The following is a 57,290-nucleotide window of genomic DNA, read 5'->3' as shown; positions in this document are numbered from 1 at the left end:
TCGATCTGGAGACTGCAAATCCTGTCGAAGCTTTCCGGCTTGGCTTCGCCAGCCTGAATGACAATGAACTCGCGCGCGCAGTGAATCTTCTTGTCCACTCGAAACCTGACCGGTGAATGGTTTACCGACAATTCTGGACCTCACCTCACATGCTGTCCTGTTGCAATCGCTTCAGGCCATTCCTGTTTGGAAACTACCGCGTTGTCCCCTGCAGCCATTCGGCGAACATCTTTCGAGCGGCCTCTCGCAAAATACTTCCATAGCGCGCGGCCTCCGAACGAAGGCGAACGGGATCGATGTGTGCTTGCGACAATTCGGCGGCATGACCGATCAGCCAGCGCTCAATTCCCGCACAAGCCTCCACTTCAGGGTGAAACTGAAGCCCGAGAATGTTGTGCCCGACAGCAAAACCCTGCGTCGCACAAAGAGGTGTTGAGGCAAGGCTCGACGCATCTGACGGAATTTCGAAAGCGTCCCCATGCCAATGAAGCACGGGGACGCCTTCCAGATGTCGAAGCGGCCCAACCCGCCCTTCATCCGTGAGAGAAAGTGGAGAAAAGCCAATTTCCTTATGCCCCATCGGCATAACTTTGGCGCCAAGCGCTTTTGCGATCTGTTGAGCGCCGAGACAGATACCAAGCGTTGGGCGTCCGGCGGCCAGACGGCTCTCAAGAAGCTGTCGTTCTTCTTCGAGGAAGGGATAGGCCTCCGTCTCGTTGGCACCAACAGGACCTCCCAGAATGACCAGGAGATCTGGAACAGCAGGATCGATAGTCCACAGTTCATTCATCCCAAGATCATAGTAGTGAATGCGATACCCAGCAGCTGTCAGAACAGCCTCGAAAGTTCCCAAATCTTCAAAATGAACATGACGAATAGCGACCGCTGTCCTAAGCACGCCAGTACTCCCCTTTAAGTACTTGCTATCAGCCTAGAACCGACAGATCTGCACCATAATTAATGTGGTAAACAGAACCATCGATAATCAATGCGGGTACGGACTTTATACCAGCGTCCCGAGCTTCTGCAATCCTGTGCTTGGCATTGCCAAGGTGAACGGATTCGACGGTATAGCGGCTGGGATCAAGGGCATTGACAAACCGGTTCTCTGCATCGGCGCACACCGCGCAACCCGCATGATAAAAAATAACCTTCTCCACCATGATATTTATTCCTTTCAGCGATGAGCGGTTCTCTGTAACCGTACATTCATGAAATATTGATCCAGGCTGCATGCGGAGGGCCGGATTTCAAATAATTGGCAGGCCGGATGTTTACGGCTGTCGTTTCGAACCGGTCACCTGCCTCGTTGAGAGCCTGAATCAAAAAGCGGCATGCGTGTGCGGAAATGCTGATTTTCGAGTACCAGAGCGCAGGAAATTGCCATTTTCAGCCACAGATGGCGACTTTTGGAACAGGTTCTCGGGCACATACCGCTGTGGCAAGTTCTGGAAGAGGTCTGAGTGTGGAGCCACAAAACTACCGTTCTCACCCGGCATTCGATGAAGTCATCCGCATCCAGCTGCGTATAGGCGACTTGGGTCGTGCCTCGGGACACGCCAAACGATTTGGCTTAACCACGCGAGGCCGGAAGGGGCTTTCTGGGGACGGGCTGATTACGTATATCGTTCTCAACGGTCGTCTGCCGCGTCGTGAACGAACCGAATTGAGCGCGAGCGAAGGAGCTGCGAAATGATTGCTGACGATACGGGAATGATCACCTCCATCATCTCTATCCAGAGCCAGGTCGTGCACGGGCATGTCGGTAACAGCGCTGCGGTTCTGCCCATGCAGGCCCATGGATTGAATGTTGCGGCAGTTCCTACCACCCTCCTGTCCAACAATCCGCATTTCGAAACCATGCGCGGGCGTGTTCTCGAATCCGAGCTGGTCGGCGATCTCCTGCGCGGCGTTGAAGAACGCGGACTGATTGAAACAAGCCGCTATATCGTTTCCGGCTATCTCGGCTCCCAGGTAAACGGAGATGTGATCGCCGCGTTCGTCGAACGCGCGCGCCAGATCAATCCGGACATAAAATACATTTGCGACCCGGTAATGGGCGACATGAATCTCGGCATTTTCGTTACCGATCAGGTGGTGAAATGTATCGTTGAAAGGCTTGTCCCGCTGGCCGATTTGCTGACACCCAATCAGTTCGAGCTTGGTCTCATTGCACAGACCGAAACGGATTCCTGGCCCGCACTTCAAGCCGCCGCGGCTCATGTGCAGACATTGCGCGATGCCAGACTGGTCGTGACAGGCTGCAATCTGGCCGACACACCTGAGGGTTATCTGGAAAATATCGTCGTCGACCGCACGTCTTTCACGCGACTGCCCTCACCGTGCCTGCCAATCGTACCGGTCGGGACCGGCGACCTTTTCACGGGCCTTCTGACCGCTAAACTTACGCGAGGCAATACTCTGATCGAGGCAGTGCGCGGCGCTGCTGCCACCGTGTCCGAAGTGCTCAGGCGCACCATGGAGGCGGGTGAACAGGACATGCAGCTTGCCAGTGTCATTGGTGCGATTACTCCAGCCGATCCAAAGAATTGTAATAATGACCTTCAGCTATGAAGTCTTTTTGCACATAGATTTCGGGAAACCGCATCACAACGAGTGCTACGCGGCAATGCAAGCCTAGAGCGGTTCCGGTTAAAACGGAGTCGTTGGAACCGCTTTATCTCTTTGTTTTCCGCATGTCTTAACCCCAAAACCGGTTCCCACTTTCGGGAGACATGCTCTAGCCGAAGACGATTCCGAGCAGGATGATCGTTAGGACCATCGCCGCAATGGCAGCATAGACATAATCGCGCTCACGCAGAAAAAGATACATCACCAGCACGACCCTGGTGATCGGTAGGAGGATGAATACCGCAATACCGGCGTTCATGATGTCGTGGCCGTTGATGGAAAGCGAGAGCGTTGCTTGTAATGGTTCAACGGTCGTTATAGCAACACCGGCTGCGGTCAGCGCTGAGGCGAGCCACGTGCCGTACCAGAGAAGTGCCGCGACGGCCTTGTCCCGGCGTCCGGGATTTTCGACAGGTTTCATTGCGAGCCCCCAATGATTTCAATACCGAAGGCGTTCAGAAACATCTGAACCGCAAGGACGAGGAGAACCGCTACGAAGAAAGCACGCAGCTTATCTGCGGGAAGGCTCATCAGCAGACGGGCGCCGACCAGCGCGCCGATAACCGAGCCCAGAGCAATCGGGCCGGTGATCCCGATATCGATATCGCCGCGAACAAAATAAGCGCTGGCGCTCGCGGCAGCTGTGACCCCGATCATGAAATTGGAAGTGGCGGACGAAACTTTGATGGGCAGCTTCAGGGCGGTATCCATCGCCGGAATTTTGAGAACGCCGGAGCCAATGCCCAGAAGTGCGGAGACCAGCCCCGCCCCATACATCAGCGCCATGCCAAGCGGAACGTGACCGACCTTGTAATGCACCTCCTGCCCCGATGCCGGATCTGGAAAGCTGGAATGCAGCCGCAGGCTGGTGGCCAAGCTCATCGCTCCGGAAGCGCTGGAGTCAAGTTCCTCGCGTCGCCGCACAAGCATCTGCTTGGCGGAAAGCACCAGAATGGCCGCAAACAAGCCATAGAGGAACGAAGTCGAAACGATCCCGATAAGGAAAACACCAGTCAGCGCTCCGAGGGTGGTTGCCGTCTCAAGAACGATTGCAAGCCGGATATTGGTCAGTCGCCTCTTCAGCAGCGGAGCCGCGCTGCCGCAGGAGCATGCAATGACCGAAACGATGCTCGCACCGATAGCGACATGAATGTCCACGCCAAAGAAGAGCGTGAGCGCCGGCACGATAAAGATGCCGCTTGCCATGCCCAGCACACCGCCAAGTGCGCTTGCGCCGAAAGCGGCTACGAACAACCATAAAGCTATCATTTCTGACTCTCAGCTACTTGTGATCGCGTGGTCGCCGGGCCAAGCGAGTAACGAAGCTGATGAGGTCGCCGCGATAGTGGAGTTTTTCGTAGTCTATCGCCCGGTGCCCTTCAGTGAAGGATGTACGCTCGATCAGAAACACCGCGCTGCCAGCCTCGACCGCAAGAGCCGCCGCAACGTCCGGCGCAGCGTTTACAGCTTCCAGCCGATACTCCGCTTCGATAAGGGGGAAATCATATTTGTCTTCAAGCAGCGTGAAGATCGGCTCGACATTCAGGTCGTGCGTGACAACCTTCTCACCGATTTCACGCGGCAGATATGTTTCATCCAAAGACATGGCGACGCCGTCAGCAAGCCGGACACGTCGGATCCGCATGACCAGAGCTCCGGAGGGCAAAGCAAGCTGCCGGGCCACATCTGCGTCGGCGGGTACAATCTCCTTGTCGAGCAATTGCGCCGTGGCGGCCCGGCCAAGAGCCTGCATGTCTTCGACGAATCCGGTCAGCTGCGTCAATTCCTGAGTGACCTTGGGCTGAGCGACGAACGTGCCTTTGCCGCGACGGATTTCAACGAGGCCGCGCGCCACCAGATTCTCGACGGCCTTGCGAATAGTTGTCCGGCTGAAACCGAAACGTTCGATCAGACGCTCTTCAGGCGGAAGCTGACTGCCCGGAGGCAAGACGCCCGCTGAGATATCGTCAGCCAGCGATGTCTCTACCTTGGCGTATAGAGGGGCGTGATCTTCTGCAGTCTTCATTCAAATATCATGACATCATGACGTCACTATGTCAATGAACGCACCCCGTATAAATGAACCTTTTCATTAGTTGTTTGTTAACCATGTAGGAGGACATCGCCATGCAGTTGATTTTTTGGATTGAGATAACAGCGATCCTGGCCGTCAGCGCTGTCGTCTTCGGCATTACCTGGATCGAGATTCATAAGAAATGACGCGATTGTTACTGATGGACCAGATATGGCTCTGGTTCGGCGTTATTGTGCCAATGATCGTGGGCTTGTATCTGCTTTGGAGACTACCCCACTGATTTCAGTGGGCAATAGGTCACTGTATAACAGATTCCAGACGGTTGAGTTGACATTCAAACTACGCCAAGGTGCTGGCCATGTTTGATTGGTCACTCATATTGGTTTGCCTGATTGCCCTTGGTGTTGGGGTATTTCTGATCTATTGCCTTGCGGTGATGATTTTCGCCAAGCCAGACGGCAAGCCGGTCGAGCCGACGACAATCGATACGGTCGACATGCTCCCGTTTATGAACCACGACGCTGATTGATATCCTGGCCCAAAGCCACATCACAGAAGTGTTACAGGAAGCCATCCGCTAGACTGAAGCCGTTTTTAGCGTGTCCGGGATCAATTCCGGCGCAGCGCCGCCACGCTTATTTTCCGCATTCACTGGATGTTTTGGCATTGAATGCCTCGTTTCCAACGGCCCGATAGTGCTAAAAATTTGATCAGCAAGAAATAGAATTATTCTTAAAAACAATGCCCGAAACACAACATCACAAGAATGTAATTTAGTACATTTTATAACATCATTATATCATAAACAGACGCCACGATCAGCTCTATATCTTGCCATTGGAGATGCAGACCATGATCCACTCGACATCGAATACAGTCGCCTCGGGCGCACCGGAAGCCGGTGTTCGTGCGTTTGGCAATTCCGGCAGGCTTCAAGAATTGCAGGCCAAAGTCGAAGATGCCAAGCGCAAGGCTAACAACAGCTTGCGACGAGCGCAGTCCGCGCCTGAGCCGCATGTAACGACGAATTCTATTTTCGCGTCTCTCTATGAAGAACACCTGCGCGACCGGGAATCGTTGTTTTCATCATTGCGGCAGCTTGATGATATGCGCAAAAATGCGAGTATCTGAGGCGACGCATCAATGAACATGCTTTGCCGTGAAAGAATGACCAAGAATTACGATCAGCCAGAGCACGCCGTACCTTCTGCCGATATATCCCGGATGGCTTTAACTGAGGAGCTCGTTTCGCTGAGCCTTCGGCTCGAGGTCGATCGCGGCCCCGATCCGTGCGCCGATCACCGATAATGAGGTCGATGAACTGGCCGATCAGCTCTTTCACGAAGCCGCAGACGGCCCACTCTGGGTTTTTGCCTATGGTTCCCTGATCTGGAAACCGGATTTCGATGCGGTGGACTCGCGCGCCGGAACGGCGAGCGGCTGGCACCGGTCATTCTGCCTTCGGCTGACACGCTGGCGCGCAACAATGGCACAGCCCGGCCTCATGCTGGCGCTTCGACCGGGCGGCAGCTGCAAAGGAATTGTTTTCCGGCTGTCCGACGAGGACCGCCTCGGACAATTGCGCAGAATGATCCGGCGCGAAATCAGTTCGATTGAGGATGCCTATTCCATTCGCTGGGTGTCAGTCGACACCGAGGATGGGCCTGTGCGTGCGCTCGTTTTCTGGGCTGGGCCGCGCGGAGACAGGCTTTCGGATAAATTGCCTCTGACGTCGGTGGCCCGATTGCTCGCGCGCGCCTGCGGGCATATGGGTTCCTGCGCCGAATATCTCTATCTCACCGTCAAGCATCTGGAAGAAAAAGGTATCCGCGACCGCAATCTGTGGGAATTGCAGCGCCTGGTCGCCGAAGAGATCATCAGCATTTACTGCGAGGATATGCCCGTCCAGGACCTGAAACCGGCATAAGGGAAACCGCCTTAATCCTGATAAGCCAGACTATCGCTGAAATTGCCGCTGAAATTGCGCCCGGCTTCACGGGCGATATTGGCCACAAGCGTGATCAGGCGCGTTGCCGCGCTCTCCAGATAGATAGCGCTATAGCTCGTCGCCGGGAAAGCGGCATTCGTATTCAACACTTGCAGCTCGCCAGTTCGAAGCTCTTTCTGGATCACTACCGGGGGAATGACCGAAATCCCTACCCCTGCCGAAATCATGTTGATCGTCGTGGTGAGCGAGTTGGAATAGTGAACGGTCGCGTCCTTCAGCCGTTCTTCCGAGAAATAATTGATGATCTGCTGATAATTATAGGAACCGCTCTCGTAGGAAATGAGATTGCAGCCGAGCAGGTCATCGCGGGACAGCATGTCTTCCGTCCCGCCCGGAAACTGATTGCTACGCGATATCCAGAACATGCCGAAAGTACATATGTCAACGATGCGCAGATTGGACGTCGGCTCGGGTCTTATGGCAAAAACAATATCGAGCTCCCGCTGCTCCAGCTTCTGCACGATCCCCTTTGATGAGGAGGTCGTGATCGAGATGCGGATCTTCGGGTATCGTTGCCGAACAATATCGAGAATACCCGGCAATATTGTCATGGCGAGGCTTGGAACAATGCCGATCTTCAACGTTCCTTCGAGCCCATTGTGCGGGCTCAGGCTTTCCACCAGATCATGGTAACGGCGCACGACATCACGCGCACCCTCGACAAAAGCTTCCCCTTCCGCCGTCAGATTGACGTCGCGGGCATCGCGATCGAAGAGCCGGAAACCCAGTTCCTGCTCCATAGCGCCGATACGATTGGATATTGCCGCAGGCGTCATGTTGAGGCGAGCCGCCGTCGCCCGGAAATTACGCAGTTCCGACAACCAGATCACCGTTTCCAGAAAACGGATATTCATGGACGGGCATGTCCCTTCCCATTTCAATCACCCGCGCGCTTGCGTTTCTTGAAGTCCCTTATTGCGCTCCGGGCAATCAGATTCGTGCTTTCCTTCTAAGCCACTTGCGGGGTGAAAATAAGCAAATAGTAATATCCCACCCCACAAATGATCGGGGCCGGTCGCAACCGGCCCGCATCGGATCAGCTTCCCGCATGGGCGAGAATTTTCTTGGTGGCACCGGACACGTCACCGAGCTTGAGACCGGTTTTCACCGAAGCCTCGCGCACCTTGCCCTTGTCCTGTATGTCGAGCGCACGGGAGGCGACCGCATTCACCTCGTCACGCGGCAGGACCAGAACTCCGCTCTCATCGGCCAGAATGGCATCACCGGGATTGACAACGACACCGCCGCAGGAGACCGGAATATTGATGCCGCCTCCCAGATCATAGAGCCGGGTGGTGATGGGCGAGATACCCCTCGCCCACATCGGAAAATCGGAATCCTCGATTTCCGTCAGGTCCGTGCACGGGCCATCCACGATGCCAGCGACCGCACCCGAGGCCTTCGCAGCGATGGTCACACCGCCGCCCCAGCACGCATAGCGGTCGTCGCCCATACGATCCACCACCAGAATATCGCCGGGGCGAAGCATTCCGGTTACGTGGTGAAGCAGGGTGGAATCCGGGCCCGGTATGGCGATGGTGACGGCAGTGCCGACCACACGGCGCTTCGGGAGGAGCGGCTGGATAGAACGGTGCATGAAGCCGAAGAAGCGCCAGTGGCCGACAGTGGCCGTTTCGACCCCTGACAGCAGCTGGAGATCACCGGCAGGAACCTGCTCCGGCATGGGATTGATCGTGTACATATGGCGCCTCCTATGCGCAGGCTTGCAACTGCTTGCCGATGCGGCGATGGCTGACCATGGGGATAAGCGAACGCACGCGCTCGATCTGCGCGCGCTCGATGCGCGCCGTCACGAAGCCGACGCCATCGGACGCGCGCGCCACAACATGGCCCCACGGATCGCAAACGAGCGAATGACCATAGGTATGACGCCGTTCACCGTTGGAAACCGTGCTGCCGGTCTGGCCGCAGGCCGCGAAATAGGTCTGGGTTTCGATGGCACGGGCACGCGCCAGCACTTCCCAATGATCTTTGCCCGTTTGCAGCGTAAATGCGGCGGGAAGAACGATGACATCGGCACCGGCCTTTTCCAGTTCCAGATAAAGTTCGGCAAAGCGGATGTCGTAGCAGATCGCGCAGCCGATCTTGAACCCGTCGAGATCGTAGACAACGACATTCTCGCCCGGCTTGACGGTTGCGGATTCCTTATAGGCCGTCCCGTCCGGCCCGACGATGTCAAACATATGGATCTTGCGATAATGCGCGATCTCCTTGCCTTCGCGATTGAAGACGAAGGTGGAATTATAGATCCGCTTTTCGTTTGGAACCTTTTCCATCAGGGTTCCGGCATGGACGAAGACGTTGTGCTCGCGGGCAAAGTCCTGCGCCATCTTATAGGCAGGGCCATCGGGAACACTTTCGGCTGCCGCAAGTTTCTCTTCCGGAGTACCGCCGTAATATTCGAAATATTCGGGCAGCACGATCAGGTCCGGAGAATCCGTGCGCACGGCATCTTCCATCAATCCCCGCGTAATACGCAGGTTTTCTGCCTTGTCGGTCTGCGGGCTCGTTTGGATCAAGCTAATCTTCATTTTTTCCTCCAGCGGATGAGTGTTCAGTTCAATCAGGCAACCAAGGCTTCGCTTTTCAGCATGTTCACAGTCGAAACCATGCCTTGGCGAAGCGTCATGTTCTGGGTGGCGACGACCAGCATCGCGGCACCCTCCTCCTGTGCGAAGCGCCGTTCGGCCTCAGTCCAGGCGGGCATGATCCATGGCTTCCCGGCAGCGCGTGCAGCCGCCGCGCAGCGGCGCAGGTCGGCCTTGTCATCATCATTGAAGGCGTAGGCTCCCCGACCGCGTGCAAGCGCAAGATCCGATGGACCAGGAAACAAGCCATCGACCGTGTCGAGCGCAATGATCTTCTCAACGTCGGCAAGGCTTTCTGCCGTCTCGACCATAGCGAAGCATTTGGTGCGCTTGTTCTCTTTTTCGAAAGCATCCGTCGCCGGGCGGGCGTAGCCGAAAACGCGGCCGCCCGTATAAGAGCGCGTGCCAACGAGCGGATATTTTGCAGCTTTTGTCACCTGATGCGCATGGTCCACGCCGAGAATATGCGGAACGATGACGCCATCCGATCCGAAGTCCAGCGCCTGCTGAATGGCCTCCGGCGTCGGGGCCAGAACCTTGGTCAGGGTGGAGAGACCCTGCGCCTTGGTGAAAGCCAAAAACTGGTCCAGTGTCGACAGGTCGAAGGTTCCGTGTTCGAGTTCGAGAACGAAGGATGAGAAGCCGCAGGTCCGGGCAATTTCCAGATAGCTGAAATGCGGTTGCGACATCCAGAGGGCGATATTTTCCATGCTTGCAGTCACTTTCAGTTGGGAGGTTATTTGCCGATTGTGCGTGACAATCCGAGTGTGCGTTCGATGACGAAGATGATGAGCAGCGTGGACGCGATCAGCACAACCGAGATGGAAGCGGTCATCGGGTCGGTGCGGCTTTCGACATAGTTGAAGATTTCCACCGGCAGCGTCGTCATGCGTGGTCCGGTGATGAAGAGCGAGATCACCACCTCATCGAATGACAGGAGGAAGGACAAAGCCGCACTTGCCACCAGACCCGGCATCATCAACGGCAGGGTGATGCGACGAAACACGGTGAACGGTGAAGCACCCAGCATCGTGGCGGCCTCCTCGACCGATGGCGGCAAAGTCGAGAATGCCGTTATCATGATGCGGATGACGTAAGGGGTTGTCACGATCAGATGGGCGATCACCAGACCGGTGAACGTTCCGAGCAGTTCCAGCCGCACGAAGACCAGCAGAATGGCGAGGCCAAGCACGATGGACGGCAGAAGCAGCGGCGCAGTGAAGAGGTTCAGCACCGCTTCGCGTCCACGGAACTGATAGCGGCGGATCGCATAGGCTGCCGGGATGCCCGCCAGCAGCGACAGGACGGTGACGACCGATGCAATGCCGAGGCTGATCCAGAACGCCTGAATGAGCGTTTCATGATGCAGCATTTCCGCATACCAGCGTACGCCCCAGCTCTGCGGCGGGAAAGTGAGATAGTTGTCGTTGCTGAACGATAGCGGCACGACCACCAGAATGGGGGCCAGCAGGAACAGATAGAGCAGGCCGACCAGAACCCGGAATGGCAATGAAGTTGAACCAATCATCTCATTTCTCCTTTGCCAATCAGTCGATGCGACGTGCGATGCGGGAATAGACCATCAGGGCCAGCCCGAAGATGATCAGGACAATGACGGAGGTTGCGGCGGCGCGCGGCCATTCAAGCTGGATCACGGCCTGATCATAGATTTCCGTCGCCAGCAGGAACACGCGCCCGCCGCCAAGCAATTTCGGCGTGATGAAGGAGCTGATCGCCAGCACGAAGCAAAGCAGGCAGCCAAGCGCTATACCCGGCAAGGTAAGCGGCAGGATGATCCGGCGAAACCGCGTGAAGGCATTGGCGCCAAGGGATGCCGCAGCTTCTTCGAGCGAGGCATTCAGGCGCCCGAAACCGGCAATCAGCGACAGCGCCATATAGGGGATCAGGATTTCCACCATGCCGATGAATACGCCAAGCGTATTGTTGACGAGCCTGATGGGGGAGGAAATGAGGCCGAGATTCATCAAAGCTCCATTGACGAGCCCCTGGTCGCCGAGAAGCACCATCCAGCCATAGGTGCGCACCACGCTGCTGACGAGCAGCGGCGAGACTGTCACCACGAAAAGGAAGTTGCGCCAGACCGGCGAAACACGATGCAGGAAAAGCGCAATCGGATAGGCGCAGATGAGCGTTGCCAGCGTGATGAACGCGCTCAGCCAGAGCGAGTTGAACACAAGCCCCCAATTGAAGCTGTCGGTGAAGAAATTGATGTAGTTTTCGAACGTATAGCGGTCTGTCAGAACGCCGCCGCTCTCGCTCTGCAGAAAGGATATCTGCGCCAGATGCGCTACCGGCGCGATGAAGGCGATGAGATTGATCAAGGCCATCGGCAGAAGGAGCGCAACTGCGACGAGACTATAGCGCCTGCGTCTCGATGACTTTGCCGGAATGATATCGGTTGACGTGATCGCTGTCATGACATCAGCTCCCGAAAACCAGCATATCTTCCGGTTTCCATTCGCACAGCAGCCGGTCACCGGTATGGAATGCATGTCCCGCGCTCGCGGTGGGCACCTCCACTTTCAGGCAGGCGCCCTCGATCTCGATGTCGTATTGAACGATGTCACCGATATAGGTCGTGCGCTCGACCACGCCGTGCGCGCTGTTGGTTACGACGCTGACAAGATTGCGATCGCGGTTGGGCGTGAGATTGATGCGGTGCGGACGAATGGCGATCTGCCCTGACCCGCGTGACTTTCCATGCGTGTTGCAGCGATAGGTGCCGCTGCCCAGACGGCAGACATTTTCGTCGACGATCTCGCAATCATGGACATTGGCGCGGCCGACAAATTTGGCCACAAAGAGGGAGGACGGCTTTTCATAGATTTCTTCCGGTGAACCGAGCTGTGCCAGCTTACCGCTATCCATCACGCCGACGACATCGCACATTGTGAGCGCTTCGACCTGATCATGCGTGACGAAAACCGTGGTGATGTCGAGGCGCTTCTGAATCTCGCGGATTTCGATCCGCATGTCATCGCGCAGCTTCGCATCCAGATTGGACAGAGGCTCATCGAGCAGAAGAATGCGCGGGCGGATGACCAGCGCGCGCGCCAGCGCCACGCGTTGCTGCTGACCGCCGGACATTTCTTTCGGCTTGCGCGAACCGTAGCCGGGAAGCCGCACCATTTCGAGTGCTTCCTCAACGCGCTTCTTCGCCTCAGTCTTGCCGACCTTGCGCATATCGAGACCGAAAGCGACATTTTCGGCCACGGTCATGTGCGGGAACAGGGCATAGTTCTGGAAAACCAGACCGATATCGCGCTGATGGGGCGGCCTGTGCGAAATATCGTTGCCATCGATCAGGATGTTACCGTCTGATATCGAGGCGAGACCGGCAATCATGCGCAAAGTCGTCGTCTTGCCACAACCGGATGGACCGAGGAGGCCGAGCAGTTTCCCGCGTGGCAGATCGAGATGAAGGTCGTCCACTGCCCGGTAATTGTTACCGTAGAGCTTGGTGAGAGCCTTCAACTGTAGAAATGAGCTTTCTGCTACCATATCGAAACCTGTGAGGGGTCGTTGCCGCCCCGGCGAAACGGGGCGGAAGCGTGAATTTCAGAGTGAGGTAGGGATTTAGCGACCAGCCGGAATGATCTGGCGGCGCCAGGGATTGAGCAGTTTGTCGCGCATATCGCCGATTGTCATCCAGTTGACAGGAATGAGCTTTTCGCGCTGGGCCGTATCCATGTACGGAATGCGCTTTTTCGTTTCGTCGTTCACGTCCGCTTTCGTGTTCGATGGCGCATAGAACATGATCTCGGCGAAACGGGCCTGCGCCTCGGAGCTTATCGCGTAATCGATGAATGTCTTGGTTGCATCCATGTTCTTGCCGTTGGCAATCGCACTGATGACGTTCACCTGCGCAGCCGTGCCTTCCTTGGGCCCGACAGACTGAAGCTTTCCCCCGGTCTGGTCGAAGTAGAACTGGGCGCGAGCATTATAGCCGATGGACAAGGTCGCCGTGCCGTTTGCAACCAGCGTATAGGCATCGGGCTTCGGTTCCCATGTCTGCACGGCAGGCGCCAGCTCCACCAGCTTGTCGACGCCCGGTTCCACGGTCTTCGTATAGTCGTCTTCACCGGCAAGGCGGTTCGCGATGATCGTAAGCAGGATGGCTTGGATATCGCCGCCGCCCTGCGCCGGGATGATGACCTTGCCGCTTTGCTGCTTATCCCAGAGCGTTTCCCAGCTATCCGGTGAACCCTTCGCAAATGCATCGTGATTATAAAGAAGCGAAAGCGTGTCATATGTAATCGGTATTGCAGCGCCAGCGAGTTCCTTGCCGAGATCGGCGACATCCGCATAATTTTTGAGCGATGCCGGATCAAGCTTCTCGACCAGCCCTTCCTCATCGGCAATCTTGGCGACCGAGAGGTCATAGATGACCGCATCCGTCTGGGGCGAGGATTTCTGGGCGCGCATATTTCCGAGCGATGTCGCTGCATTCTGCACGCCGTAATAGGTGACCTTGATGTCGGGATGTTCCTTCTGGAACGGTTCGATGACGGCCTTGACGTAATTGTCCTGGAATGCGCCGCGATAACCCATCACGGTAATTTCCGCAGCGTTGGCTGCGTAAACAGTCATTGCCGAAACACTCAACGCCAGGCTTGCCAGAAAAGCCGATTTTCTGTTGATCGAACGTGCCATCAGTCACTCCCCTTTTGTTTGAGGATAAGGTGAAGAATGGTGGCCGGAGCGTCCAACGACTTATTCTGTCCGCCTGTTCGATTTTGCTTTATGCCTTTGAGTTTCCAGGCTTTTTGCTCCCGAATGACAAGCGGCGCGACCGGGATGATGCAAGCTGAATATCAGGCGTGATGAAATTGTAATCCGTTGCCTGTTTTTTGAGCAGACATTCTCCGCTTTCTGTTGCGCAAATCTTGCCCGCTCGGTCGCATTCGCCGTTTCCACCTTAAAAATGTGCCAAATTCGGAACTGGCATGGTCCTTGCTTCTATTAAATCGAACGCCGAGCCGCGCGACACCGCATGACTTGTGGTGATTGATCAACCGAGGATGACAGAGAGACTAGCGATGACCAACTACAAGCTCGAATACATTTGGCTCGATGGGTGCAAGCCAGCTGCAAACCTGCGCGGCAAGACGCAGATCAAGGAATTCGATGCTTTCCCTACGCTTGAGCAATTGCCGCTCTGGGGCTTCGACGGCTCGTCGACAATGCAGGCCGAAGGCCGCAGCTCGGATTGCGTATTGAAGCCGGTCGCGATCTACCCCGATCCCGCGCGCAAGAACGGCGTTCTCGTGATGTGTGAAGTCATGATGCCGGATGGCATCACGCCGCATCCATCCAACAGCCGCGCAACCGTCCTTGAAGACGACGATGCATGGTTCGGTTTCGAGCAGGAATATTTCTTCTACAAGGATGGCCGTCCGCTGGGCTTCCCGGAACAGGGTTTCCCTGCCCCGCAGGGTCCATATTACACCGGCGTCGGCTACAAGAATATCGGCTCCATCGCCCGCAAGATCGTCGAGGAACATCTCGATCTCTGCCTCGATGCCGGCATCAATCACGAAGGCATCAATGCGGAAGTGGCCAAGGGCCAGTGGGAGTTCCAGATTTTCGGCAAGGGTTCCAAGAACGCCGCCGACCAGATCTGGATCGCCCGCTATCTCCTGCTTCGCCTTTGCGAACAGTATGAAATCGATATCGAGTTCCATTGCAAGCCGCTCGGCGATACCGATTGGAATGGCTCTGGCATGCACTGCAACTTCTCGACCAAATATATGCGTGAAGTGGGCGGCAAGGACTATTTCGAAGCGCTCATGGCGCAGTTCGACAAGAACCTGCAGGACCATATCGACGTTTACGGCCCGGATAACCACATGCGCCTGACCGGCAAGCATGAAACCGCGCCGTGGAACAAGTTCTCCTACGGCGTTGCCGACCGTGGCGCTTCGATCCGCGTTCCACACGCGTTCGTCAGGGATGGATATCGCGGTTATCTGGAAGATCGTCGCCCGAACTCGCAGGGCTGCCCGTATCAGATCGCTTCGCAGGTCCTGAAGACGATTTCCGAAGTCCCGACCTCGGAAGACGAAGCACTCGCCGCTTAGTTTTTAGCCGGACGGCCTGTTTGAAAAATTCAGCAGGCCGTTCGGGTCTATTTTCATGAAAACTGCAGACAACAAAAAAGGCCGGGGCGAAAACGCACCGACCTTCCTGATCATCGCTTTCCTACCAGTGCCAGTACATCCGTGGTCAAAAGCATCAAGCGATGAAGGCTATTGCGAGCGACAGACGCGTTCCAGCGCTCTTAAGCAATGCCTATGACAGCCATATAGGTGCACATCTTGTTCAAAACAAGGTCAGGCAACAATTTAGTTCGCAGCAGCCTAACCTAGCTTTTCCCTTCCCGCGCAAAGCGAAAGCAGCGGAACTCATGACTTAACGAAACTATGATGACATCATGTACATCATCATAGTCGTTTTCAACGCCGTTCCCGCAAGGCTTCACGCCACGTTCAAAACGCTTTCGGGCGCAAAAGCTTCATAACCAAGCGCTTCCGCAACCGGCCTGTTGGTGATGCGTCCCTTGTAGACGTTCAGGCCATCACGCAGATGCTTGTTCTCGGCAATTGCCCTCAGACCGTGGTCGGCAAGCGCCAGACCGTAATGAAGGGTCGCGTTGTTGAGGGCGTGAGCCGAGGTCACCGGAACGGCACCCGGCATATTGGCCACGCAGTAATGGACGATCCCGTCCACTTCGTAAGTGGGATCGGAATGTGTCGTTGCGTGGGAGGTCTCGAAACAGCCGCCCTGATCGATAGCCACGTCAACGATAACCGCGCCCTTCTTCATGCCGGACAACATTTCGTGGGTAACGAGTTTCGGCGCTGCGGCTCCAGGGATCAACACGGCACCAATAACGAGATCGGCAGAGAAGACCTCGTCTTCAAGCGCCTGAATGCTGGAATAACGCGTGTGAACGCGACCGCCGAATATATCGTCGAGCTGGCGCAGGCGTGGCAGCGAGCGATCCAGAATGCATATGTCAGCACCAAGGCCCGCTGCCATTCTGGCTGCATGAAGCCCAACGACACCGCCGCCGATGATCGTGACTTTTGCTGGAAGTACGCCGGGCACGCCGCCCAGCAGAATGCCAAGTCCGCCATTTGCCTTCTGAAGCGCCGTCGCACCGGCCTGTATTGACAGGCAACCCGCCACTTCCGACATCGGCGCGAGCAGCGGCAGTCCGCCGCGATCATCCGTTACGGTTTCATAGGCAATTGCCGTCACGCCGGAGGCGAGCAGCCCCTTGGTCTGTTCCGGGTCGGGCGCAAGATGGAGATAGGTGTAGAGAAGCTGTCCTTCACGAAGCTGCACCCATTCGGCAGGCTGCGGCTCCTTGACCTTCACGATCATGTCGCACTTCTCGAAAATGTCTTTTGCGGAAGCGGTAATTTTTGCGCCAGCGGCGATGTAACTGGCATCATCGGCACCAATGCCGACACCTGCCTTTGTTTCAATCCAGACTTCGTGGCCATGAGCCACATATTCACGAACTGCGGCGGGGGTCAGTCCGACACGATATTCATGGTTCTTGATTTCCTTCGGGCAACCGACACGCATAAGCGTTCCTCTCATTTTTTGCCCACTTGCCGTGGGTCGTTGTCGATCCGAAAATGAGAACATCTGCAGCATGCAATGTCCTTGCAAAGAAGATTTGTCTGCTCCATCTTTTTGATGAATTATTGCGCGGACAGCCCTCTTTTTCGAAGGTTCTTCGAATGAGTAATCTTGATCCTATCGATCTTGCAATTCTCAGGACATTGCAGGTCAATGCACGCATCACCAATGCAGAACTTGCGGAGAAGGTAGGATTGTCGCCTTCTGCCTGTTCGCGCCGCCTCGATATTCTGGAAAATGGCGGTGTGATCGCGGGCTATCATGCCCGCCTCTCCCAGAAGGCGTTCGAATACCGGATGATCGCAATTGTCCATATTTCGCTCTCGGGGCAGTTCGCCAAGACGCTTACAGAATTCGAGGCTGCAGTGAAACGGTGCCCCAACGTACTGGTCTGCTACCTGATGTCGGGCGAATATGACTATATTCTGCGCGTTGCAGCACGCGATCTTGAGGATTATGAGCGCATCCATCGCGACTGGCTTTCGGCTCTTCCGCATGTCGTGAAGATCAATTCCAGTTTTGCCCTGCGTGAAGTGATCGACAGGCCAAATGTCGGGCTTTAACTGTTTATTTTGACGCGCATCTTTTCCTAAAACCGTTTCACACTTTTCAGGACGCACTCTAGATTGAACTTTTCGAGTCCCTGATGTTGGTGCCATGCTGCAGTTCACCAGAAGAGTTTTGCAAGAGGCCAGATGGGGTCTGCCAGCCTCAGTCGCCCTGCATCTGATGCTGGCATTGCTGTTTCTGGTTCATCTTCCGGAACTCCGCACCCCGGCTTCGGAACAAAGCGTCAATGTGGAGCTGGTTCAACCGCCAGTGCCTGAAAAGAAGCCACAGCCAAAGACACCGGAACAGGCTGCCGCTCCACCGCAACCGCAAGCGTTCGAGTCCGCAGCGGAAAAGCAGGAGGTGAAATCGCCGCCTGAGCAGGCTAAGAAAAAGCCTTCCGAAACCGGTCAGATCGTGGCAGCTGAAGAAAAGAAACCACTCGCACCGCAAGAAAAGCCGGCTACGTCCAAAAAACTTCAAACGGCGCACGATCAGAAAGCCGATGCTCCCAAACCGGCTACGCCAGCCAAAAAGCTGACGCGAGCGCGCGAAATCTATTCAAAGGATGCCATATCCGATCCTCGTGTAAAACAGGCGCTGGGCAAGCTCGCGCCCAACGACCGGATCATCCAGGTTTGCGGTATCGAGGCGCTTGAACAGGTGCGCCGCCATCAACCCGGCGCTTTTCCAGATATGCTTGCGCGTGAAGGCGGTTCCGTTTCAGCAACTGGCCTGACGGTCAGCGACGGCGCCTTTCGTAGCCAGCGCAGATGGTATGCTATCGACTTCACGTGCAAGATCGATGCGGAAACGATGGTGATCGACTCATTCAGCTACAATATCGGACGGGCCATTCCCGAAGGAGAATGGGCCAGGCGGCAGCTTCCAACGGATTAATAACAGCCATGAAAATGTCGTGTCCGCCCTATATCACCATCCCGTCATTTTCAAACCGGAGCGCCCTCCGAAAAGTGCAAAGCGGTTTTCAGAACAAGATGCGCGTAAAAGCAAATGGATAGAGCATTTCCAATGTTTCAATCAAAACGTGGAACGCTCTGGACGGCATAACAGAAATTCGAGGAGACTGGCATGAGTATGCATTTTGCCCCACAACTGACCGTGTGTGGAATTCAGGAACTACCCGAACAGCGGACACGCAAAGTCACCCATGTTCTTTCGCTGGTCGATCCGGACCTTCCGGAGCTGGAAGCGTTTCAGGCTTTCGAGCAACATCATCGCGTGACGCTGCGTTTTCACGACATCATCAACGCCGCCGACAACCACACAATGCCGACGCCCGATCATATGAGCGCGATCCTCCAGTTCGGCTCGGAATTCCTTGCTGCACAAACCCCGGAAGCACCGACCCATCTACTGGTCCACTGCCATATGGGCGTGTCGCGCTCGACAGCAGCCATGGTTTCGCTTATGGCCCAGGCCAATCAGGACGAGACTGCCGAGAGCCTCTTCACCCGCCTTGTTGCCATTCGCCCGCAGGCCTGGCCAAATTCCCAGATGATCGGGTTTGCCGACGAGCAGCTTGGACGTAAAGGCGAATTGACAGCCGCATTGCGCAGACATTACGGACGCCAGATCGAGCGTAATCCTCAGTACAGTGAATGGATGACGACACTGGGACGTCAGGCCGAACTGCAAATGGCGGTGCGGAACTAACCCGCAACCAACCCGTATTATTCAGCTTGAACCTTCTTCCCCGGCGAGTTTCGTAATCTTGCCGGGAGGCGTCAAAGGTTCAGGGACAGGAACACCGGTAAGCAGCTGATCCGCACCGGAATAGATATCGCCCTGCACCTGCGCCGTCAGCCGTTCGGCATCGCGCATACGAATATCGCGCAATGTGTCCTCTGCCAGACTTTCATCCAGACCAAGCTCACAGAGCGCCTCCTTTCCGAAAAGCAGCGCGGATTCGAATGTTTCGCGCAGCTCGAAATCCACCCCTGCCTTGAGCAATTCGATGGAATGCGTGCGATCATAGGAACGCACCATGAGCTTTGCTGCCGGAAAATGAGACTTTATCAGTTCGACGATCCGATTGGCCGTCTTCCGGTCGTCTACGCAGACCATGATGATTTCGGCTTCGTCGGCGCCTGAATGATGCAGGATGTCGAGACGCGATCCATCGCCATAGAATATCTTGAAACCAAACCGCCCGGCTTCGCGGATGCGGTTGGGATCGGCTTCGATAATCGAAACATCCGATCTTTGTGCGAGCAGCAATTGCGATGCGATTTGCCCGAACCGTCCGAAGCCGATCATCAATACCCGGCCTTTGAGATTATGAGCGGATTCAACGCCTTCAAGAGATGGCGCCTCCTCGCGCAGAAGCCGGGTACCCAGAAGCAGCACGAATGGCGTCACAGCCATCGACAGAATGATGACGGTTGAAAAAAGCGCGTTGTCGCGCGCTGAAATCAGCCCGTTACCGAATGCCGATGTATAGAGCACGAAGGCAAACTCGCCGCCCTGTGCAAAGAGCAGTGTCCGTTCGAGCGCCGAATGATGGGTGGAGCCGAAAATGCGGGCGACAGCATAAATGCCAATTGCCTTTGTAATCACATAGGCAACGAGAAAGATGAGTACTGAGCGCCAATCCGAGGCGACCACGCCAAGATCGAGCGACATGCCCACAGCCAGAAAAAACAGTCCCATCAGGAGCCCCTTGAACGGCTCGATGTCGCTTTCAATCTGATGCCGATAACTGGAGCCGGACAGCATGACCCCGGCCAGGAAGGCGCCCATCGCCATGGAAAGGCCGCTCGCTTCCATAAGCAAGGCAGCCCCGAGTACGACGATCAAGGCGCCAGCCGTCAGAACCTCCCGCGTCCGGGCACGCGCCAGTAATGAAAAGAATGGATCGAGCAACCAGCGCCCGATAGCAATCAGCAATAAAATGGCGCCAATGGCTATCGCAATACCCAAAATCCCGCCAGATTCATGCTGAGCAGGTGAAAGAAAGGCGACAAGGGCCAGCAGCGGCACGATCATCAGATCTTCGAGCAGGAGGATGGAAACTGCCTTCTGGCCGTCCGGCGTGGCGATTTCCCCGCGCTCCTGCAGCATGGACATGATAACGGCGGTAGAAGACAAGACAAAGCCGGCACCCGCTATCAGTGCAGTTATCGGAGACAAGCCCAGAAGTACCCCCGCCCCGGTCAGAAGGGCGGTACAGCCGAGAACCTGCGCGAGACCGAGACCGAATATCTGATGCCGCATCGTCCAGAGCTTGCCGGGGCGCATTTCTAGCCCGATGACGAACAGGAACATGACTACGCCAAGTTCGGAAAAATGCAAAATTGTTGCGGGATCGGTGAAAAAACCGAAAACCGAAGGCCCCACCAGCGCACCCGCCGCGAAATAGCCCAGAACTGAGCCAAGACCCAGTTTCCGAAACAATGGCACCGCCACAACACCAGCCGCGAGCAGAACCACAGCGGGTCCGAGTGTCTGTCCAAGTCCTTCAGTCGCCATATGGTCTCCGTGCGGGGATCTGTTTGTTCTGTTTTGCTAATATAACAAGTCAATAAAAACTGAACAATTAAGGCGTATCCCGAAAAGTGTGAAATGGTTTTGCATGAGGATAATGCGATGAAATAAACATTTAGAGCGTCGATCTGATTCAATCAGATCGAATAGTAATCGGATTGCGATCCAGGGTGCCTGATATCTAAACCGGTTTCGCAAGCAGCCCGGTCGCAAGCGATCGAAAGGCGTCGATCGCCTTGGAGAGTACGGCTTTCGGATCGTCGCTCGCGGCAATCCAGAGCGCCGCATTCAACGCCGCGCCGTTGAGCAATCGTGCGGCGGCTTCCGGGTCGACCGGTTTCAATACTCCTTGCTCGATCAGCTGGACCATTTTTTGCCGTGACGCTTGCAGACAACTGTTCTGGCTCGGCCATTGCGATGGATCGCCGAGAAATGCTGGTCCGTCAAGAAGCACGATACGCTGGACATCTGGATCAAGCGCCATCTCTATATAAGCAACCCCTTCCGCCAGAAGACCATCCCACAGAGTATCCGCCCGTGCGGCAATCTCCTGTGCCCGTGCAGCCATTTCATTATCCATCTGGCTGACCACAGCCGCCAGCAGCCCGCGCTTGTCGCCGAAATTGTGATAGAGCGCGCCGCGCGTCAGGCCGACCTCCGCGGTCAATTCATCCATTGAGGCGGCGGCATACCCCTTTTCAGCAAAAGTTTTCCGGGCCGCAGCAACCAGCTTCACCCGGTTCTCTTCCATCGCCTTGATGCGCAGGTTCACCGCCATTGTCACACCTGTTTTCGTATACGGCGTGTATATGAATTGACATACAGGCCGTATATGTGTTGTTTAATATACATGGCGTATACCAAAAAATCCGGACGATTGTGAAGTCAAGAACGGGCATATTCTCCAATGACCCACGCCGCAACACGACGAAGGAAAACAAGAATGACAAAAAGAGAGGCAATTTTTCCCGCAAACCGGCATGCTCTTTATGAAGCACACGGCTATTCAGCCGCAATCCGCTCAGGCGATCTGGTTTTCGTTTCCGGCCAGGTTGGAAGTCGCAACGACGGGACGCCGGAACCGGATTTCGGAAAGCAGGTTCAGCTCGCTTTCGATAATCTTGAAGCAACACTGAAAGCCGCCGGTTGCACCTTCGACAATATCATCGATGTGACAACCTTTCATACCGATCCGGAAAATCAATTCGAAACCATCATGCAGGTCAAGAACCGGGTGTTCAGCACTCCACCCTTCCCCAACTGGACAGCCGTTGGCGTCAACTGGCTTGCCGGTTTTGACTTTGAAATCAAGGTTATTGCCCGCACCACCGGCAATCTCTGAGCCCATATCGTGGGGTCTTACCATTCTTACCCTGCATGGTGGTTTACAATTGAACCGACGAAAGAAAAAGGCGCCGTTCGGCGCCTTCTTGCTAACTTACCAGTCGGCCCAGCCATATCAATATGCAGGCGCCGATGAAGCCCGCGATCAGATAGCCCAGCCAGCCGCCGAACGAAACACCGAGAAATCCGAAGATAAAGCTCGCTACGGCTGCGCCGATGATACCGAGGATGACATTCATGAATATCCCGGTATTGCTGTTCATGAAATTGGAGGCAATCCAGCCGGCCAAACCACCGATGATGATTGCCGCAATCCAGCCTATTCCTGCGCTTCCCATCGGGAACCCTCCTGATTACAATCCGGCGGGTACTTTGCCGCCATTATCCTTGAGTTTCTGGATGACCTGCTTGTGCAGCCAGATATTCATGGTCGCGGAATCGCCCGTGTCGCCGGTATAGCCCAGCTCCTTGGCGAGCTCCTTGCGGTGATCCAGACTGCTGTCGAGGCCGAGAGCCTTCATCAGATCGACGATAGAAGTCTTCCAGTTGAGCTTCTGGCCGCTTTTGGCAACGGCAGCGTCCAGAATGGCGCCTACATCGACAGCACCCGTCGAAGCCGGTGCGGATGCGGATGGCGCCGGAGCGGCGGCGGCAGGTGAAGCGGTCGGTGTCGGCGCAGACTGTGCAACCGTTTCCGTCTCAGGAGTAGCCGCTTGTGCCTCTCCCCAAATGGCGTTCTTAATCTTATCGAAAATCCCCATCATGAACTCCAATCGTTGAAAAATCTATATGCCCCCAAACTCCCGATATGTGACGATCGGAAACCTGGACACGGCTGATCATCCGGTGATTCCCGGACAATCGCTCAAAGTAAATGAATCTGAAGCAGTTTTGTTCCCGATAAAGATGCTGACTGCTCCCCTGAAATATCCGTTCTCCAGAGAAGGAGGCAGAACTGAAACGAGCCCGCTTCAGTAAAGAACAGGTCATCGGGATATTGCAGGAGCATCGGGCTCTGATATCAGCCGCTGGGCTGTCCGAAAGTATGGCGGCATGCATGAATGTGTCCAAGGCGGCAATTCTGCCGCCTTTTTCACTTTCCCTTATCGGTCTTACTTGACCCACACGACACGGCGGGTCTGCGTATCAATCAGAGCCGGGCGATCTTCTACATAAATGTAGGAATAACTCGGCTGGTCAGGAACGGCCACGAGCGGCACATCATCGGCGATGATCGTGCCTTCCCCCAGATCCCCGTCAATCATGACCGGGTCGACCGGGTTGGTTTCGATATAGGTCACGATTTCCTTTGGCACGAGTGGTCCGGCATTCGGCTCATCAGTGTAATAGACGACCTGGCGGTTCTGCATGGAAACAATAACCGGTTCGCCATTGACGTAGATATAGCCGAAATCTGGATTATCAGGGATCGGATGAATGGCCACCGCGTCTGGAAGGACATAACCATCGCCGATCTCCCCCTCTATAACCACAGGGTCCAAGGGATTTGCGATTACATAGTCGCGTGCTGCCTGAGGTACTTCGATAAGCACTCGATCCTGCGCCAGCGCAAAACCGGAGCTGGCGAGAAACGCCGCGACGGTCAGAACAAGAGCTTTTTTCATTTTCAGCCTCACTTTCGCGTTAAATCGCAAGGCTGTAACAACCGGACCGAAGCTCTATGGTTCCCGCCCACGCGCACACTTCATGCGACAGCTTGAAACATATCCCTTTCAATTCCCCCTCTTCCGCCGATGATCGGATTGCGCAGCCACATATTAGACGATGGGCAATACACTCCCACCAAAAGAAGCCAATCATTAATGGGGCGCATCAACGCAGTATGGCTAGAAGCTGCCGGGCCCGTAACAAAACCTGGATTTTTTCAGAATTATCACTACGGGCCACAGGATACATAAAGGCTTCTGAATTACTGCTGCGGTCCAGGCGAATGCAATCCATTATTCAGACAACCGTGAATTAGTGACTTGCCACGAAAAAAGTTTACCCAGTAAGTTGCTATTTAGGATCGATCTGAACCTCACTAGGATGGCCTCGTTTCAATAACGAGGTTTTTTTTTAAGTATGAAGTATATTATTCGGGTACTTTCCCTCACTGTTCGACCGGCAACCTATGCCGCGGCAATGGCTTTGGTTCGCGGCAGAACCTGAAGCAGCTAGGGGAATGCAAAAACGGTTTTTAGAATACCGGTATGATGTAGTGATAATTCTACTGCCCTTATATCGGTGCTCAGGTCGAGGTTGCGTTCTGGTACCGTTGATTTTCAAATATAATTTTTTGATTACGAATGAGCGGATAGCTTTCGTTATGCCGTTGGGATGCCGTCCCGATCCATAAGATCGAAACATATTCCACCACATAACAAACTATCGCGGCTGCCCTTGTTTATCTGACCAGAACAGACAAGGGCAGCCGTTTTTAATGGATTTCAATTGCTGGAGTTCACACGGGTGCCTTACCCATCCGCGCTAAAACGGTCCGAAGCTCCTCGACCGATCTGTCAACCTCGTCCTTTTTCTTTTCAAGCTCGATAAGTTTTTCCTTGAAGCGTTTGCGCAGATTATCGATCTCCGCAGGCTCGGCAATGCCTCTTTCCCACACACCGATCAATTGCCCCATCTCGCTCAAAGTAAAACCTATGCGACGTCCGAACAGGATCAATCGTAACCGCGTGTGATCGTTGTAATCATAGAGCCGCGTCGCACCTGCGCGGCGCGGATTGAGCAATCCCCTGTCTTCGTAGAAACGCAAGGCTCGCAACGTCAGGTCGAATTCTTCTGCAAGATCACCGATCCTGTACAATGGACCGCCTGACTGTGTTTCCCTTTCTGTATGGCCTCCACCGCCAGACAGCAAATCTGCAATCGCGATACCCGCCGCATGCCCCGCCATATTTTTATATTTACTCATGTTCTACCCTGTTTCCGCCCCCGGAAACGCCCGGTCACCGCGCGGTCGCGCGATGGAACCACTGTTGATGACAGCTCACATTGACATTGCTGTCAGTGCTGCAGCCTCGATTTACATTCGTCGCCGCAAATCACCCATCTTCTATGCCCGACAAACCCGCTTCCCATATCAAGTTGCGTTCAACATGCCGAATTTATCTCGTTCAACCATGGGATGCTCCTTCACATCCACTAAAGCACGTCCTCCACCACATATATTAACGAGTTGTTTACCACGTTTGTACAAATGTAAGCAGAGCAAATTCTTGCCGGTTGCGTCGGTGAAATTTGCTCCCGGCGGTCTCTATCATTGGAAAAAGTGAATTTCTCATGGCAAACCCAGATCTGGCGTCAGGTTCACGATCCATCATTGACGATTTGAACGCCCGCCGCGAGCGCCGGGCTCCTTCGCCTGCTATGGAAGAACTCAATCGCACTTTGGCAAGCCTTGAAAAGCGCCTGATGGATCTGGAACAGGACGATGCACCCGATATGCGCGATATTCTGCGCTCGCAACGTCAGCCAGCTCGCTATCCGGACGAAACCGTTACCGGTCTTGCTGAAATTGCCGAGAACCTGCGCCGGATGCGTGGAAGCCATGAAGAAGCGCAGCAGCCTTACGCCTCAAGCGCTGAGGTCAGCCGCGCCAGCCGCGAGATGACCCGCCTTCAGCGCGCAGCGAGCGAAGAAGGCTTTTCACAGCGGATGAGTGACGATTTCGAACGCATCAACGACAGTGTGCGCCTTCTGGCAGACCGCAGTAGCGAAGCCAATGCGCAGGCGCTTCGCCGCCAGCTCGAAGAACTCAACCGAACGGTCCAGAGCCTCGCCCGCGAAGAAACCTTGCATCGCCTAAACAATCGTTGGGACCGCTTCGACGCCCGTTTTGAAGCGTTCGAGCAACGTCACAATTCGGTCGACCCGGCGCTGGATGCAATCGGCTCGCGGCTTGAGCAGGTGCGTGACGCCATCGGCACCTTACCGCAATCGAACCGGTTGAGCGCTATCGAGGACCGCATCGGTCAACTCGCCAATTCCATTGAGGAATCGCTCAGCCCGCAACATGTGTCGTCGCTGGAGCAGAACCGCCTGCAGCAGATCGATGAGCGGCTGGACGAAATCAGCCGCGCCATCATTGCCACAAGCCGCGCCCAGCGCCCGGATCAGGACGGTGCGCGCCGTCTGGAGCGCATCGAAAACCGTCTGGCGGAACTTGCGGAACAACTCGCCACTTCGGCAACACAGCAGAATTCCGACACGCTTTACCGCAAGCTCGGCGAACTTTCCTCGCGCATCGACGGTTTATCAGACGGTTCTGCGCTGCCGGACGGTATCATCGACCAGCTCGCACACCAGATCAACCTGCTTGCCAATCAGGTTGGCAAGGTCATGGAAAATCTCAGCCAGTCCGACTACCAGGCTGTTGAGGCTCGTCTTGAGGCCATCGGCGAAAAACTTGAAGCTGCGGAACGCCGGGCCGAAGAGCCGCATCCGTCCGTTCTGGACACGATCGACCGCCGCTTTGCAGAACTGACCCAGCGTCTCGATACGCAATATGCCACGCAGCATGTCGATAATAGCGCGATCCATACGTTGGAAGGCCGCCTCGACGATCTTTCGCAGCAGATTTCACTGGGCCTCCTTCAGGCTCCGACCTATGAAGGTCCGGGGCTAGACATGAAGGCGATCCGCAGTCTTGAAGATCAGATCGCGAACATCGCCCACCATCTCGCGCAGCCCGTAGCCGAGATAGCGGAACTGAAGCCGCGTCTCGATTCCATCGAACGCTCCATCGCATCCAATCGCGAAACAGTGCTGGATGCCGCGCGTGAAGCTGCCGAAAGTGCGGTCGCGCGCGTGCTGCAGCACGGTTCGCATGGCGACAGCGTGATTGCTCGGCAACTGGCCGAAGACATGAAATCGCTCGAGGCTCTGGCGCGTAACTCCGACGAGCGCAATGGCAAGACATTCGAGACAGTCCATGACACGCTGGTCAAGATCGTCGACCGTCTAGCGAAGCTTGAGCAGGATGTATCTGGCAGATCGGACACGCCGGATACGGAAAAACCGGTTTTCACAAGCCCGAATTCCGGATCATCACGCCCGTCGGCACCGCGTTCGCCGGCTGCGGCTGCTGCAGAAGCAGCTTTTGCGACCGTTCAGAGCGAAACCGGTCCCGCCGATATGAAGACAGCTGGATCGACTGGCAAGTCATCGATTTTTGGCGGTTTTGCTAAGGCAATACGTGGTCGCCGCCCCGACAAGTCCGTCGGAAAGAACGACGAAACGCTCGAAGCCAGCGCTTTCGATACAACACTTGATGCGCCAGCCTTCCAAAGCGATCTTGCCGCCATAGAGCCCATCACACGCGAAGCACCGGAGCTGGAAACGACCCCATCCCCTCGCCCGCAGGGTGAAGGCATGCCGGATCTCAATTCCATTATGAAGCGGGTGCGCGAAGAACGTCGCCAGCGCGAAGATGCTGCCGATGCAGCCCTTGCCGCCAATGGCAAGGTCGACTTCATAACGGCAGCCCGGCGCGCTGCCCAGCTTGCCGCAGCCGAATCCGAACAGCTTCAGAAGGGTGCAACCAAGCGCACCGGCAAGAAAAAGTCGTCCGTTGGCGACTTGATCCAACGCCAGCGCAAACCTATCCTGATGGCAATCGGTGCGGTAATGATCGCAATGGCTGGTCTGCAGATCGGCTCAGCCTTCCTCAACCGCGACGAACCGGTGGAAACGGCAATCGATACGGTGCCGCCGCAGATCGATACCACTGCCGACGAGAACACCTCCGCTCCAGCCGACGAAATCGCCACCAAGATCGCATCGGATACGACACCTGCGCTCGAACAACCCGCTGATACCACGCCCGGGATTACCGAGCCGCGCGCAGAAAAAATTGCACAGGAAGAGACACAGGCACCAGAAAACGAGCAGCCGGCAACGGTGGAAATTCCCACACAGATCGAACAGCCTGCCGCAACAGCTGTCAATCCGGTGAAACCCGTTGAAACAGCAGCGCCGGCTGAAACCGTCGCCCCATCTCAGGCCGCCATTCCGCCTGTGCCGGAAGAAGCTGGTCCGGCAGCACTTCGCGAAGCTGCGGCCAAGGGCGATGCCCGCGCGCTCTTTGAAATCGGTAATCGCTACATGGAAGGCCGCGGCGTTGCCGCCGACTTCGCCAAGGCGGCAAAATGGTATGAAATTTCTGCCGGTCAGGGTTTTGCTCCGGCGCAGTATCGTCTCGGCAACTTCAACGAGAAGGGCCTTGGCATGCCCCGTGATCTCGAAAAGGCCAAGACCTGGTATCAGCTCTCGGCCCAGCAAGGCAATGCAAGCGCAATGCACAATCTCGCCGTCCTTTTCGCAACCGGCGCCAATGGCAACCCCGACAATGCTTCCGCCGTGCGCTGGTTCACCGATGCTGCCGAACTCGGCGTAAAGGACAGCCAGTTCAATCTCGGCATCCTTGCGGCCAAGGGATTGGGCATGCCAGTCAATCTGGAAGAGAGCTACAAGTGGTTCTCGCTCGCCGCCAATGCGGGTGATAAGGATGCTGCCGACAAGCGTGACCAGATTGCCAAGGCACTGAAGCCAGAACAGCTTGAACGCGCCAAGGATCTGGTAAAGCTCTGGAAGGCCAAGCCACTCGATCAGGCGACCAATTCCATTGACGTCCCGGATGCATGGGCGGAAAACAAGCCGCTCACCACCGGTTCTGTGGATATGAAGAAGGCCGTTCGCAACATCCAGCTCATTCTCCAGAAGAACGGCTACGATGTAGGCACAGCGGATGGCGTGATGGGCGGCAAGACCCGCGCCGCGATCGCTGCATTCCAGAAGGCAAATGGACAGACACCAACCGGCGATGTCGACCAGAAACTGGTTCAGCTTCTGCTTGAGAAGAACAAATAACTCACTGAGGCCACGTGGATTTCGCGAGGGCAGCACACGCTGCCCTTTTTCGTTTCAACCACAAACGTCTGAAAGAAGTGACAGGTTGTATCGACTCGTCGAGGCTTATTATCTACCTCCTATCAACGAGGGGATAGACAATGCTCTTGCACGTAAACAACGACATGGAAAACGGTATCATCGCGAAGATTCCCCTCGCGCTCGACAAGGATATCAAGAGCTTTCAGGGAGATGCGATCGACTTTGAAATCTCCTCCGGCGACAATCAGCTTATTCCGGCCGAGGACATTCATCCCTACAAATCTATTTTCAAGGTTCTTTCCGGCAGTTTCGAGCTGAAGAACATCTTCATCGCCGTATCGTTCAATGCAAACTTCACCACACCCGATGGCAAGAAGACCTGCCTGACGCGTTCCAGCCCGATGGAGGAATGGAACGTGATGAATGGCAGCTATTATGCTGAAAGCATGAACTGCTTCGGTTTCAAGTCCAGCAGCCGCTTTGCCGGAAATTTCAGTGTGAACCTGACCAATCCTTATCTTTATATCATAAAGAACGGCAGCCTGGCCGACAGTAAAATGTCCGACAACATTTCTATCCGCGCGCAATTCTACCCATCGTCTGGCCATTCCATCATCACGCCGAAAGAAGACATCAATATTGTCATTAGTAACCGCCAGAGCGCGACCGACTGATTCACTGTGCATCGCCTCCGAAACCACTGATGTATTTCCTATACATTCTATGGGATTATGCTCGCGGCGACAGTTTTCAGCACTCTTCAGCGTTCTTTTTGTTGTTCTTAAACAACACCTCGGAAATTTCCTTGAATAGAGTTCCGCGAGTGAGCTTTATCGGCAATCGGCGTTTGACTCTGCGGTGGCGACAGAGCAAGACATTATCAGGAGTGGCCCGGTTGAAACCCATGGTTTGAGTTGAGCCTAACTGCTTGTTTTCATGCATTTCCGTACGCAGAACAGTTTCATAATTTTGCCGGAGATGTTTTAGTAGGGTGAAACATCTTGCGGAGAAGCGCGGCCGCAAGCAGTTGTGTGTCATGCGTTCGTGAAAGCCGGGTTCGGAATTGGGTATTTACCTTCCCATTGCGGAATTATCGGTCAACATGCTGGTTCTTCTCGGCATGGGCGCCGCCGTGGGTTTCCTGTCTGGATTGTTCGGCGTGGGCGGCGGTTTTCTGATCACGCCTCTTCTGATCTTTTATAACATTCCACCAGCAATCGCGGTCGCCACAGGCGCCAATCAGGTCATCGCTTCGTCGGTTTCAGGCGCGCTGGCACATTTCAAACGTCGAACACTCGATATCAAGCTGGGCCTGTTTCTTGTGGCAGGCGGTATAGTAGGTTCCCTCGTCGGTATCTTCGTGTTCTCATGGCTGCGCGATCTCGGTCAATTGGACCTGATCGTTTCCATTCTTTACGTCTTCTTTCTCGGTACTGTCGGCGGCTTGATGCTGGTGGAAAGCGTGCGTGCGCTCCGCCGCGTGAAAAAAGGGCAGGCTGGTGCCGTGCGACGGTCCGGCCAGCACACGTGGATACACCGACTGCCGTTCAAGATGCGGTTTCGTGCCTCGACCATCTATGTCAGCATCATTCCGGTTCTCGGAATCGGCTTCTTCATCGGTCTTTTGTCATCGGTAATGGGTGTCGGCGGCGGCTTCATCATGGTGCCAGCCCTCATCTATCTGCTGCATGTGCCGACCAACGTGGTTGTCGGCACCTCCTTGTTTCAGATCACCTTTGTAACCGCATTCACAACCGTCCTGCAGGCGACAACAAACCAGTCCATCGACATCGTGCTTGCTTTCCTGCTGATGGTTGGCGGCGTTATCGGCGCGCAATATGGCGCTCGCGCAGGGCAAAAGCTGCGCGGCGAACAATTGCGCCTTCTGCTGGCACTTCTGGTGCTTGCCGTTGGCCTACGCCTCGCCTTTGGCCTGTTCGTGCGACCGGACAATCTGTTTTCCGTTTCGATTGCGGATATCTGACATGCGGAGCCTCACGCTTTCCTCCGCATTGTTCATGTTCCTGTTGGCGGGAACTGCTGCGGCACAGGTCGATTCCAGCGGCAGTGGCAACACGGTTCCGCAATTGCAAAACCCCGCCGATGAAACCATCGAAATCGGGCTCTCGACCGAAACCATCGCCATCACATCGAATTTCGGCGGCACGGATCTCACCATATTCGGTGCACTCGACAATGCCGATCCGATGGTCCAGCGGCAGGGCCGTTACGATATCATCGTCGTGCTGCAAGGCCCATCGCGCGATCTCGTGGTGCGCAAGAAGGACCGCTATCTCGGCGTCTGGGTGAATGCGGATTCAGAAACCTTTATGGGCGTGCCACTCTCCTATTCGTTGGCCTCCACCCGCAATCTGCAGGACATTACTGAAGAGAAAATCTACCGACAGCTTTCCGTGGGTGCGCGCAACTTCTACCTCGTTCCCGAAGATCCGGGCAGCCTGTCGGGCAATATCCCGACCTTCGGCAACGAACTGCGCGAGATGAAAATCCGGCAGGGCCTCTATACGCAGCGCATCGGAGGCGTGGAGTTCATTTCCCGCACCTTGTTTCGCGCCACGCTCAAACTGCCTGCCAACGTGCCGGTCGGTCGCCACAAGGCCCGGGCGCTTCTGTTCCGCAATGGTGTTTTTCTGCGAGAAGCCAATGCCAGTCTGGAAATCGTCAAGGCGGGTTTTGAACAGAGCATCTACAACGCCGCCCACCAGAACAGCTTTCTCTACGGCCTTTTTGCGGTTTTCCTTGCCGTCTTCACCGGCTGGTTCGGACGCATTCTGTTTCGCAGGGATTAACCCCCATAAAGCGCACCGCGCGCAATCGGGTAAACCTTGCCCTGTCCCAGCATATAGGCGCGCAGTGTCTCATCGGCGAACAGCCCGCGAAAGGCTCGATCCAGAATATTCAGCGCACCCGTATAGGCTCCAAAAGCAGGCATGATGAGCCTTTCGCCGTCGCTTACAAAACAGGGGCGGCGCACCGACCGTCCCCGTCGCACGATGCGGGCCGCCGGATGAAGATGGCCTGCAATCTCGCCCTGCCCGACCTTGCGCGATGGTTCATGCCGGAAGGTAAGCGGTCCGACTGCCAGTTCCTCCACGCAATCGCCCGGCAAGTCGACCGGGCGATCCGGATCGTGATTGCCGGTGATCCAGAACCAGTCGCGGTGCTCCATAAGGGATTTCAGCCGGATGGCATAAAGCGATGGCAGGCGCTCGCTGGCGGTTGCATCGTGAAAACTGTCGCCAAGGCTGATGACGGTTCGCGGCTGATAGCGCGCGATGGCCAGCGCCAGCATGTCGAGCGTCGTCGCTGTGTCATAAGGCGGGATGAGCTGGCCGCGCCGGGCAAAGGATGAACCTTTTTCCAGATGCAGGTCTGAGACAATCAGCATATGCAGGTCTGGCAGGAACAGTGCACCGGATGGATCGCACACAGCTGCAACGCCACGCACTTCCGTATGGGCCAGACTGTAGGCCTCTCCATTTCCCCACGCGGCAGTCTTCATTGCATTGCTTCCCTGATAAGATCGTCGGCCGCTTCTTCAAGCAGCATTTCATCGCCATCGCCTGCCACACGCTCGCGTCCGATTTCGAGCATCACAGGCAGCGCCAGCGGTGAAATCCTGTCGAGCGGCTTGTGCAAAAGATGACCTTTCACACGTGCCAGCATGTCGCCAAGCCGCTTGATGTCCAGAAGCCCGGTCGCTGCATCCGCGCGTGTCGCCTGCAACAATATATGGTCAGGCTCATGACTGCGCAAAACGTCGTAGATAAGGTCGGTGGAAACCGTAACCTGACGGCCTGTTTTCTCCTGTCCCGGATGACGGCGCTCGATAAGCCCGGAAATCACGGCGCAATTACGGAAAGTACGTTTCAAAAGATAACTTTCATCGAGCCAGGCTTCGAGATCGTCCCCCAACATATCCTCGTCGAACAGCCGGGTGAGATTGAGCTTTCCGGTGCCGATCAGCGCGCCCATATCCTTGAGGCCCCAAAGCCCCAGCGAATAATCGGTGGCGACGAAGCCCAGCGGATGCGCGCCCATGCGTTCCAGACGGCGCGTCAGCAACATGCCGAGCGTCTGGTGCGCCAGCCTGCCCTCGAACGGATAGGCTACCATGTAGAAGCGATTGCCGCGCGGAAAGGTTTCAATCAACAGCTCGTCCGTTGCAGGCAGCACGGATTTCCACTGCTGCACTTCCAGCCATTCGCGTACCTGCTGCGGCAGGAATTGCCAGCGCGTACGGTCGGCAAGCATGGCGCGCACCTGCGCGGCGAGATAGGTGGAAAGCGGAAATTTTCCGCCGGCATAGACGGGAATTTTCGCGTCCTGTCCGGCGGCATTGGAGGCGATGCATTCGTTCTCGCGGATGCCCTCGAAGCGCAGCACCTTGCCCGCAAAGAGGAACGTATCGCCAGCCGTCAGCGTCTCCAGAAAATATTCCTCGATGCGGCCCAGCACGCGCCCGCCCCGCGCATTTGCGCCCTTGCCGCCGCGTGTGAGCCGCACATTCAGCTCCGGCGCTTCGACAATGGTGCCGATGTTGAGGCGATATTGCTGCGCGATACGCGGATTGGACACCCGCCACGTGCCGTCCACGGTCTTGCGGATTTTCGCAAACCGCTCATAGGTCTTGAGCGCGTAGCCTCCGGTCGCCACGAAATCCAGAATACGGTCGAATGTGTCTCGCGGAAGGTTCGAATAAGGCGCAGCGCTCTGCACTTCACGATAAAGCTGATCGGCGTTGAAAGGCTCGGCACAGGCCATGCCGAGCACGTGCTGCGCCAGCACATCCAGCGCCCCATCGATCAGGGGCGGCGTATCCTGCGCGCCCAGATAATTGGCGTCGAGCGCGGCGCGGCACTCCATCACCTCGAAGCGATTGGCGGGCACCAGAATGGCCCGGCTTGGCTCGTCCATGCGGTGATTGGCGCGCCCGATGCGCTGCGCAAGGCGGCTTGCGCCCTTCGGCGCGCCGACATGAATGACCAGATCGACATCGCCCCAGTCGATCCCAAGATCAAGTGTCGAGGTCGCGACCACAGCCCGTAAAGTGTTGGCGGCCATGGCCTGCTCGACCTTGCGGCGCTGGCTGGCATCGAGCGAGCCATGATGCAGCGCTATCGGCAGCGTGTCCTCATTGACCCGCCAGAGCTCCTGAAACAACATTTCCGCCTGACTGCGCGTATTGACGAACAGGAGCGTCGTCTTGTGCTGGCCGATCGCCTCGTAAATGTCGGGAATGGCATAGCGTGACGAATGGCCCGACCATGGCACCCGTTCGTCGGAATCGAGAATGGTGATTTCCGGCTTGGCACCGCCATCCACCGTCACAAGACCGGCCATCGGCCCGGTGGCGTCCTGTTCCACCAGCCAGCGACGCAGTTCATCGGGCTCAGCCACCGTGGCGGAAAGGCCGATGGTCTGCAATTGCGGTTGCAAGCGGCGCAACCGTGCCAGCCCCAACGCCAATAAATGCCCGCGCTTGGAAATCACCAGCGAGTGCAATTCATCCAGCACCACATAGCGCAGCCCCTTGAAGAACTGTTCCGCGCCTTTGGAAGCGATCAACAGTGCTAGCTGCTCTGGCGTGGTCAGCAGAATATCCGGCGGCGCCAACTTCTGCCGCTGGCGTTTGTGCGCAGGCGTATCGCCGGTCCGGGTCTCGATGGTGATGTCGAGACCCATTTCCTCGACTGGCACCGTCAGATTGCGATGAATATCGACGGCAAGTGCTTTCAAGGGTGAAATATAGAGCGTGTGAACTCCGCGCTTCGCCAAGCCGGGCTTTAAGCGCCCACATTTTTCCAGATCCACCAATGCAGGCAGAAACCCGGCCAGCGTTTTACCCGCCCCGGTGGGTGCGATCAGAAGCGTAGACTGTCCCTGTTCGGCACGGGCCAGAAGCTCAAGCTGATGCGCGCGCGGCGACCAATCTTTGGCCGCAAACCATTTAAGAAAACGGTCCGGCAAGGGAAAAGCAGTCGATGCGGCGGCGGGCTTCAAGTTCAGTGTCACGCCGTCAATCTAATCGCAGCGAGGCAAGCCGCCAAGGTGTTTGTTCACTTTTGTTCTCATTTTGTCAGTAGCAAAGAGCTCCCTCCCTTTTCGGCGCAAACTTCATGACCTATCTTGAAACCATGCGTTTCAACCAGCTTCTCTGCTCCTCTCCCAAAGGTCTTTATTGCCCGCCCGGCGATTTCTACATCGACCCAGTACGTCCGGTGGAACGCGCGCTCATCACCCATGGGCACTCCGATCATGCTCGCTCTGGCCATACTCATGTACTGGCGACACCCGAAACGCTCGACATCATGGCGCTACGCTACGGCGCAAGTTTTGCCGGAACCACCCAGTCGATAAGCCTCGGTGAAACCCTGACGCTCAACGGTGTCCGGGTGAGCTTCCACGGTGCGGGCCACGTGCTCGGTTCTGCACAGATCGCGGTGGAGAAAGAGGGAACCCGTATTGTCGCTTCAGGCGATTACAAGCGCGCAGCCGATCCGACCTGCGCGCCGTTTGAGCCTGTCGCCTGTGATGTCTTCATCACCGAAGCAACCTTCGCACTGCCGGTTTTCCGCCATCCGCAGGCTTCGCATGAAATCGCCACGCTTTTGAAATCGCTCCAGCTTTTTCCAGAGCGGGCGCATATGGTCGGGGCCTATTCACTCGGCAAGGCACAGCGGGTCATCAAACTCATACGTAATGCTGGCTACTCGGAACCGATCTATATCCACGGAGCACTGGAAAAGATCTGCGATTATTACCAGTCGCGAGGCATCGATCTCGGCCCTCTTGAACCAACACCCCTGGAGCGTGGCGAGGCACAGCCCGACTTTGCGGGCAAAATCATCGTCGGACCGCCGACCGCCTTTTCCGACCGTTGGGCGCGGCGTTTTCCCGATCCCATTTCAGCCTTTGCCTCCGGCTGGATGCGCATCCGCCAACGCGCCAGACAGCAGGGCGTGGAGTTGCCGCTTATCATTTCCGACCATTGCGACTGGGACGAGCTGACCGAAACCATAACGGAAATCGCCCCCGTCGAAGTGTGGGTCACCCATGGGCGCGAGGAAGCGCTCGTTCGGTGGTGCGAATTGCAGAACCTTCCTGCAAAGCCGCTCCATCTCGTCGGCTATGAAGATGAGGGCGATTGATGCGCGCTTTCGCCGAACTTCTCGACCGGCTGGTGCTGACGCCACAGCGCAACGGCAAGCTGCGCCTGCTCATCGATTATTTTCGCACCACGCCCGACCCGGATCGCGGTCTGGCATTGGCGGCAATCACGCGTGATCTTGAACTGCAAAGTGTGAAGCCCGCCATGCTGCGAGCGCTCATTGCCGAGCGGACCGATGCGACACTCTTTGCTTATTCCTACGACTATGTCGGCGATCTTGCCGAAACGATTTCGCTGATTTGGCCCGGCCCAAGCGAAACCGCGCCTGGCGCAAATCTGCCACTTGGGATCGTAGTGCACGAATTGCAGAATGCTTCGCGCCGCGAAGGTCCCATGTTCGTGGCAGGATGGCTCGATCTGCTCGGCATTTCTGAACGCTACGCACTGTTAAAGCTCGTCACCGGCGGTTTGCGCGTCGGAGTTTCAGCCCGTCTGGCCAAACAGGCCCTTGCTGATTTCGGCGGCGTCAACGTTGTCGAAATCGAGGAACTCTGGCACGGCCAGTCACCGCCCTATGAGACGCTTTTCGCTTGGCTGGAAGGCAGAGGCGAAAAACCTGCCGCGACCGCAGCCGCGCCGTTTCGCCCTGTCATGCTGGCGACTGCGCTCGATGAGACCGATATTCCGTCGCTCGACGCATCCGCCTATAGCGCGGAATGGAAATGGGACGGCATTCGCGTACAGGCGGTTTCGGAAGGTGGCGTGCGGCGGCTTTATTCCCGCACTGGCGACGATATTTCAGGCGCTTTCCCCGACATTCTGGAAGCTATGGATTTCGAAGGTGCAATCGACGGCGAACTACTCGTCGGTCATCACGGCGAAACCGGCATAGAAACAGCCACTTTTTCCGATCTCCAGCAACGACTGAACCGCAAGACCGTAAGCGCGAAGCAATTACGAGATTATCCGGCTTTCGTGCGAGCCTATGATCTGTTGCAGGAAGGAAACCAGCAAACGGGCAGCGATTTGCGCACGTTGCCTTTTTCCGAGCGCCGCGCCCGCCTGCAAAATTTCGTCGCCAGGCTCGATCCGCGCCGCTTTGATCTTTCGCCCGTCCTGCCCTTTGCCGATTTTCACGAACTGGCAGAGTTTCGCGCCAATCCACCCCATCCCGTCATCGAAGGCGTTATGCTGAAGCGTCACGACAGCACCTATCTACCCGGACGCCCGAAAGGGCCATGGTTCAAATGGAAGCGCGATCCCTTCACCGTCGATGCCGTGATCGTCTATGCGCAGCGCGGCCACGGCAAGCGATCCAGCTATTATTCAGACTTCACCTTTGCCGTCTGGACGGGACCGGAGGATGAACCCGTGCTCGTGCCGGTGGGCAAGGCTTATTTCGGCTTTACCGACGAAGAACTGAAATTGCTGGATAAATTCGTGCGGGAAAATACGATTGAGCGTTTCGGTCCGGTGCGTTCGGTGCGCGCCGAGCCGAATCACGGACTGGTGGTGGAAGTCGCTTTCGAGGGTCTCAACCGCTCCACGCGCCATAAATCCGGCGTCGCCATGCGCTTTCCGCGGTTTTCACGGCTACGCTGGGACAAGCCACCCCGCGAAGCCGACCGGCTTGAAACACTGGAAAAACTGCTCGGCTGATTATTCGGTCGCAGTCGATACGCGAATTTCGTAGATGTTGACCGGCTTACCGGAACCGCTCAAATCCGAGTTGACGGTTATTGTGCCTGCTCGGCCAGCCTTCTGACCAGCTGGAATATCCATATCGAAAAGGAAATCACTTACGGAATCGCGCACGTCGTAGCGCCTGCGTCCGCAATCGCCAAGACCGCCAAAATCGCAATTGACCGACATCTGGGTCACCTTGCCATCGTCAGCGCGTGCCACGATATCGAAGGTTGCCTTTCTGCCTTCCAGCTGATCCAAAATTCCTTCGCCCACATCGAATGTAACCGTATCTTCAGCGCCGGAAGACTGGATGCGCGCAAAACTGCGCGTGCCTTCCTGCCTGATTTCAGCTGTCGCGCGTCCCTTGACGGACATACGTGTCGCCTCGGACGGCTGGAAAATGGTGATCCACTTCAATCCGCCTGGCTCCTCGCCCTCCTTCAAAGGCGCAATATTGCCATCGCTATGCAGTGGATTGTTCGCTGGCCCACGGCTCAGGTCAATAAAGCTGTTATAGAGCGAATAGCCAATGAAAGCGGCGACAGCCAGTACGAGCGCCGGAATGCCGTAGCTGTAGAAAGGTGAATGGCGTTTCTTTTTCCTGCGATCCTTGCGCGAGACGCCCCCCTCATAGCCGAGATCGGCATTGCTGCGCTTCGTCTGACGCGCCGTCGCACGAATGTCACCAGTATCAAGTGCAGGTGCTGCGTCTTCCGTCCTGTCGCCAAGCACCGGGTCTTCCCTGTGTGGAGCGTCGAGCGAGGGTTCGCGACGGTTGCTCGTGTCAGTGCCGGTCTTGAATTCCTGTTCAATACCAGAGATCGCGTCCTTCAGTTTCTGGCGTCGCTGTTCCTTCTGCCCATCGCTGAGCGCTGTATTTGTCGCAAGAGCGCGCTCATGCGCGCCCCAAGCGGATTCATAGATTCGCTGGCGGGTCGCCGGATTATGCGCATCCGCCTTGGCGAATGCATTCCTGATCGCGCGCTCAATACTTTCCAAAGGCTGCTCTTCCCTTGTTCGTTCTTCCCGCCGTCTTGCCACGCCCTCAACAGGAGCAAACGGTCTCCGGTGCAGACGATTTCATAAGCCTCAGCGAAATTAACGTCTGAATCAAGGCATTTACCTGTTCATTACCCGCTTTGACTAGTCGATAAGCATGTTGGAGACACCAAATATTAACTTTGACTGCGGTTTTCCCCCACCCGTATATCTTTCCAGGGACAAACTGCACCCGTTGTGGGTGAGCGAGACATCCTGAAGTATGCTGGCGATTCCCTCTCATCCGGCGTTCCCCCTTAGAAGCGGAACGCCTACGCTTGGAAATACCCAAACCGGATGGCCTTCGACACGCCACAGCGAGATTTTCAGAAGGTGGCAGAGTAGAGAAAGATTAGCGCTAGCACTTCTGATATTGCCGTTGGACAAAGAGCTGCTAAAACTATTACGTTTACGGAAACGTCAATCACGGAGGACGATTGAAGATGGCCTTGCCGGATATTCTGAAAAGCAAATTGCGCATCCCGGTGGTTGGTGCTCCCTTGTTCATCATTTCACATCCAGCTCTCGTGATGGCGCAGTGCAAGGCAGGTGTTGTCGGTTCATTTCCTGCACTCAATGCCCGCCCTGAAGCACAGCTTGATGAGTGGCTGGCAGAGATAACGGAGGGACTTTCCGCCTACGACAAGGCCAATCCAGACCGGCCATCTGCGCCTTTTGCGGTCAACCAGATCGTCCATCGTTCGAACAAGCGCCTTGAGCATGACCTTGGACTTTGTGTGAAATATAAGGTGCCGATCGTTATTTCCTCGCTCGGCGCCGTGCCGGAAGTGAATGCCGCGATCCATTCCTATGGCGGCATCGTCCTTCATGATGTCATCAACAATCGCCATGCCAATTCGGCAATCCGTAAGGGGGCAGACGGCCTCATCGCGGTGGCTGCCGGTGCAGGCGGCCATGCGGGTTCGCTTTCACCCTTCGCACTTGTACAGGAAATCCGCTCCTGGTTCGATGGTCCCCTGCTCCTTTCGGGCGCCATCGCCAATGGCGGCTCGATCCTCGCCGCGCAGGCCATGGGCGCCGACCTCGCTTATATCGGATCGCCCTTCATTGCCACGACAGAAGCGCGCGCAACTGATGCCTATAAGCAAATGATAGTTGACTCGAATTCATCCGATATCGTCTATTCTAACTACTTCACCGGCATAGCAGGCAATTACCTGAAGCCATCCATCGCCAATTCGGGACTTGATCCAGACAACCTTCCAGAGGCCGATCCTTCCAAGATGGACTTCGACAAGGCGCAGCAGGAAGGCGCCAAGGCCTGGAAGGACATCTGGGGCTGCGGTCAGGGTATCGGCGCTATTCACGAAGTGGTCCCTGCCGGGCTACTGATCAACCGCCTTGAGCGCGAATATAAAGAAGCTCGCCAGCATCTTTGCGCAGGCGCCTGATTCTCGGATTTCCACGACAACGCTCCAGCTTGACGGCTGGCGCGGCGGGACGATAAACACTTGCATCCCGCAAAACCGCCCTGTTTCTGCAATGACAGGCATTCACGATGCGCATAGTGTGAAACCTTTTGAACAAACATATAGATTGTTTGATTTCGGCCTTGCTTTCCTCCACGCTTTTGGTTATCAGCGCACCGTTCAGCCGGAAACGGTTAGCTTCCTTCGGGAAATTGGGACGCAATGTTCCGGGCCGCTTTAGCTCAGTTGGTAGAGCACATCATTCGTAATTAGCGGGTCCGCTAGAGAATGATGTTCGAGATCAGTGAGTTAGAGGGTGAATAAATAAAATAGTAGGGCGATAGTAGGTCGTCCTTGGCTGGTAAGCCGCTTTAGCTCAGTTGGTAGAGCACATCATTCGTAATGATGGGGTCGCGTGTTCGAGTCACGCAAGCGGCACCACTTCCTTCTGCGAGGAACATGGAAGTGTCTGGTGGTCCTTATGATCCGAGAGCCATCGCCAACCTTATGTTGGATGAGGCCGATTGATCTGGAATCAAAGTCACCAACCTCGCACTGCAAAAGCTCCTGTACTTCGCCCATTCCATTTTTCTAATCGAGGCCAAGCGCCCTCTGGTGAGCGGCTATTTCGAGGCGTGGCAGTACGGGCCGGTGCATCCTGCCGCCTACTCAGCCTTCAAAACGGCTGGCGGTTCCCCCATCGACTTCCGCGCCACTGGGCAGAACGTGATGACCGGAGAGCGTATAGTCCTTGACCTTCCCGAAGACTTGACCGTACGCCGCCATCTGGCCCGCATCATGTCATCCTATGGGCAATTATCCCCCGGTCGCCTTGTCGATATATCGCACGCCAAGGGTGCGCCATGGGATTTTATCGTGGACAAAGGCAGAACATCGGTTGCATTGGGTTTAAGAATCCCCGATGCTGTCATTATCGACCGATTCAAATATCATAAGGTTTCGGTTGGAGTGGCCCCCGTCATGGGAGAACCGGATGAAGATACGCCGCTTACCTGAAATCGATCTTGCTCGCATCGCGCCGCTGGCGACCGACCAGAAGCGCTGTGCCCTCGAGCGATTTAAGCTTGGCCATCCGACACTCACCTACAAACCGGTACGCGCGCTATTTTCCGGCATTTTCAATGTCCAGCTAGACATGTTTGTCGCTATCGCTCCGACCGGATGGCCAGTTCTTGAACGGCTAATCCGGGCAAAGGCAACTTCCGACGACGAGTTTAATGCCAATCTGCTGGTCGCCAAAGGGTTGCATGACTTTGTGCAAGCCAAGGCTCTCCGCAGCCGCTCTCATCCATTTTTCCCGTTATCCCTCAGCGTCGGCGAGAAAGTTGAATACTGGTTGCCCATGGTGACCGCGCTGGATGGTGTGCCTCTCGTCATTTTCATCGACCCACGACGCGGCAAGAAGCTAACCGCCGAAGCAAGACGCTAACCGCCGAAGCAAGACGCTTCGTTTTCTCGATGATGAATGAGCATATTCGGGTGGCCAATCCCGACTTCGCAGAGGCTCGTCTTGGCATTCTCCAGTTCGGCGACGTGGTCGAAGACCAGCGGCAGGTCAAATTCTGGACTGATACCGGGATAGCCCTTTATGGCTTCGATGAACTCGACCAAATGGTTCGGGAAACCTATGACATTTGGCGTGAGGTCAACGAGGCACGCGAGAGCGAGGTTCGGCGTAAAGCCGCTGGCGGTGGTCACGGGCCGCTGTTCGGTTAAGGGCATTAGCGCTTTTCCAGTCGCTGCCTGATGGCCTTCCGTACCCGATGCCAATAGGTCTGTTCCGCACTGTCGCTGCGGTTCCATGCGCGCTGATGGCGGGCGAATGCCTCAAGTTCCGGGTCAGAATAATTGGCAATTATGTCTGCGGCAACGCGGTCGATATCGGCGGCAGGGATCAGCCTCGGCTTTACAGCGTCGGTCCAGACGTTCCACAGGACCAAGCCGATAAAGATGAGAATCTGCCCGCCGAAAAAGACCAACAAGAGCCAGCTTAAAGCGTAAAGCACCGTATCGAACGCCATCATGATATGGAACCACAACACCCTTCTTATAAATATGAGAATTTATAGTTCCTATTTTTGAGAATGCAAAGTTCTTATTTCTCGATTTGCATAGCCGATTGCCGCTTCCGTTAAGAACGAGGTGAGCAATGGAGCTTCAACGCCTATTTGGTGCGAATGTGCGCCATCATCGAAAAGCCAAAGGCTGGACCCTTGAGCGGCTTTCTGAACAAGTGGGGGTTTCCCGCGAGACCATTGGCAAAATCGAGCGGGGTGTTGCCGCGCCACTTTTCGAGACCGCGGAAAATATAGCGGCAGCGCTGGACGTGTCTGCGCCGGTCTTGTTCGGCGTCAACACTGTACCCGGCATCGGTGAACGGGCACGACTACTCACCGAGATCAACGGCACACTATCCCGAATGAACGATGACCAGCTTGGTCGCGCTGCGAAGATGCTGAAGGCGTTTGTGGGGTAACGACCTCGGAGGCCGTTTAAAGGCCACCGGCTGTGGCGGCACCCTATGCACCCAACCCATGCCAGCGGCGCTCTGAGGGCAATCGGAAGCCCTCTGAGGCGTGCCTTGCAGCCCCGTTGCCTATACCCGGGTTGGCATTGCCGCAAAGCCTGTTACCTACACCCGTAACTTAAGGCTCAAAACACACAAAAAAGGCAGGGGGAGTGGTCAACTCCCCCTGCCTGCCGCTAAAGGTTTTGCTACCTGCTAGGTTACAGGTTGTAAGTTACACAAGGCCGTTAAAATGGGCCGTTCGCGTCCGTGTGCTCGCTGATGGCGTGAAGGACGGCGATGCCGCCTTCGGTGCGCTTGGCGACCCATTTGGTCTTCTGCTCGTCGGCATTGCCGCGTGCAAATCCCTTGCGGGCGCTCCGCCCGGTGCGACCGAGATCATGAAGCCTGTGGGTTCCGTATTCCCACCCCAGCACGATCATCGCGCCGGTAATACGCTGGAATTCGCCGGCGCTCATGCGCCCGGCCTCATAGCCGAGAAGCAGTTTGACGCTTTCCATCGACACCCGGCCTGTGCGCTCGCCAAATGCACCTTGCAGCACAATGCCTATAGGGTCTTCGATCATGCGGCTGGCCTGAAGTTCGTCGGCAACCTGCCATAGATGCCGGGGCAATATGATTGGCTCTCCGGCTTGCTCCCGTACAACAGCTTCGGCCCATAGCTGATAGACGTCGCGGCTGAAAGCGTCCATATCGATGCTGCCAACCTTGACCGGCCAGTATCGCCGGTTTCCAGTCGTGTCGCGCAGATAGGCGTCTTCGTTGGTGGTGCCGATAATAACGCAATGCCGGGGAAAGGAACCGGCAGCGTGCGCATAGGCAGGTCGATAGGCGTGGCGAGGAATGCCTTGATTGCATCCAGCGTAGCCTTGCGAGCGCCATCGGGTTCCTGACACTCGACAATCCAAGCGCGGGAGACAAGCTCGGCCTTGGTCTTAGCATCTGCACTCAGGTTTAGATCGCCACAGAACCACTCGTCACGCACCGCGAGTCGAGCCGCCAGACGGGATTTCCCCACGCCCTGACGACCTTCCAGAACCAGCATCGTGTCAAACTTGACGCCGGGCTGTTTGATCCGCCGCACGCCGCCGATCAGGAACCGTACGCCAAATTCGCGGTTGAGTTCGGTGTCGTCCGCCTCGCAATAATCCCTGAGCCATGTATCGAGGCGCGGAACGCCGTCCCATATCAGCCTGTCAAGATAGTCGATGACGGGATGGTAAGCACGCTCATAGGCAATTGTAATCAACTCACGGCGGATGACGGTTACTCTGGCGCGAAAATCCAGCTTGCGTTCAAACATGCTGCACAGGATTTCGCAGATGTCCGAAATGTCGCGTCCTTCCAGTCCCAGTCCGGTCACCTCATCGAAGTGGGTGAACATATTGCGGCGCGCATCGACATCGAGCGTGGCGAGAGCGAACCGCACATTTTCTGGCTCATGCGCGGCCGGATGCCCGTGCTCATCGACTTTCGGCCATCCCCGCCCTCGCAGATCGATGGCTTCCATCGCCCGCGCAACCTGACGACGGGCATAGCGCAGCGGATTGGGATTTTCCCGGACGTGAGCGCTGATGCCAAGATCGGGGCTGGTCAGGATCGATACGACATGACCCGGCGCGACATTGTGACCGAGCAGCCAGAGAGCCGCCGCAAAAACCAGTTCGGAGCGAGACTGGTAGTTCTTGTCGGGCGGATTCTTGCCCGTAACGATAACTTCCGACCAAACCGGATCGAGAGGTATAATCTCGCCCCGGTCATCTGGTAGAGGCAGCGCCTCAATGTCATCCAGATTGGTAAGTGCCTTGCCATCGGTCTTGGGTGCGTTGGATTTGTCGAGACGCAGCCGGAAATCGGCAAGCGTATAGTTTCTCGGTTCAACGCTGAACGAAATCGGCTCCATCAGGAACGCCTTGGCCGGTTCGCGGCCTGTCGCTCGTTTTCTGTCGCTCAACCAATTTACGGTTCCGGGCAATCTGAGAAGTCGGCTGACGTCGATTGTACCGGCCCCGCCCTGAAACGCGACGAGCAAGGCGCGGTTGTGCGCTTCGGCATCCTCTGCCGGAACGGGGTCTGTCATGCGCCAGATCGCCTGATAACCGCCGCCTGTGAACCAGAATGCAGTCGGTTTCGGTACGCCTGACGGGCGCAGCTTGTCGTCGCTGAGCAGACCAAGGATTGTATCGCGCTGTTGCGCCTCGCTACCGGGATAATCCTTGCAGTCGAGGTCAACCCAGACCGAGCGCAGATGCCGCATGACATTGTTGGCGGTAACCTTGCCGTTCTCAGCCGAAATTTCCTGATGCTTCTTCAACACCATCTGCCGGGTGATTTCGTTGATCGGCTTCTTACGCCATGCCTTGAGGTAGAGCTTGGCGGTTCGTGTGTAGTTCCGCACACTGTACGGGGACAGGTGGGGGCGGGCGGCGAAAAATGTGTCGAATGCATCGGCGAGTGTCAGCTTGACCACCGTTTCCCTGCGCTTCTCTGCATGCGGGTCCAAGCCTTCCGCCATTTCAGCGAGCAACGCCATGGCCTTCTTCCGCGCGACTTCTGGCGCGAAGACATCGGCCCGACCGATGGTCACACGGCGCGTCCGGCGGTTTACCTGCCCCTCGTCGGCATAGTAAACCTTGGATTGAGTGCCCACACGCAGACCGAAGCCGGTCAGCAGGGTATCACGGTAGTAAACTTGGCCGCTGTCAGCATGTGGAAGATCATCGATCGCGCGGCGGGTGAGACGTAAATTCGGCATTGAGACCTCCTGTTGGCCTCAACTCGAAATAACATATGAGTCTATAAAAACAAGTAATTTCAGATAGTTATCTGATATTTTCCAATTTGATCCAATACGATGAAACACGATCTATCGCCTGCGCACGCGCGATCGGACGAACATGAGCAACGCCTGTTTCAGTTTAGCCTTTCACGATAGCTCAAACTGGCCATATTCACTTGTCCATATCACGAATTGCCCGATCTACCATCCGCTCAAGCCGCATCACCTGCCGAACGATCCGCTTCGATCCAAAGGCATCAGCGGCCCGCCTAGCGTATTTAGAGAAATTCCGCGCACCAACCGGTGCAAAGCGTTTACGAAGGCGCTTGGTATAGATTTTGTCAGCGCGCCCTTTGGCTATTGCTTGTTCACCAATCCGCTTCGTGGTCTTTATTGCTCGACGCGCCTTGCGCCACTGCCTCGCCAATGAGGTCGGACGAATTACCGCTCCATCTTTCGACACGTTGAATCCAAGGTATTGAAAGATGTCTTCACTGCCAGACCCAAACAGCGCGCGCTCCGTTTTCTCGTCCTTGATTTCGAGCTTATGCGCGATAATGACTGATTTAAGCGCATTGATGATTTCCGTCTCGTTGTCAGGCCTGCAAACAATCAGAATGTCATCGGAATAGCGCTGATAGAGCGCCCCGATTTTTCCACAGGCGGTCACCATGGCTGCATCGACATCCATCATGTAAAGATTCGAAAAGGCGCTGCTGATCGGCGTACCCTGCGGGATTCCGAACTTGTTCGGGTTGGGAGTAATCACAATTCCGGCCTTGTGAAGTTCCGTGATCGTCGCAATCGGCTCGCGAGTGTCCCCTTTGATCCTCGTCGAGAATACGGGGTGCGCCTCAAGCTCCTGACGTTCCACTTTGTGGAACTTCGTAACGTGCCGAAATACAGCATACCAATCAGGCGGCAATTCATCGACCCCAAGCAGGCGCTTCAGTCGATTCTTAAGGATGGTATGGTCCAGATTGTCAAAAAAGCCGGTGATGTCGAAGCACAACACAACGCAAGGTTCATGCTTCTGGGCGAAGCGATAGGCATCTGCAGAAAAATCGTAGTTTCCCCGACCAAGTTTGCGATAGGCGATTACATGATTGCTTAAAGCGGATTTTATGTAGTGCTGATCGAGAAGTACACTGAGATCAAAAGCGTATTTCGCAAGAATACAAGCGTCTCGATGGGAGGCGAACATGATGTCACGGTCTTTGTAGACGGTTTTGCCGTCCTTTGCCTTGTAACGTTTGACGCGCTTGACGTAGTGAATGAGCGGGAGCCAAGAATGCTTGGCGACGAACTTCGAACTGTCGACTTTGGCCGCATATGATGGACCAACTGGCGCGTCGAAATGGCGATATCCCCTCGTCTTGAATCACTCGTGCCCCAAATATTCCCCCAGGTTTTTGCAGTGATCGGGGGACTGGCTCCAACCCTGAACCTCGGCTAACGCCGAACGCCCCCCCCAATCGCGCGCCTCTATCCGTCGGCTTCTTCCCGTTGTCTCAAACAGGCTTGCCCCCAACGCGGGTTTCTAAAACGCATGGCGGTATAGTGTAGCCGTAGGAGTGCGAACTATGTTCACAGTCTCATGGGACGACCTTGCCAGCCTGACGATGACAATCGTCGTGGCCTGCGCGGCAGTCATGTTTCCAGTTGACCGTCCAAACGACCGTGCCAACTGGCCAATTCCAGAGGCAGCATAAATATGGGAACAGCCGCAGCGTTCTGCAAGTGATGCTTCTATTTTGTTCCCCGCAATCGAGTAGCAAAATCAAAATTGCATCTGACGCTTATGGGAGCTGTCATATTTGCAGACGATCAGGATAAAATCCTGCATATCCCTTGCGGTCCGTCGCCGAGATGTTGCCCTCGCGCCGCATCGTCTGGCACAAAGTGGCATGAGCAAAGCAGATCGAATCGACGAAACCTCACCTGATTTGAAAACCCAGCTCCTCGAGCGCTTGAAAAGCGTGGTCCCGGAGGCGTTTTCAGACGGGCAGCTTGACCTTGATCGTTTGGCTGAACTGGCAGGCGATGCGGTAGCGGCGGGGCCGGAACGCTATGGGCTGACGTGGCCGGGCAAACGTGACGCTATTTCCATGCTGCAAGCGCCATCGCGAGCAACCTTGGTGCCCGACCGGACCGAAAGCGTCAACTTCGACGATGCGCAGCATGTCTTTATCGAAGGCGAAAACCTCGAAGTCCTGAAACTTCTCTACAAGTCCTACTTTGGGCGGGTGAAGCTTATCTACATCGACCCGCCCTACAACACGGGCAACGATTTCATCTACGACGACGATTTCACCGACCCTTTGGCCGCATATTTGAAGCAGACGGGCCAAATGACCGAAGAGGGTGACTTGGCAACCAGCACGCCGGAAAAGGCGGGCAGGCTGCACTCGCGTTGGTTGTCGATGATGTATCCCCGCCTGTCCATGGCACGGCAGATGCTGAAGGACGAAGGCATCATCCTGATCAGCATAAACGACGCGGAAGCCGCCAATCTGAAGCAACTATGCGATGAAGTATTCGGCCCGGAAAATTTCATTGCTCAAATGGTGTGGGAAAAGGGCCGGAAGAACGACGCCAAGCTGCTTTCGGTCGGCCATGAATACATCCTGGTCTACGCGCGGCTGTTGTCGTCGCTGAAAGAGGCGAGGACCGTTTGGCGGGAAGAAAAGCCGGGCGCTCGCGAGATTTGGGACGAATACGTGCAGTTGCGCGCCAAGCACGGCGACGATGACAAGACCGTAGAAGCACATCTGCAACTTTGGTACGCGGCCCTGCCCAAGGGCATCCGTCGAAGAAATGGAGTCGCTACAAGCAAATCGACAAGAATGGGCCTTGGAGAGACGATAATATTTCATGGCCAGGGAGCGGGGGGCCAACATATGACGTCATCCATCCTACGACAGGTTTACCCTGCGCGGTACCAGAAGCAGGCTGGCGTTTTGCAACTACCGAGAAAATGCAATCAAAAATCGACGCTGGGATCGTGACGTTCAGGGAGGATCACACTGAGCCCCCCTTCCGAAAGACTCATCTAAGGCCAGTTGCTGAGGAAACCGATGACGCCACTTCAGAGGAAGATGGCTTAGACATTGCTGATCAGTCGGAGCAAGAAACCGAACTCGCCGCGATGGTCAGAGGCACATATTTTTATAAGCAGGCTCAAGTATCTGTGAAGTATCTTCGGGAGCTTATGGGTGCGAAGGTTTTTGACAACCCGAAAGACCACGAAGAACTTGCGCGTCTGTTCAGATATGTCGCGTCTGACGAACCGAAGCCGATCATCATGGACTTTTTTGCCGGGTCCGGCTCAACCGCCGAAGCAGTAATCCGCCTTGCTGCTAATGGCATGGCCGAAGCAAAGTTCATTGCCATCCAGTTCCCAGAGCCGGTGAACCCGAAGGAGCGTACGGGCAAGGCCGCGCTGGCAAAGGGTTGGAAGACAATTTCCGAAGTCACACGCGAACGCCTGCGGCGCGTATTGAAGCAGCCTGATCTTCAATCAATCCCGCAAGGTTTCCGCGCCTTCCGCTTAGCCGAAACCGGTATCTTACGCTGGAACGGCGCGAACAGCATCGAACCCGAAGACTACCTGAAGCAGATGGATGCCTTTGCAGACACGCTCAAACCCGGCTGGAAGGCCGAAGATTTGATTTGGGAAGTAGCCTTGCGCGAAGGCTTGGCTCTCACCTCCAGGGTGGTTTCTGTGGAAGGTGAAAAGCCCGGCAAGCTGTGGCGCGTCACCGACGACGAACAGGGCAAGGCATTCATTATTTGCTTGGCCGATGCCATCGATCTACCGGACCTGAAAGGGCTGGGGCTGACCAAGGATGACCTGTTCATTTGTCGTGATACAGCGCTAACTGACACGGTTGCCGCCAACCTTGCCCTACAATGCCGCCTGAAGGTGTTGTGAGCGATGGAATTCAAGTTCGACTCCACCCAACAATTTCAGCTTGACGCAATCGCCTCAATTGTCGGCCTTCTTGATGGGCAAGGCCATATAGGTTCAGCGCTGGTTCCCGCTGCCGGATCAACGGTGGTTCCAAATCGGCTAGAGCTGAGCGAAGACCAACTGCTTGCCAATCTGAACCGCGTCCAGACCGACAATGGGCTGAAAGCCGATACGGCGCTCGCCATGATCGAGCAGGACGCGGACCTATTTGAAGGTGTAGGCAAGGTTCGGTTTCCGAACTTTTCGGTGGAGATGGAGACGGGCACCGGCAAGACCTACGTCTATCTACGCACCGCATTGAACCTAGCCCACCGCTACGGGCTGACCAAATTCATTATCGTTGTGCCATCGGTCGCCGTCCGCGAAGGCGTACTGAAGACGATCCGCCAAACCAAAGCCCATTTCTCGGTGCTGCCCGGCCTGCCGCCTTTCCATCATTCGGTATACGCCGCCCAACCAGGACAGGTCCGCAGCTTCGCCGCATCGAATGCTGTCGAACTTATGGTGATGACCATTGACGCGTTTTCGCGGGAACAGAACGTCATCCGCAAACCACAAGAAGGCAATCCGCCGGTTATCCATCTACTTCAGGCCGTTCGGCCTGTCCTGATACTGGACGAGCCGCAGAACATGGAAAGCGAAGGCCGAATTGCCGCCTTGGCCGCGCTCAACCCACTGTTCGCACTGCGTTACAGCGCAACGCACCGGAATAGCTATAACCCGGTCTACCGGCTGACCCCGTTCGATGCCTATCGGCAAGGCTTGGTGAAGCAAATCGAAGTTGGCGCAGCCCTCGAAGAGGAAAACGCCAACCTCCCCTATGTTCGTGTCGAAAGTATCAATACGACCAAGAAGTCGCTGACAGCGCAAGTGACAGTCGATGTGCAGGCGAAGTCAGGGGCAATCACGCGGAAGACGATCAAGATCAAACCCGGCGACAAGCTTTGGGAGAAGACCAAGCGCAACGACTACGAAGGCTTGGAAGTCGCCGAAATCAATTTCCAAGCCGGGTATGTGCGTTTCACTAACAATGCTGAGGTCGCACTGGGTGCGGAAACCGGGACGCAACGGGATGCGATCTTGGAAGCGCAAATCCGGTTCACGGTCGAGCGACATTTCCAGAAACAGAAACGCATTCGCGATTTGGGCTTCAACGTCAAGGTTCTATCACTGTTCTTCGTCGATAAGGTCGAAAGTTTTCGCAGCGAAGACGGGTTGATACGTAAGCTGTTCATCAAGGCGTTCAATGAAGCCAAGACCGCTTATCCCGAATGGCGCGACAAAGACCCGAATGATGTTCAGGCGTCCTATTTCGCGTCGACCACCAACAAGAAGGGCGTGGTTTCAGTCGTCGAAAAGGAAGTGCCGACCAACGACAAGGACCGCGCGGCGCAAGCGCGTGAATTCGACCTGATTATGCGTCGGAAGGAAGATCTAATCAGCTTCGACGAACCTGTTGCATTCATCTTCTCTCATTCGGCACTGAAGGAAGGTTGGGACAATCCAAACGTCTTCCAGATTTGCACGTTGCGCGAAGTCGGCAGCGAAACGGAACGCCGCCAACAGGTTGGGCGCGGGGTGCGGCTGCCTGTCGATAGCCTGACAGGCGAACGGGTGAAGGATAACCGCGTCAACATTCTCACTGTTAGTGCGAGCGAGACCTACGAAAGCTTTGTGACCCGCCTGCAAAGCGAAATCGAAAAGGAATACGGGAAGGAGGGCGTGCCACCGAAGCCCGGCGATGCCCGCAAGAAGATCAGCCTGAAGCTGCGCAAAAACCACCTGCTAAAGCCAGAATTTCAAGAGCTTTGGAACAAGATCAAATATCGAACACGCTATGCGGTGAGCGTCGATAGCGCCAAGCTCATCGCCGATGTGATTGCAGAAATGGGCGCAATCCAAGTGCATCGCCCACGCGTCGTGGTCCAAGTTGCTGGCGTCAACGCGAAGAAGGGCGAAGACCTTTTTGAAGCCATCCGCCTAGCTGACGCGAGCGTCGCCATTGATCTCGAAGGCCGCTATCCTGTCCCGAACGTCGTTTCCATCATTGAGAACCTGATGGAGGCTACCTCACCGCCAATGCGCATCGGCCGCAAGACGATCCTCTCAATACTGAAAGGTGCACCCTACCCGAAGGCCGTTGTGGACAATCCTCACGAATTCGCCAGCGCCTTGACCAGCATCATTAAAACGAAGCTCGCTGACCAACTTGTCGGCGGCATCAAGTATGAGCGCGACGGCACATGGTATGCGCAAACGCAGTTCGATGATTTGATAGAAGCCTTTGCGGAGAATGTGGTGAAGAGCGAAGCGAACGCGTTTGCAGGCGGTACGCATATCTATGATGGCGTAAACATCGATTCCGAAACGATTGAACGCCCCTTTGCCGAAGCGTTGGAGAAGGACGCCCGCGTTAAGCTGTATGTGAAGCTTCCCAGCTGGTTTTTGGTCCCGACGCCGATTGGCGGATACAATCCAGATTGGGCTATCGTCATGGATATGGGCGACGGCCAAGATCGCCTCTATCTGGTTCGCGAAACAAAGCCTTCAACTAATTTAGACGAGTTACGGCCTGATGAGCGGCGCAAGATAGAATGCGGCAAGAGACATTTCATCGACACGCTGGGCGTTAACTATGCTGTTGTGACAACAGCGACCGTCCTTCCGTAGGATATTGGGGCACAAACAACAATGAGCATTGAAGCAACGACCACCGGCCATATCGTCCAAGCGCCGCTTTACCCGCTGTATTCGGACGTTGCCCATGCTATACGTCTATTGGATGGCGAACCTGTCCAACGGGTACGCGACATGCTTAACGCGATATTCGAGCAAACTGGGACCCCGCAAAATCCAGTTGATTGGTCGGATCCCGACACGTGGATAAACGAACGTCTTTCTGACGAGCTTCAAGATTTGGCTCGGGAAATATGGGTGGGGAGCGGGAAAACGTTGAACCCCCGCTACCTAAACGGTTGCTACCTTTTCATCAATCGCTTGCGGCTTTTAGATCGCGACACTGGAAGTTATCAGATTGGAGAGCGAGGTAGGCAATTTCTAGCCAATGATGAAGCAATGCTCCGAGAACTCGACACAGCTGAAGGTATCCCGAAGCTGCTATCCCTCGTAGCTGAGCGGTCACCTTGCAAACGTGGTGACATCCTGCCGGCATGGTCGGATTATCTAAAAGCGGTTTCGCTGTTCTCAACGCCAAAGACATTCGCCGACACGCTGCGAAGACGATTGGTCAGCATCGCCGAACGTGGGCTGATCACGCGCGAAGGCAATTTCTACGCCATCACCGATGCTGGGCTGCAATGGTTGAAGGGTTTCAGCGGAGGCGCCAAGCCAGTCACCGTTGCCACGCCTTCTTCAAGGCGCACAACCGTCGCAGAAGCTGCTCATGCCCATAACGAGGAGCAGCTGGCGGCATTCCGCGAACGCTTAATGCAACTTGAACCGGTGCAGTTTGAGCATTTTATCAAAGAACTCCTCGACGCAATGGACTATGAAGACGTTCGCGTGACAAAAGTCAGTGGCGACAAGGGTGTAGATGTTGTTGCCCGCGTACAATTCGGCATTACGGAAATCACCGAAGTGGTTCAGGTTAAGCGGACGGAAAGCACTATTACCCGACCAAAAGTCGATGAGCTTCGGGGCGCGCTCCCGTATTTCAAAGCCATTCGCGGTACGATCATCAGCCTTGGCAATTTCGCAAAAGGTGCTCAAGAGGGAGCACTGTTTGTCGGTGCAGCTCCTATCACGCTGATTGATGGCAAACGCCTTTTAGACCTTTGCATCAAGCATCAGGTGGGAGTGAAACGCCGACCAGTGGAAATATACGAAATAGACGAAGCGTTTTTCTCCGAGAAGTTCACCCGTGAGGAAGTCGAGGATGCTGCGCCGATTACCGACGACACAGAGTTACAATAAGGCATCGGGCACTGTCGGAGCGTCACAATGACTGAGACTGAACTAGAGGGTAAGGTTGAACAGGTAGAAGGGACGGCTCCTTTCTGGCTTCAGGCAACGCCTGATGACATTGCGGGGTTAGAGTTTGAAGCCCCCATCATCGGGTGCAATTCTGCCGATTGCGGTGAATTGAGCACCCTGTACCGCAAGGAAGCAAAGGGGCTACAGGAGACGCAAGGCAACGAAGCCGCTGCGAAGGTGTTCGCGGTGCTGTCCGCCGCTACGGACCTTCACTTCAAACCTAATGACCGCAACGCACCCTTCGGCGCGATGATGATCATGGGAGACCGACGATCGGCCATTCCAGAAGACTTTCGCGGTGTTCCGGTGTCGGTACTTGCCTATGCAGCCGTGAATGCCGCTAACCCGGTGCTGAGGGCGCGGCTATGTGACCTTTGTTGGCTTCTGGAGCGAAAGCGGCATCAATTGGGTCGTGCCGCAATCGCATCCTACGTTGCAATCGCGGAGGGGCTGGGTTCGGGCTCCCTCAAGGATCGTCTTGACCGCGATGATCCGCTCTTGGGGCTTACAGCACGGGATGTTCTACGACGAGCGTTGTCGATGGGTCGGCCACTCGGCTGGGATAGTGACGAGGTTATCGCCGCGCGAACGCTGCTGTCGGCAATAAGGGCGCGAGCTGTCACAAGCAGCAATCCAGTACCAGTCCATTGGTTTTTCGAGATGGACTTGGATTTTAGCATATCCGATCCGAGCATCATCGCGGCGGAAATAGAGGCTTATCTGACAGGGGGCGTTCCCGAACCCGGCTCCCACATGATTGTGGAGCTTTGGCGCTTGGCGGCTCGTGGGTATCATCACGCGAGGGACGAGAATGGAAAGAATCGGTGCCGGACAGGTGCCGCTGAAGCGCTGCTTGCCGAGTCTGAGAAACACACTTCGGCGATGCTGGCCTCGCACTGGCTCAGCGAGGCAATTGCCGAATATCATGGCGTGCCGGGGCGAGGAGAACGACGCACCCAACTTCGTCACAAATTAATCGACGTCCAGTCCGGTATTGCGGACGAAATGTCATCATTCTCCCACCCGATGGACCTCAGCGCAATCGCGGATCAGGTCAAGGGGCAGCTTGAGGGCGAACGTGATCTCATCGACTTGCTGTTGATATTTGCAGACTTGGAACGATCCCCATCGCCAAAGAAGCTCATGGAGGATGCTGTGAAGTCTATCAACGACCATCCGCTTTCTTCTTTGTTCGGTGCGTCATTTCACGACCACGAAGGCAAGGTGATTCACAAGTCCGAGGGTGGAGGTTTCGGAGATGGTGACAACGGCGATGCTATCCGCGTGCAAATTTCTCAGCATGAAAGTATGCGCAGAGGTATCCACGTTTCAGGACAAGTTCAGATAGCGCGTCAATATATCACCGGGAATTATTATGTCGGTGAAGATACATTTCAGGCTCTTATCCGGCATAGTCCATTCGTACCGAACGATCTGGTCAACACTTTCAGTCGGGGCTTTGCTCGCTTCTTCGAAGGAGACTGCGTAAGCGCTCTCTATATCTTGACGCCCATGCTGGAAAATTCTCTTCGCCACATTCTGAAACTGAACGGCCATGACGTCACAACGTTCGACGATGCCAAGCAGGTACAAGAAGATCGCACCATATCGGCGCTTTTTGAGCAGATGCGTCCAGAATTGGAAGAGGCGTTCGGCGACGCCATCACGGCAGACATTGACAACGTCTTTTTGTCCAAACCGGGACCAAGCCTTCGCCATGCGGTTGCTCATGGGCTTTTGAACGACAGCAGCCCCTATGGTACTGACGCGATATATGCTTGTTGGCTCATTTTTCGCCTTTGTTGCATTCCGCTTTTTGGTCAGCGGAAACATCTGACGCTTCCATCCTAGACAGGCGCTTGGACCATCATTGTTTCTCGCTGTTTGAACACACCTATCTGAAAGAGTTTGCTGCCGATGTCTGACGACAACCTCATCCTCTACACCACTGAAGACGGCCGTAGCCGGATCGAATTGCGCACAATTGATGGAACGGCATGGATGACACAAGCCCAAATGGCTGAATTGTTCCAGACGTCTCCACAGGCAATGACCCAACAAATCAGCAGCATCTACGAGGAGCAGGAGCTGAACGAAGAGGCAACTTGTAAGGAACTCTTACAAGTTCGAACCGAGGGCAATCGCACGGTTTCCCGTGCGTTGAAGCACTACAATCTCGATATGATCCTCGCCGTGGGATATCGTGTTCGGTCGGCGCGGGGAGTTCAGTTCCGCCGATGGGCCACGACGACACTGACCGAGTACCTGATCAAGGGATTCGTGATAGACGATATCAGGTTAAAGCAGCCGGGTTATGACTATTTCGACGAACTGCTTGAGCGCATTCGCGACATCAGGGCGTCGGAAGCTCGCTTCTACCAAAAGGTTCGCGATATTCTGGCACTCAGCGAGGATTACGATCCAAACTTGAAATCCGTGAACACGTTCTATGCGACCATCCAGAACAAGATGCTGCACGCAGTCACCGGCTATACTGCCGCCGAATTGATTGTCGCCCGCGCGGACGCCACCGCGCCGAATATGGGACTGACTTCATGGAAAGGGGCGCGGGTAAGAAAGGGCGATGTCGTAACTGCGAAGAATTATCTCGCACAGCCTGAGATTTCAGAACTGAACCTCATCGTCACAATGTTTCTGGACACAGCAGATTTACGCGCCAGACGCCGACAATCCATGCACTTGGTTGAATGGGAAACGGTACTCGATAATTTCTTGCAATCTAACGAACTGAATATCCTCAAAAACGCAGGTTCCGTATCCCACAAGCAGGCCACCAAGATTGCCGAAGCGCATTACGAGAGTTTTGATGAGGCTCGCAAAGAAGCCGCACACTTGGAGGATGCGAAGACAGACGAAGTGGATGAGTTGAAACGCATTGCCGATGAGATGAAAAAAGGTGGAAAGGACAAGGTGTGATCGCGCTTCCTCCCCATGCAGGATTTAATAGGCAGGCGCGTTAATAAACGATTGCGAACTCGACACGCTGCTCAACCTGATCCTCAAGGGTGGCGTGGCCGACGCGATCAACGCCAAGATGGTCCTTCTGGAACAGCGCAAGAAGGAACTGGCCTTGTTCCTGGCCGAAGCTGAGGAACCGCCTCCCCTTCTGCACCCCTCAATGGCGCTGCAATACCGCAAGCGGGTGCAGCAGCTCTATGGAGCCTTGCAGGACGAAGAGGAAGAGAAGCGGGTCGAGGCGGCGGACATCCTTCGCTCGTTGGTGGACCAGATCGTTCTGCCCCCCCCCCCCCGTGGACGGCAAGGTGGAGATCGATGTTCAGGGCGATCTCGCCGGCATCCTGACGATTGCCGCACAAACGCAAAACCCCGCGGCGTGTGCGGCGGGGTCGCAGGTATCGTTGGTTGCGGGGGCAGGATTTGAACCTGCGGCCTTCAGGTTATGAGCCTGACGAGCTACCGGGCT

General features: G+C 55.7%; 50 protein-coding genes, 1 tRNA gene and 6 pseudogenes (1 of these 57 running past the window's edge). 28 read left to right on the top strand and 29 right to left on the bottom strand.

Annotation, left to right across the window (positions count from 1 at the left end):
* Positions 1-116 carry the end of a MocR-like pyridoxine biosynthesis transcription factor PdxR gene (pdxR, locus tag JNC70_RS18790; RefSeq protein WP_104755235.1) on the top strand. The gene continues 1,327 nt to the left of window position 1, outside the view, so 116 of the gene's 1,443 nt are visible here — the last part of the coding sequence; the start codon falls outside the window, past its left edge; its stop codon occupies positions 114-116.
* A 77-nt stretch (positions 117-193) separates the two neighbouring features.
* Here the strand turns inward: pdxR and JNC70_RS18785 are convergent, their stop codons facing one another.
* Together JNC70_RS18785 and JNC70_RS18780 are read right to left on the bottom strand one after the other, a co-directional pair.
* A complete protein-coding gene (locus JNC70_RS18785; protein WP_104755236.1) occupies positions 194-898 on the bottom strand; it encodes a glutamine amidotransferase in 705 nt (234 codons plus the stop codon).
* Between the two features lie 28 nt (positions 899-926).
* A complete protein-coding gene (locus JNC70_RS18780; protein WP_104755237.1) occupies positions 927-1,163 on the bottom strand; it encodes a hypothetical protein in 237 nt (78 codons plus the stop codon).
* Between the two features lie 529 nt (positions 1,164-1,692).
* Here JNC70_RS18780 and pdxY point away from each other — a divergent pair.
* Positions 1,693-2,574 carry a pyridoxal kinase gene (pdxY, locus tag JNC70_RS18775; protein WP_104755238.1) on the top strand — a complete coding sequence of 294 codons (882 nt, stop codon included), beginning with the start codon at positions 1,693-1,695 and terminating at the stop codon, positions 2,572-2,574.
* 166 nt (positions 2,575-2,740) lie between these two features.
* Here the strand turns inward: pdxY and JNC70_RS18770 are convergent, their stop codons facing one another.
* From JNC70_RS18770 to JNC70_RS18760, 3 genes are read right to left on the bottom strand one after another with little or no spacing between them, the layout of a single operon-like run.
* Positions 2,741-3,052, bottom strand: a complete 312-nt coding sequence (locus JNC70_RS18770) for a DUF1634 domain-containing protein (RefSeq protein WP_104755239.1) — start codon at positions 3,050-3,052, stop codon at positions 2,741-2,743.
* Entirely contained in the window at positions 3,049-3,900 is an 852-nt protein-coding gene (locus JNC70_RS18765) for a sulfite exporter TauE/SafE family protein (protein WP_104755240.1), read from the bottom strand. Before JNC70_RS18765 ends, JNC70_RS18770 begins: the two co-directional genes overlap by 4 nt.
* Before the next feature lie 13 nt (positions 3,901-3,913).
* Positions 3,914-4,657 (bottom strand): GntR family transcriptional regulator, encoded by a 744-nt coding sequence (locus JNC70_RS18760; RefSeq protein ID WP_104755241.1) that lies wholly within the window; start codon positions 4,655-4,657, stop codon positions 3,914-3,916.
* 367 nt (positions 4,658-5,024) lie between these two features.
* On the opposite strand from JNC70_RS18760, the gene JNC70_RS18755 reads away from it, so the two are divergent.
* The 3 genes and pseudogenes from JNC70_RS18755 to JNC70_RS18745 all read left to right on the top strand — a co-directional run bounded on the left by JNC70_RS18755 (position 5,025) and on the right by JNC70_RS18745 (position 6,593).
* Positions 5,025-5,195 carry a LapA family protein gene (locus tag JNC70_RS18755; RefSeq protein ID WP_167394042.1) on the top strand — a complete coding sequence of 57 codons (171 nt, stop codon included), beginning with the start codon at positions 5,025-5,027 and terminating at the stop codon, positions 5,193-5,195.
* A 323-nt stretch (positions 5,196-5,518) separates the two neighbouring features.
* Positions 5,519-5,797, top strand: coding sequence for a hypothetical protein (locus JNC70_RS18750; protein ID WP_104755242.1), 279 nt, complete (start codon positions 5,519-5,521; stop codon positions 5,795-5,797).
* Positions 5,798-5,833: 36 nt separating this feature from the next.
* Positions 5,834-6,593: pseudogene (locus JNC70_RS18745) on the top strand (gamma-glutamylcyclotransferase).
* 11 nt (positions 6,594-6,604) lie between these two features.
* Here JNC70_RS18745 and JNC70_RS18740 read toward each other — a convergent pair.
* The 8 genes from JNC70_RS18740 to JNC70_RS18705 all read right to left on the bottom strand — a co-directional run bounded on the left by JNC70_RS18740 (position 6,605) and on the right by JNC70_RS18705 (position 13,957).
* Positions 6,605-7,528 carry a LysR family transcriptional regulator gene (locus JNC70_RS18740; protein ID WP_104755243.1) on the bottom strand — a complete coding sequence of 308 codons (924 nt, stop codon included), beginning with the start codon at positions 7,526-7,528 and terminating at the stop codon, positions 6,605-6,607.
* 182 nt (positions 7,529-7,710) lie between these two features.
* Complete coding sequence (locus JNC70_RS18735; protein WP_104755244.1) at positions 7,711-8,376, bottom strand: RraA family protein; 666 nt, start codon at positions 8,374-8,376, stop codon at positions 7,711-7,713.
* Positions 8,377-8,386: 10 nt separating this feature from the next.
* On the bottom strand, positions 8,387-9,226 hold the full coding sequence (locus JNC70_RS18730; RefSeq protein ID WP_104755245.1) for a carbon-nitrogen hydrolase family protein: 840 nt from the start codon (positions 9,224-9,226) through the stop codon (positions 8,387-8,389).
* Between the two features lie 32 nt (positions 9,227-9,258).
* Positions 9,259-9,993, bottom strand: a complete 735-nt coding sequence (locus JNC70_RS18725; RefSeq protein ID WP_104755246.1) for an aldolase/citrate lyase family protein — start codon at positions 9,991-9,993, stop codon at positions 9,259-9,261.
* Between the two features lie 26 nt (positions 9,994-10,019).
* The gene (locus JNC70_RS18720; protein ID WP_104755247.1) at positions 10,020-10,811 is read right to left on the bottom strand and encodes an ABC transporter permease; all 792 of its coding nucleotides are present in this window, start codon (positions 10,809-10,811) and stop codon (positions 10,020-10,022) included.
* Positions 10,812-10,830: 19 nt separating this feature from the next.
* Complete coding sequence (locus JNC70_RS18715) at positions 10,831-11,721, bottom strand: ABC transporter permease (protein ID WP_104755248.1); 891 nt, start codon at positions 11,719-11,721, stop codon at positions 10,831-10,833.
* Between the two features lie 4 nt (positions 11,722-11,725).
* On the bottom strand, positions 11,726-12,805 hold the full coding sequence (locus JNC70_RS18710; RefSeq protein WP_104755249.1) for an ABC transporter ATP-binding protein: 1,080 nt from the start codon (positions 12,803-12,805) through the stop codon (positions 11,726-11,728).
* 75 nt (positions 12,806-12,880) lie between these two features.
* Positions 12,881-13,957 carry an extracellular solute-binding protein gene (locus JNC70_RS18705; protein ID WP_104755250.1) on the bottom strand — a complete coding sequence of 359 codons (1,077 nt, stop codon included), beginning with the start codon at positions 13,955-13,957 and terminating at the stop codon, positions 12,881-12,883.
* A 386-nt stretch (positions 13,958-14,343) separates the two neighbouring features.
* On the opposite strand from JNC70_RS18705, the gene JNC70_RS18700 reads away from it, so the two are divergent.
* Positions 14,344-15,384 (top strand): glutamine synthetase beta-grasp domain-containing protein, encoded by a 1,041-nt coding sequence (locus JNC70_RS18700; protein ID WP_104755251.1) that lies wholly within the window; start codon positions 14,344-14,346, stop codon positions 15,382-15,384.
* A 397-nt stretch (positions 15,385-15,781) separates the two neighbouring features.
* Here JNC70_RS18700 and ald read toward each other — a convergent pair whose 3' ends face one another.
* Complete coding sequence (gene ald, locus JNC70_RS18695; RefSeq protein ID WP_104755252.1) at positions 15,782-16,900, bottom strand: alanine dehydrogenase; 1,119 nt, start codon at positions 16,898-16,900, stop codon at positions 15,782-15,784.
* A 158-nt stretch (positions 16,901-17,058) separates the two neighbouring features.
* On the opposite strand from ald, the gene JNC70_RS18690 reads away from it, so the two are divergent.
* From JNC70_RS18690 to JNC70_RS18680, 3 genes are all read left to right on the top strand, one after another.
* The gene (locus tag JNC70_RS18690) at positions 17,059-17,520 is read left to right on the top strand and encodes an Lrp/AsnC family transcriptional regulator (RefSeq protein ID WP_104755276.1); all 462 of its coding nucleotides are present in this window, start codon (positions 17,059-17,061) and stop codon (positions 17,518-17,520) included.
* Positions 17,521-17,614: 94 nt separating this feature from the next.
* Positions 17,615-18,406: a DUF930 domain-containing protein gene (locus JNC70_RS18685; RefSeq protein ID WP_104755253.1), complete on the top strand. Its 792-nt coding sequence runs from the start codon at positions 17,615-17,617 to the stop codon at positions 18,404-18,406.
* Between the two features lie 192 nt (positions 18,407-18,598).
* Entirely contained in the window at positions 18,599-19,183 is a 585-nt protein-coding gene (locus JNC70_RS18680; RefSeq protein ID WP_104755254.1) for a tyrosine phosphatase family protein, read from the top strand.
* 21 nt (positions 19,184-19,204) lie between these two features.
* Here JNC70_RS18680 and JNC70_RS18675 read toward each other — a convergent pair whose 3' ends face one another.
* Together JNC70_RS18675 and JNC70_RS18670 are read right to left on the bottom strand one after the other, a co-directional pair.
* A complete protein-coding gene (locus tag JNC70_RS18675; RefSeq protein WP_104755255.1) occupies positions 19,205-20,998 on the bottom strand; it encodes a monovalent cation:proton antiporter-2 (CPA2) family protein in 1,794 nt (597 codons plus the stop codon).
* A 196-nt stretch (positions 20,999-21,194) separates the two neighbouring features.
* On the bottom strand, positions 21,195-21,791 hold the full coding sequence (locus JNC70_RS18670) for a TetR/AcrR family transcriptional regulator (protein ID WP_104755256.1): 597 nt from the start codon (positions 21,789-21,791) through the stop codon (positions 21,195-21,197).
* A 165-nt stretch (positions 21,792-21,956) separates the two neighbouring features.
* Between JNC70_RS18670 and JNC70_RS18665 the strand changes: the two genes are divergently transcribed.
* On the top strand, positions 21,957-22,355 hold the full coding sequence (locus tag JNC70_RS18665) for a RidA family protein (RefSeq protein ID WP_104755257.1): 399 nt from the start codon (positions 21,957-21,959) through the stop codon (positions 22,353-22,355).
* A gap of 91 nt (positions 22,356-22,446) precedes the next feature.
* On the opposite strand, the gene JNC70_RS18660 is transcribed toward JNC70_RS18665, so the two are convergent.
* The 4 genes from JNC70_RS18660 to JNC70_RS18645 form a co-directional block, all read right to left on the bottom strand.
* Positions 22,447-22,695, bottom strand: a complete 249-nt coding sequence (locus tag JNC70_RS18660) for a GlsB/YeaQ/YmgE family stress response membrane protein (protein WP_010659353.1) — start codon at positions 22,693-22,695, stop codon at positions 22,447-22,449.
* A 15-nt stretch (positions 22,696-22,710) separates the two neighbouring features.
* On the bottom strand, positions 22,711-23,118 hold the full coding sequence (locus JNC70_RS18655; RefSeq protein WP_104755258.1) for a DUF3597 domain-containing protein: 408 nt from the start codon (positions 23,116-23,118) through the stop codon (positions 22,711-22,713).
* 351 nt (positions 23,119-23,469) lie between these two features.
* The gene (locus tag JNC70_RS18650) at positions 23,470-23,982 is read right to left on the bottom strand and encodes a DUF1236 domain-containing protein (RefSeq protein ID WP_104755259.1); all 513 of its coding nucleotides are present in this window, start codon (positions 23,980-23,982) and stop codon (positions 23,470-23,472) included.
* An 839-nt stretch (positions 23,983-24,821) separates the two neighbouring features.
* Positions 24,822-25,289: a MerR family transcriptional regulator gene (locus tag JNC70_RS18645; RefSeq protein WP_374788855.1), complete on the bottom strand. Its 468-nt coding sequence runs from the start codon at positions 25,287-25,289 to the stop codon at positions 24,822-24,824.
* Between the two features lie 368 nt (positions 25,290-25,657).
* Between JNC70_RS18645 and JNC70_RS18640 the strand changes: the two genes are divergently transcribed.
* The 4 genes from JNC70_RS18640 (at position 25,658) to JNC70_RS18625 (ending at position 32,076) form a co-directional block, all read left to right on the top strand.
* Positions 25,658-29,245, top strand: a complete 3,588-nt coding sequence (locus JNC70_RS18640; protein WP_104755260.1) for a peptidoglycan-binding protein — start codon at positions 25,658-25,660, stop codon at positions 29,243-29,245.
* 140 nt (positions 29,246-29,385) lie between these two features.
* On the top strand, positions 29,386-29,940 hold the full coding sequence (locus JNC70_RS18635; RefSeq protein ID WP_104755261.1) for a hypothetical protein: 555 nt from the start codon (positions 29,386-29,388) through the stop codon (positions 29,938-29,940).
* Positions 29,941-30,368: 428 nt separating this feature from the next.
* Positions 30,369-31,250 carry a sulfite exporter TauE/SafE family protein gene (locus JNC70_RS18630; protein ID WP_245414737.1) on the top strand — a complete coding sequence of 294 codons (882 nt, stop codon included), beginning with the start codon at positions 30,369-30,371 and terminating at the stop codon, positions 31,248-31,250.
* Between the two features lies 1 nt (position 31,251).
* Positions 31,252-32,076, top strand: coding sequence for a TIGR02186 family protein (locus tag JNC70_RS18625; RefSeq protein WP_104755263.1), 825 nt, complete (start codon positions 31,252-31,254; stop codon positions 32,074-32,076).
* Here the strand turns inward: JNC70_RS18625 and pdeM are convergent.
* Positions 32,073-32,789 carry a ligase-associated DNA damage response endonuclease PdeM gene (gene pdeM / locus JNC70_RS18620; protein ID WP_104755264.1) on the bottom strand — a complete coding sequence of 239 codons (717 nt, stop codon included), beginning with the start codon at positions 32,787-32,789 and terminating at the stop codon, positions 32,073-32,075. The two genes, JNC70_RS18625 and pdeM, sit on opposite strands and share 4 nt — an antisense overlap.
* Positions 32,786-35,302: a ligase-associated DNA damage response DEXH box helicase gene (locus tag JNC70_RS18615; protein ID WP_104755265.1), complete on the bottom strand. Its 2,517-nt coding sequence runs from the start codon at positions 35,300-35,302 to the stop codon at positions 32,786-32,788. The genes pdeM and JNC70_RS18615 overlap by 4 nt, the downstream gene beginning before the upstream one ends.
* A 122-nt stretch (positions 35,303-35,424) precedes the next feature.
* Between JNC70_RS18615 and JNC70_RS18610 the strand changes: the two genes are divergently transcribed.
* Both JNC70_RS18610 and JNC70_RS18605 read left to right on the top strand, forming a co-directional pair.
* Complete coding sequence (locus JNC70_RS18610) at positions 35,425-36,438, top strand: ligase-associated DNA damage response exonuclease (RefSeq protein WP_104755278.1); 1,014 nt, start codon at positions 35,425-35,427, stop codon at positions 36,436-36,438.
* Entirely contained in the window at positions 36,438-38,057 is a 1,620-nt protein-coding gene (locus JNC70_RS18605; protein WP_104755266.1) for a cisplatin damage response ATP-dependent DNA ligase, read from the top strand. Before JNC70_RS18610 ends, JNC70_RS18605 begins: the two co-directional genes overlap by 1 nt.
* On the opposite strand, the gene JNC70_RS18600 is transcribed toward JNC70_RS18605, so the two are convergent.
* Positions 38,058-39,083: a hypothetical protein gene (locus JNC70_RS18600; protein ID WP_211695002.1), complete on the bottom strand. Its 1,026-nt coding sequence runs from the start codon at positions 39,081-39,083 to the stop codon at positions 38,058-38,060.
* Between the two features lie 482 nt (positions 39,084-39,565).
* Here JNC70_RS18600 and JNC70_RS18595 point away from each other — a divergent pair, with 482 nt between their 5' ends.
* From JNC70_RS18595 to socB, 4 genes and pseudogenes are all read left to right on the top strand, one after another.
* Positions 39,566-40,534, top strand: coding sequence for an NAD(P)H-dependent flavin oxidoreductase (locus JNC70_RS18595; protein ID WP_104755268.1), 969 nt, complete (start codon positions 39,566-39,568; stop codon positions 40,532-40,534).
* Between the two features lie 383 nt (positions 40,535-40,917).
* Positions 40,918-40,993 (top strand) — tRNA-Thr (locus JNC70_RS18590).
* Positions 40,994-41,011: 18 nt separating this feature from the next.
* Positions 41,012-41,569 (top strand): annotated as a pseudogene (socA, locus tag JNC70_RS18585) (type VI toxin-antitoxin system SocA family antitoxin).
* Positions 41,547-42,289, top strand: a pseudogene (socB, locus tag JNC70_RS18580) (type VI toxin-antitoxin system SocB family DNA replication inhibitor toxin). Before socA ends, socB begins: the two co-directional pseudogenes overlap by 23 nt.
* A 5-nt stretch (positions 42,290-42,294) precedes the next feature.
* Here the strand turns inward: socB and JNC70_RS18575 are convergent.
* The gene (locus JNC70_RS18575) at positions 42,295-42,597 is read right to left on the bottom strand and encodes a hypothetical protein (protein ID WP_104755279.1); all 303 of its coding nucleotides are present in this window, start codon (positions 42,595-42,597) and stop codon (positions 42,295-42,297) included.
* Between the two features lie 125 nt (positions 42,598-42,722).
* Between JNC70_RS18575 and JNC70_RS18570 the strand changes: the two genes are divergently transcribed.
* A complete protein-coding gene (locus tag JNC70_RS18570) occupies positions 42,723-43,049 on the top strand; it encodes a helix-turn-helix domain-containing protein (RefSeq protein ID WP_146097099.1) in 327 nt (108 codons plus the stop codon).
* A 265-nt stretch (positions 43,050-43,314) separates the two neighbouring features.
* Here JNC70_RS18570 and JNC70_RS18565 read toward each other — a convergent pair.
* The 4 genes and pseudogenes from JNC70_RS18565 to JNC70_RS18550 all read right to left on the bottom strand — a co-directional run bounded on the left by JNC70_RS18565 (position 43,315) and on the right by JNC70_RS18550 (position 47,083).
* Positions 43,315-43,558 (bottom strand): annotated as a pseudogene (locus JNC70_RS18565) (hypothetical protein).
* Positions 43,559-43,723: 165 nt separating this feature from the next.
* A pseudogene (locus tag JNC70_RS18560) lies at positions 43,724-45,180 on the bottom strand (virulence-associated E family protein); the annotation flags it as partial.
* 405 nt (positions 45,181-45,585) lie between these two features.
* A pseudogene (locus tag JNC70_RS18555) lies at positions 45,586-45,855 on the bottom strand (integrase arm-type DNA-binding domain-containing protein); the annotation flags it as partial.
* Positions 45,856-46,051: 196 nt separating this feature from the next.
* Positions 46,052-47,083 (bottom strand): reverse transcriptase domain-containing protein, encoded by a 1,032-nt coding sequence (locus JNC70_RS18550; protein WP_104755270.1) that lies wholly within the window; start codon positions 47,081-47,083, stop codon positions 46,052-46,054.
* Between the two features lie 379 nt (positions 47,084-47,462).
* Between JNC70_RS18550 and JNC70_RS18545 the strand changes: the two genes are divergently transcribed.
* From JNC70_RS18545 to JNC70_RS18515, 7 genes are all read left to right on the top strand, one after another.
* Entirely contained in the window at positions 47,463-47,591 is a 129-nt protein-coding gene (locus tag JNC70_RS18545; RefSeq protein WP_255414836.1) for a hypothetical protein, read from the top strand.
* Between the two features lie 195 nt (positions 47,592-47,786).
* Entirely contained in the window at positions 47,787-48,887 is a 1,101-nt protein-coding gene (locus JNC70_RS18540) for a site-specific DNA-methyltransferase (RefSeq protein ID WP_104755271.1), read from the top strand.
* On the top strand, positions 48,857-49,813 hold the full coding sequence (locus JNC70_RS18535; RefSeq protein WP_146097100.1) for a site-specific DNA-methyltransferase: 957 nt from the start codon (positions 48,857-48,859) through the stop codon (positions 49,811-49,813). Before JNC70_RS18540 ends, JNC70_RS18535 begins: the two co-directional genes overlap by 31 nt.
* Positions 49,814-49,816: 3 nt before the next feature.
* Positions 49,817-52,522, top strand: a complete 2,706-nt coding sequence (locus JNC70_RS18530; protein WP_104755273.1) for a restriction endonuclease — start codon at positions 49,817-49,819, stop codon at positions 52,520-52,522.
* A 21-nt stretch (positions 52,523-52,543) separates the two neighbouring features.
* Positions 52,544-53,785: a restriction endonuclease gene (locus JNC70_RS18525; protein WP_104755274.1), complete on the top strand. Its 1,242-nt coding sequence runs from the start codon at positions 52,544-52,546 to the stop codon at positions 53,783-53,785.
* Positions 53,786-53,812: 27 nt separating this feature from the next.
* On the top strand, positions 53,813-55,696 hold the full coding sequence (locus tag JNC70_RS18520) for a DUF7380 domain-containing protein (RefSeq protein WP_245414736.1): 1,884 nt from the start codon (positions 53,813-53,815) through the stop codon (positions 55,694-55,696).
* Between the two features lie 66 nt (positions 55,697-55,762).
* Positions 55,763-56,782 (top strand): virulence RhuM family protein, encoded by a 1,020-nt coding sequence (locus tag JNC70_RS18515; RefSeq protein WP_104755275.1) that lies wholly within the window; start codon positions 55,763-55,765, stop codon positions 56,780-56,782.
* Between the two features lie 40 nt (positions 56,783-56,822).
* Here JNC70_RS18515 and JNC70_RS18510 read toward each other — a convergent pair whose 3' ends face one another.
* Positions 56,823-56,978: a hypothetical protein gene (locus JNC70_RS18510; protein WP_167394043.1), complete on the bottom strand. Its 156-nt coding sequence runs from the start codon at positions 56,976-56,978 to the stop codon at positions 56,823-56,825.
* Positions 56,979-57,290: the final 312 nt, after the last annotated feature.

Source organism: Brucella oryzae, from assembly GCF_041929965.1.
Lineage (GTDB): Bacteria > Pseudomonadota > Alphaproteobacteria > Rhizobiales > Rhizobiaceae > Brucella > Brucella oryzae.
The sequence above is the reverse complement of the archived record's forward strand: the minus strand, read 5'-3'. Positions and strand labels throughout refer to the sequence as shown.

Excerpts from the sequence above, each read along its gene's own strand:
- pdxY (WP_104755238.1), top strand. The coding sequence starts at position 1,693 with ATGATTGCTGACGATACGGGAATGATCACCTCCATCATCTCTATCCAG.
- JNC70_RS18715 (WP_104755248.1), bottom strand. The coding sequence starts at position 11,721 with ATGACAGCGATCACGTCAACCGATATCATTCCGGCAAAGTCATCGAGA.
- JNC70_RS18575 (WP_104755279.1), bottom strand. The coding sequence starts at position 42,597 with ATGATGGCGTTCGATACGGTGCTTTACGCTTTAAGCTGGCTCTTGTTG.
- JNC70_RS18655 (WP_104755258.1), bottom strand. The coding sequence starts at position 23,118 with ATGGGGATTTTCGATAAGATTAAGAACGCCATTTGGGGAGAGGCACAA.
- JNC70_RS18675 (WP_104755255.1), bottom strand. The coding sequence starts at position 20,998 with ATGGCGACTGAAGGACTTGGACAGACACTCGGACCCGCTGTGGTTCTG.
- JNC70_RS18780 (WP_104755237.1), bottom strand. The coding sequence starts at position 1,163 with ATGGTGGAGAAGGTTATTTTTTATCATGCGGGTTGCGCGGTGTGCGCC.
- JNC70_RS18685 (WP_104755253.1), top strand. The coding sequence starts at position 17,615 with ATGCTGCAGTTCACCAGAAGAGTTTTGCAAGAGGCCAGATGGGGTCTG.
- JNC70_RS18760 (WP_104755241.1), bottom strand. The coding sequence starts at position 4,657 with ATGAAGACTGCAGAAGATCACGCCCCTCTATACGCCAAGGTAGAGACA.
- JNC70_RS18735 (WP_104755244.1), bottom strand. The coding sequence starts at position 8,376 with ATGTACACGATCAATCCCATGCCGGAGCAGGTTCCTGCCGGTGATCTC.
- JNC70_RS18625 (WP_104755263.1), top strand. The coding sequence starts at position 31,252 with ATGCGGAGCCTCACGCTTTCCTCCGCATTGTTCATGTTCCTGTTGGCG.
- JNC70_RS18690 (WP_104755276.1), top strand. The coding sequence starts at position 17,059 with ATGAGTAATCTTGATCCTATCGATCTTGCAATTCTCAGGACATTGCAG.
- JNC70_RS18530 (WP_104755273.1), top strand. The coding sequence starts at position 49,817 with ATGGAATTCAAGTTCGACTCCACCCAACAATTTCAGCTTGACGCAATC.
- JNC70_RS18525 (WP_104755274.1), top strand. The coding sequence starts at position 52,544 with ATGAGCATTGAAGCAACGACCACCGGCCATATCGTCCAAGCGCCGCTT.
- JNC70_RS18595 (WP_104755268.1), top strand. The coding sequence starts at position 39,566 with ATGGCCTTGCCGGATATTCTGAAAAGCAAATTGCGCATCCCGGTGGTT.
- JNC70_RS18570 (WP_146097099.1), top strand. The coding sequence starts at position 42,723 with ATGGAGCTTCAACGCCTATTTGGTGCGAATGTGCGCCATCATCGAAAA.
- JNC70_RS18725 (WP_104755246.1), bottom strand. The coding sequence starts at position 9,993 with ATGGAAAATATCGCCCTCTGGATGTCGCAACCGCATTTCAGCTATCTG.
- JNC70_RS18645 (WP_374788855.1), bottom strand. The coding sequence starts at position 25,289 with ATGAGTAAATATAAAAATATGGCGGGGCATGCGGCGGGTATCGCGATT.
- JNC70_RS18680 (WP_104755254.1), top strand. The coding sequence starts at position 18,599 with ATGAGTATGCATTTTGCCCCACAACTGACCGTGTGTGGAATTCAGGAA.
- JNC70_RS18750 (WP_104755242.1), top strand. The coding sequence starts at position 5,519 with ATGATCCACTCGACATCGAATACAGTCGCCTCGGGCGCACCGGAAGCC.
- JNC70_RS18630 (WP_245414737.1), top strand. The coding sequence starts at position 30,369 with ATGCTGGTTCTTCTCGGCATGGGCGCCGCCGTGGGTTTCCTGTCTGGA.
- JNC70_RS18515 (WP_104755275.1), top strand. The coding sequence starts at position 55,763 with ATGTCTGACGACAACCTCATCCTCTACACCACTGAAGACGGCCGTAGC.
- JNC70_RS18660 (WP_010659353.1), bottom strand. The coding sequence starts at position 22,695 with ATGGGAAGCGCAGGAATAGGCTGGATTGCGGCAATCATCATCGGTGGT.
- JNC70_RS18650 (WP_104755259.1), bottom strand. The coding sequence starts at position 23,982 with ATGAAAAAAGCTCTTGTTCTGACCGTCGCGGCGTTTCTCGCCAGCTCC.
- JNC70_RS18635 (WP_104755261.1), top strand. The coding sequence starts at position 29,386 with ATGCTCTTGCACGTAAACAACGACATGGAAAACGGTATCATCGCGAAG.
- JNC70_RS18540 (WP_104755271.1), top strand. The coding sequence starts at position 47,787 with ATGAGCAAAGCAGATCGAATCGACGAAACCTCACCTGATTTGAAAACC.
- JNC70_RS18730 (WP_104755245.1), bottom strand. The coding sequence starts at position 9,226 with ATGAAGATTAGCTTGATCCAAACGAGCCCGCAGACCGACAAGGCAGAA.
- JNC70_RS18720 (WP_104755247.1), bottom strand. The coding sequence starts at position 10,811 with ATGATTGGTTCAACTTCATTGCCATTCCGGGTTCTGGTCGGCCTGCTC.
- JNC70_RS18740 (WP_104755243.1), bottom strand. The coding sequence starts at position 7,528 with ATGAATATCCGTTTTCTGGAAACGGTGATCTGGTTGTCGGAACTGCGT.
- ald (WP_104755252.1), bottom strand. The coding sequence starts at position 16,900 with ATGCGTGTCGGTTGCCCGAAGGAAATCAAGAACCATGAATATCGTGTC.
- JNC70_RS18700 (WP_104755251.1), top strand. The coding sequence starts at position 14,344 with ATGACCAACTACAAGCTCGAATACATTTGGCTCGATGGGTGCAAGCCA.
- JNC70_RS18710 (WP_104755249.1), bottom strand. The coding sequence starts at position 12,805 with ATGGTAGCAGAAAGCTCATTTCTACAGTTGAAGGCTCTCACCAAGCTC.
- JNC70_RS18545 (WP_255414836.1), top strand. The coding sequence starts at position 47,463 with ATGTTCACAGTCTCATGGGACGACCTTGCCAGCCTGACGATGACAATC.
- JNC70_RS18520 (WP_245414736.1), top strand. The coding sequence starts at position 53,813 with ATGACTGAGACTGAACTAGAGGGTAAGGTTGAACAGGTAGAAGGGACG.
- JNC70_RS18765 (WP_104755240.1), bottom strand. The coding sequence starts at position 3,900 with ATGATAGCTTTATGGTTGTTCGTAGCCGCTTTCGGCGCAAGCGCACTT.
- JNC70_RS18755 (WP_167394042.1), top strand. The coding sequence starts at position 5,025 with ATGTTTGATTGGTCACTCATATTGGTTTGCCTGATTGCCCTTGGTGTT.
- JNC70_RS18705 (WP_104755250.1), bottom strand. The coding sequence starts at position 13,957 with ATGGCACGTTCGATCAACAGAAAATCGGCTTTTCTGGCAAGCCTGGCG.
- JNC70_RS18770 (WP_104755239.1), bottom strand. The coding sequence starts at position 3,052 with ATGAAACCTGTCGAAAATCCCGGACGCCGGGACAAGGCCGTCGCGGCA.
- JNC70_RS18605 (WP_104755266.1), top strand. The coding sequence starts at position 36,438 with ATGCGCGCTTTCGCCGAACTTCTCGACCGGCTGGTGCTGACGCCACAG.
- JNC70_RS18550 (WP_104755270.1), bottom strand. The coding sequence starts at position 47,083 with ATGTTCGCCTCCCATCGAGACGCTTGTATTCTTGCGAAATACGCTTTT.
- JNC70_RS18640 (WP_104755260.1), top strand. The coding sequence starts at position 25,658 with ATGGCAAACCCAGATCTGGCGTCAGGTTCACGATCCATCATTGACGAT.
- JNC70_RS18610 (WP_104755278.1), top strand. The coding sequence starts at position 35,425 with ATGCGTTTCAACCAGCTTCTCTGCTCCTCTCCCAAAGGTCTTTATTGC.
- pdeM (WP_104755264.1), bottom strand. The coding sequence starts at position 32,789 with ATGAAGACTGCCGCGTGGGGAAATGGAGAGGCCTACAGTCTGGCCCAT.
- JNC70_RS18670 (WP_104755256.1), bottom strand. The coding sequence starts at position 21,791 with ATGGCGGTGAACCTGCGCATCAAGGCGATGGAAGAGAACCGGGTGAAG.
- JNC70_RS18535 (WP_146097100.1), top strand. The coding sequence starts at position 48,857 with ATGCAATCAAAAATCGACGCTGGGATCGTGACGTTCAGGGAGGATCAC.
- JNC70_RS18665 (WP_104755257.1), top strand. The coding sequence starts at position 21,957 with ATGACAAAAAGAGAGGCAATTTTTCCCGCAAACCGGCATGCTCTTTAT.